The organism is Heyndrickxia sporothermodurans (genome assembly GCF_003055045.1).
Classification (GTDB): Bacteria; Bacillota; Bacilli; order Bacillales; family Bacillaceae_C; genus Heyndrickxia; species Heyndrickxia sporothermodurans.
In genome coordinates, this window is record NZ_NAZB01000008.1 from 115,344 (window position 1) to 173,014 (window position 57,671).

55 protein-coding genes, 1 tRNA gene, 1 riboswitch and 3 other annotated features (2 of these 60 cut by a window edge) are annotated in these 57,671 nt (G+C 35.6%); of the genes, 52 read left to right on the forward strand and 4 right to left on the reverse strand.

Annotation, left to right across the window (positions count from 1 at the left end; translation table 11 throughout):
• The 15 genes from polA to B5V89_RS02395 all read left to right on the forward strand — a co-directional run.
• Positions 1-311 carry the final stretch of a DNA polymerase I gene (polA, locus tag B5V89_RS02320; protein ID WP_108070321.1) on the forward strand. The gene continues 2,323 nt to the left of window position 1, outside the view, so 311 of the gene's 2,634 nt are visible here — the last part of the coding sequence; the start codon falls outside the window, past its left edge; its stop codon occupies positions 309-311.
• 31 nt (positions 312-342) lie between these two features.
• The gene (mutM, locus tag B5V89_RS02325) at positions 343-1,176 is read left to right on the forward strand and encodes a DNA-formamidopyrimidine glycosylase (RefSeq protein WP_066226987.1); all 834 of its coding nucleotides are present in this window, start codon (positions 343-345) and stop codon (positions 1,174-1,176) included.
• Between the two features lie 71 nt (positions 1,177-1,247).
• Positions 1,248-1,880: a sporulation membrane protein YtaF gene (gene ytaF, locus B5V89_RS02330; RefSeq protein WP_066227465.1), complete on the forward strand. Its 633-nt coding sequence runs from the start codon at positions 1,248-1,250 to the stop codon at positions 1,878-1,880.
• Positions 1,881-1,893: 13 nt separating this feature from the next.
• Entirely contained in the window at positions 1,894-2,496 is a 603-nt protein-coding gene (coaE, locus tag B5V89_RS02335; RefSeq protein WP_108070323.1) for a dephospho-CoA kinase, read from the forward strand.
• Positions 2,497-2,668: 172 nt separating this feature from the next.
• Entirely contained in the window at positions 2,669-3,700 is a 1,032-nt protein-coding gene (locus B5V89_RS02340; protein WP_066226992.1) for a glyceraldehyde-3-phosphate dehydrogenase, read from the forward strand.
• Between the two features lie 257 nt (positions 3,701-3,957).
• Positions 3,958-4,317: an adenosylmethionine decarboxylase gene (speD, locus tag B5V89_RS02345; RefSeq protein ID WP_066226994.1), complete on the forward strand. Its 360-nt coding sequence runs from the start codon at positions 3,958-3,960 to the stop codon at positions 4,315-4,317.
• Positions 4,318-4,471: 154 nt separating this feature from the next.
• Complete coding sequence (nrdR, locus tag B5V89_RS02350) at positions 4,472-4,927, forward strand: transcriptional regulator NrdR (protein WP_066227470.1); 456 nt, start codon at positions 4,472-4,474, stop codon at positions 4,925-4,927.
• Positions 4,928-5,141: 214 nt separating this feature from the next.
• On the forward strand, positions 5,142-6,524 hold the full coding sequence (locus B5V89_RS02360) for a replication initiation and membrane attachment family protein (protein ID WP_066226997.1): 1,383 nt from the start codon (positions 5,142-5,144) through the stop codon (positions 6,522-6,524).
• 12 nt (positions 6,525-6,536) lie between these two features.
• A complete protein-coding gene (gene dnaI, locus B5V89_RS02365) occupies positions 6,537-7,478 on the forward strand; it encodes a primosomal protein DnaI (RefSeq protein ID WP_066227001.1) in 942 nt (313 codons plus the stop codon).
• 93 nt (positions 7,479-7,571) lie between these two features.
• The gene (locus B5V89_RS02370; protein WP_066227007.1) at positions 7,572-8,429 is read left to right on the forward strand and encodes a putative sporulation protein YtxC; all 858 of its coding nucleotides are present in this window, start codon (positions 7,572-7,574) and stop codon (positions 8,427-8,429) included.
• 80 nt (positions 8,430-8,509) lie between these two features.
• Positions 8,510-8,737, forward strand: a binding site (T-box leader).
• Between the two features lie 53 nt (positions 8,738-8,790).
• The gene (thrS, locus tag B5V89_RS02375; RefSeq protein ID WP_107919912.1) at positions 8,791-10,716 is read left to right on the forward strand and encodes a threonine--tRNA ligase; all 1,926 of its coding nucleotides are present in this window, start codon (positions 8,791-8,793) and stop codon (positions 10,714-10,716) included.
• A 139-nt stretch (positions 10,717-10,855) separates the two neighbouring features.
• Positions 10,856-10,994 (forward strand) — a sequence feature (ribosomal protein L20 leader region).
• A 150-nt stretch (positions 10,995-11,144) separates the two neighbouring features.
• Positions 11,145-11,645, forward strand: a complete 501-nt coding sequence (gene infC, locus B5V89_RS02380; RefSeq protein ID WP_066227012.1) for a translation initiation factor IF-3 — start codon at positions 11,145-11,147, stop codon at positions 11,643-11,645.
• 22 nt (positions 11,646-11,667) lie between these two features.
• The gene (rpmI, locus tag B5V89_RS02385) at positions 11,668-11,868 is read left to right on the forward strand and encodes a 50S ribosomal protein L35 (protein WP_066227015.1); all 201 of its coding nucleotides are present in this window, start codon (positions 11,668-11,670) and stop codon (positions 11,866-11,868) included.
• A gap of 28 nt (positions 11,869-11,896) precedes the next feature.
• On the forward strand, positions 11,897-12,256 hold the full coding sequence (gene rplT, locus B5V89_RS02390; RefSeq protein WP_066227020.1) for a 50S ribosomal protein L20: 360 nt from the start codon (positions 11,897-11,899) through the stop codon (positions 12,254-12,256).
• 127 nt (positions 12,257-12,383) lie between these two features.
• The gene (locus B5V89_RS02395; RefSeq protein ID WP_066227023.1) at positions 12,384-12,953 is read left to right on the forward strand and encodes a TVP38/TMEM64 family protein; all 570 of its coding nucleotides are present in this window, start codon (positions 12,384-12,386) and stop codon (positions 12,951-12,953) included.
• A gap of 16 nt (positions 12,954-12,969) precedes the next feature.
• On the opposite strand, the gene B5V89_RS02400 is transcribed toward B5V89_RS02395, so the two are convergent.
• Positions 12,970-13,365 carry a sigma-w pathway protein ysdB gene (locus B5V89_RS02400; RefSeq protein ID WP_108070327.1) on the reverse strand — a complete coding sequence of 132 codons (396 nt, stop codon included), beginning with the start codon at positions 13,363-13,365 and terminating at the stop codon, positions 12,970-12,972.
• A 368-nt stretch (positions 13,366-13,733) separates the two neighbouring features.
• On the opposite strand from B5V89_RS02400, the gene B5V89_RS02410 reads away from it, so the two are divergent.
• Positions 13,734-14,819 carry a M42 family metallopeptidase gene (locus B5V89_RS02410; protein WP_066227030.1) on the forward strand — a complete coding sequence of 362 codons (1,086 nt, stop codon included), beginning with the start codon at positions 13,734-13,736 and terminating at the stop codon, positions 14,817-14,819.
• A 46-nt stretch (positions 14,820-14,865) separates the two neighbouring features.
• Here the strand turns inward: B5V89_RS02410 and sspI are convergent, their stop codons facing one another.
• On the reverse strand, positions 14,866-15,075 hold the full coding sequence (gene sspI / locus B5V89_RS02415) for a small acid-soluble spore protein SspI (RefSeq protein WP_066227033.1): 210 nt from the start codon (positions 15,073-15,075) through the stop codon (positions 14,866-14,868).
• A gap of 122 nt (positions 15,076-15,197) precedes the next feature.
• Between sspI and B5V89_RS02420 the strand changes: the two genes are divergently transcribed.
• The 3 genes from B5V89_RS02420 (at position 15,198) to pheT (ending at position 19,756) form a co-directional block, all read left to right on the forward strand.
• Positions 15,198-15,953 (forward strand): TrmH family RNA methyltransferase, encoded by a 756-nt coding sequence (locus B5V89_RS02420; protein ID WP_107921263.1) that lies wholly within the window; start codon positions 15,198-15,200, stop codon positions 15,951-15,953.
• Positions 15,954-16,004: 51 nt separating this feature from the next.
• Positions 16,005-16,238 (forward strand) — a binding site (T-box leader).
• 46 nt (positions 16,239-16,284) lie between these two features.
• Positions 16,285-17,322 (forward strand): phenylalanine--tRNA ligase subunit alpha, encoded by a 1,038-nt coding sequence (gene pheS / locus B5V89_RS02425; RefSeq protein ID WP_108070331.1) that lies wholly within the window; start codon positions 16,285-16,287, stop codon positions 17,320-17,322.
• A gap of 19 nt (positions 17,323-17,341) precedes the next feature.
• The gene (gene pheT / locus B5V89_RS02430) at positions 17,342-19,756 is read left to right on the forward strand and encodes a phenylalanine--tRNA ligase subunit beta (protein WP_108070333.1); all 2,415 of its coding nucleotides are present in this window, start codon (positions 17,342-17,344) and stop codon (positions 19,754-19,756) included.
• Positions 19,757-19,783: 27 nt separating this feature from the next.
• On the opposite strand, the gene rnhC is transcribed toward pheT, so the two are convergent.
• A complete protein-coding gene (rnhC, locus tag B5V89_RS02435) occupies positions 19,784-20,704 on the reverse strand; it encodes a ribonuclease HIII (RefSeq protein WP_107921265.1) in 921 nt (306 codons plus the stop codon).
• Between the two features lie 143 nt (positions 20,705-20,847).
• On the opposite strand from rnhC, the gene zapA reads away from it, so the two are divergent.
• The 15 genes from zapA (at position 20,848) to B5V89_RS02510 (ending at position 39,083) form a co-directional block, all read left to right on the forward strand.
• On the forward strand, positions 20,848-21,102 hold the full coding sequence (gene zapA, locus B5V89_RS02440; RefSeq protein WP_235993023.1) for a cell division protein ZapA: 255 nt from the start codon (positions 20,848-20,850) through the stop codon (positions 21,100-21,102).
• Positions 21,103-21,106: 4 nt separating this feature from the next.
• The gene (locus B5V89_RS02445; protein WP_066227053.1) at positions 21,107-21,646 is read left to right on the forward strand and encodes a CvpA family protein; all 540 of its coding nucleotides are present in this window, start codon (positions 21,107-21,109) and stop codon (positions 21,644-21,646) included.
• A 121-nt stretch (positions 21,647-21,767) separates the two neighbouring features.
• On the forward strand, positions 21,768-23,477 hold the full coding sequence (polX, locus tag B5V89_RS02450; RefSeq protein ID WP_066227056.1) for a DNA polymerase/3'-5' exonuclease PolX: 1,710 nt from the start codon (positions 21,768-21,770) through the stop codon (positions 23,475-23,477).
• Positions 23,478-23,563: 86 nt separating this feature from the next.
• On the forward strand, positions 23,564-25,918 hold the full coding sequence (locus B5V89_RS02455) for an endonuclease MutS2 (protein ID WP_066227060.1): 2,355 nt from the start codon (positions 23,564-23,566) through the stop codon (positions 25,916-25,918).
• Positions 25,919-25,972: 54 nt separating this feature from the next.
• Positions 25,973-26,380, forward strand: coding sequence for a DUF350 domain-containing protein (locus B5V89_RS02460; protein ID WP_066227473.1), 408 nt, complete (start codon positions 25,973-25,975; stop codon positions 26,378-26,380).
• Positions 26,381-26,678: 298 nt separating this feature from the next.
• Positions 26,679-28,376, forward strand: coding sequence for an AMP-binding protein (locus tag B5V89_RS02465; RefSeq protein WP_108070335.1), 1,698 nt, complete (start codon positions 26,679-26,681; stop codon positions 28,374-28,376).
• Between the two features lie 204 nt (positions 28,377-28,580).
• A complete protein-coding gene (locus B5V89_RS02470) occupies positions 28,581-29,162 on the forward strand; it encodes a fatty acid metabolism transcriptional regulator FadR (protein WP_066227065.1) in 582 nt (193 codons plus the stop codon).
• Between the two features lie 70 nt (positions 29,163-29,232).
• Positions 29,233-30,006 (forward strand): enoyl-CoA hydratase, encoded by a 774-nt coding sequence (locus B5V89_RS02475; protein ID WP_108070337.1) that lies wholly within the window; start codon positions 29,233-29,235, stop codon positions 30,004-30,006.
• Positions 30,007-30,140: 134 nt separating this feature from the next.
• Positions 30,141-30,914 carry an electron transfer flavoprotein subunit beta/FixA family protein gene (locus B5V89_RS02480; RefSeq protein WP_108070339.1) on the forward strand — a complete coding sequence of 258 codons (774 nt, stop codon included), beginning with the start codon at positions 30,141-30,143 and terminating at the stop codon, positions 30,912-30,914.
• Positions 30,915-30,974: 60 nt separating this feature from the next.
• Entirely contained in the window at positions 30,975-31,955 is a 981-nt protein-coding gene (locus B5V89_RS02485) for an electron transfer flavoprotein subunit alpha/FixB family protein (RefSeq protein ID WP_066227075.1), read from the forward strand.
• Between the two features lie 123 nt (positions 31,956-32,078).
• Positions 32,079-32,885 carry a cytochrome c oxidase assembly protein gene (locus tag B5V89_RS02490; RefSeq protein WP_066227078.1) on the forward strand — a complete coding sequence of 269 codons (807 nt, stop codon included), beginning with the start codon at positions 32,079-32,081 and terminating at the stop codon, positions 32,883-32,885.
• Positions 32,886-32,941: 56 nt separating this feature from the next.
• Positions 32,942-35,128, forward strand: a complete 2,187-nt coding sequence (locus tag B5V89_RS02495) for a heavy metal translocating P-type ATPase (RefSeq protein WP_108070341.1) — start codon at positions 32,942-32,944, stop codon at positions 35,126-35,128.
• A gap of 135 nt (positions 35,129-35,263) precedes the next feature.
• Positions 35,264-35,578 carry a thioredoxin gene (trxA, locus tag B5V89_RS02500; protein ID WP_066227084.1) on the forward strand — a complete coding sequence of 105 codons (315 nt, stop codon included), beginning with the start codon at positions 35,264-35,266 and terminating at the stop codon, positions 35,576-35,578.
• A 106-nt stretch (positions 35,579-35,684) separates the two neighbouring features.
• A complete protein-coding gene (gene uvrC, locus B5V89_RS02505) occupies positions 35,685-37,460 on the forward strand; it encodes an excinuclease ABC subunit UvrC (RefSeq protein ID WP_066227086.1) in 1,776 nt (591 codons plus the stop codon).
• 84 nt (positions 37,461-37,544) lie between these two features.
• Positions 37,545-37,728: riboswitch (Lysine riboswitch) on the forward strand.
• Between the two features lie 122 nt (positions 37,729-37,850).
• Positions 37,851-39,083, forward strand: coding sequence for an aspartate kinase (locus B5V89_RS02510; RefSeq protein WP_066227091.1), 1,233 nt, complete (start codon positions 37,851-37,853; stop codon positions 39,081-39,083).
• 34 nt (positions 39,084-39,117) lie between these two features.
• Here B5V89_RS02510 and B5V89_RS02515 read toward each other — a convergent pair whose 3' ends face one another.
• Positions 39,118-39,570 (reverse strand): YslB family protein, encoded by a 453-nt coding sequence (locus B5V89_RS02515; protein WP_066227094.1) that lies wholly within the window; start codon positions 39,568-39,570, stop codon positions 39,118-39,120.
• A 335-nt stretch (positions 39,571-39,905) separates the two neighbouring features.
• Here B5V89_RS02515 and B5V89_RS02520 point away from each other — a divergent pair, with 335 nt between their 5' ends.
• The 18 genes from B5V89_RS02520 to yihA all read left to right on the forward strand — a co-directional run.
• Complete coding sequence (locus tag B5V89_RS02520) at positions 39,906-40,517, forward strand: succinate dehydrogenase cytochrome b558 subunit (RefSeq protein ID WP_108070343.1); 612 nt, start codon at positions 39,906-39,908, stop codon at positions 40,515-40,517.
• A gap of 55 nt (positions 40,518-40,572) precedes the next feature.
• Positions 40,573-42,324, forward strand: coding sequence for a succinate dehydrogenase flavoprotein subunit (gene sdhA / locus B5V89_RS02525; protein WP_108070345.1), 1,752 nt, complete (start codon positions 40,573-40,575; stop codon positions 42,322-42,324).
• A gap of 68 nt (positions 42,325-42,392) precedes the next feature.
• Positions 42,393-43,160: a succinate dehydrogenase iron-sulfur subunit gene (gene sdhB, locus B5V89_RS02530; protein WP_066227103.1), complete on the forward strand. Its 768-nt coding sequence runs from the start codon at positions 42,393-42,395 to the stop codon at positions 43,158-43,160.
• A 129-nt stretch (positions 43,161-43,289) separates the two neighbouring features.
• Positions 43,290-43,742 carry an acyl-CoA thioesterase gene (locus B5V89_RS02535; RefSeq protein ID WP_066227106.1) on the forward strand — a complete coding sequence of 151 codons (453 nt, stop codon included), beginning with the start codon at positions 43,290-43,292 and terminating at the stop codon, positions 43,740-43,742.
• A 199-nt stretch (positions 43,743-43,941) separates the two neighbouring features.
• Entirely contained in the window at positions 43,942-44,166 is a 225-nt protein-coding gene (locus B5V89_RS02540) for a helix-turn-helix domain-containing protein (protein WP_055739090.1), read from the forward strand.
• A gap of 261 nt (positions 44,167-44,427) precedes the next feature.
• Positions 44,428-44,886 carry a MarR family winged helix-turn-helix transcriptional regulator gene (locus tag B5V89_RS02545; protein WP_108070346.1) on the forward strand — a complete coding sequence of 153 codons (459 nt, stop codon included), beginning with the start codon at positions 44,428-44,430 and terminating at the stop codon, positions 44,884-44,886.
• A gap of 10 nt (positions 44,887-44,896) precedes the next feature.
• Positions 44,897-45,700 (forward strand): glutamate racemase, encoded by an 804-nt coding sequence (racE, locus tag B5V89_RS02550; RefSeq protein WP_108070348.1) that lies wholly within the window; start codon positions 44,897-44,899, stop codon positions 45,698-45,700.
• Positions 45,701-45,800: 100 nt separating this feature from the next.
• Positions 45,801-46,865: a GerMN domain-containing protein gene (locus tag B5V89_RS02555; protein ID WP_066227122.1), complete on the forward strand. Its 1,065-nt coding sequence runs from the start codon at positions 45,801-45,803 to the stop codon at positions 46,863-46,865.
• A 99-nt stretch (positions 46,866-46,964) separates the two neighbouring features.
• Entirely contained in the window at positions 46,965-47,720 is a 756-nt protein-coding gene (gene rph / locus B5V89_RS02560; protein WP_108070350.1) for a ribonuclease PH, read from the forward strand.
• A 4-nt stretch (positions 47,721-47,724) separates the two neighbouring features.
• Positions 47,725-48,339, forward strand: coding sequence for an XTP/dITP diphosphatase (locus B5V89_RS02565; protein ID WP_108070352.1), 615 nt, complete (start codon positions 47,725-47,727; stop codon positions 48,337-48,339).
• The gene (locus B5V89_RS02570; protein ID WP_108070354.1) at positions 48,336-48,845 is read left to right on the forward strand and encodes a metallophosphoesterase; all 510 of its coding nucleotides are present in this window, start codon (positions 48,336-48,338) and stop codon (positions 48,843-48,845) included. Before B5V89_RS02565 ends, B5V89_RS02570 begins: the two co-directional genes overlap by 4 nt.
• A 147-nt stretch (positions 48,846-48,992) precedes the next feature.
• Positions 48,993-49,066, forward strand: a tRNA-Arg gene (locus tag B5V89_RS02575).
• 164 nt (positions 49,067-49,230) lie between these two features.
• A complete protein-coding gene (locus B5V89_RS02580; protein WP_181294593.1) occupies positions 49,231-50,244 on the forward strand; it encodes a tetratricopeptide repeat protein in 1,014 nt (337 codons plus the stop codon).
• A gap of 146 nt (positions 50,245-50,390) precedes the next feature.
• Positions 50,391-51,677, forward strand: a complete 1,287-nt coding sequence (tig, locus tag B5V89_RS02585) for a trigger factor (RefSeq protein WP_108070358.1) — start codon at positions 50,391-50,393, stop codon at positions 51,675-51,677.
• 419 nt (positions 51,678-52,096) lie between these two features.
• Positions 52,097-53,365 (forward strand): ATP-dependent protease ATP-binding subunit ClpX, encoded by a 1,269-nt coding sequence (gene clpX / locus B5V89_RS02590; protein WP_066227138.1) that lies wholly within the window; start codon positions 52,097-52,099, stop codon positions 53,363-53,365.
• A gap of 152 nt (positions 53,366-53,517) precedes the next feature.
• Positions 53,518-55,185: an ATP-dependent protease LonB gene (gene lonB, locus B5V89_RS02595; RefSeq protein ID WP_108070360.1), complete on the forward strand. Its 1,668-nt coding sequence runs from the start codon at positions 53,518-53,520 to the stop codon at positions 55,183-55,185.
• Positions 55,186-55,346: 161 nt separating this feature from the next.
• A complete protein-coding gene (gene lon, locus B5V89_RS02600) occupies positions 55,347-57,662 on the forward strand; it encodes an endopeptidase La (RefSeq protein ID WP_108070362.1) in 2,316 nt (771 codons plus the stop codon).
• 7 nt (positions 57,663-57,669) lie between these two features.
• A protein-coding gene (yihA, locus tag B5V89_RS02605) for a ribosome biogenesis GTP-binding protein YihA/YsxC (RefSeq protein WP_066227148.1) crosses the window boundary here: on the forward strand, positions 57,670-57,671 show a 2-nt sliver of it. It continues 580 nt past the right edge of the window; a 2-nt sliver of its 582-nt coding sequence is all that appears in the window; its start codon straddles the right edge of the window (only 2 of its three bases are visible, at positions 57,670-57,671); its stop codon lies off the right edge, out of view.

Sequence of the window (57,671 nt, forward strand, 5' to 3'; positions counted from 1 at the left end):
CTGAAATAACAAGTCGGAATTTTAATATTCGCAGCTTTGCTGAAAGAACAGCTATGAACACACCGATCCAAGGAAGTGCTGCAGATATCATTAAGAAAGCAATGATTGATATGGCAGCCCGATTAAAAGAGGAAAAACTGCAAACAAGATTGTTATTACAAGTGCATGATGAATTAATATTCGAAGCACCAAGCGACGAAATTGAAATATTGAAGAAAATCGTTCCCGAAGTAATGGAAAATGCAGTGGATTTAGTTGTTCCTCTTAAGGTTGACTATGCATTTGGTCCAACTTGGTTTGATGCGAAATAACAGATTGAAAGTAATAAAGAGGTGTTAATTAGTGCCTGAATTACCAGAGGTTGAAACGATTCGTAGAACATTACAAGAGCTTGTTGTTGGAAAAACAATTAAAAACGTATCCGTATTTTGGCCGAAAATAATAAAAAAGCCAGTTGAAATTGAACAATTTACGGATGCTTTACAAGGGGAAACAATTACAGATATAAATAGAAGAGGGAAGTTCTTAATTATTAACACAAACACATATGCTCTTGTCTCACATCTTCGGATGGAAGGAAAGTATGGACTATTTAGCAAAGAGGAAACGATCGATAAACATACACATGTCATCTTTCATTTTACGGATGGGACTGAACTACGCTATCGGGATGTTCGTAAATTTGGGACGATGCATTTATTTCTTAAAGGCGAGGAAAATAATCAACTTCCACTGTTACAATTAGGACCTGAACCATTTTCATCTGATTTTACAAAAAAGTATTTGCAAGACAAGCTGCGAAAAACAGAACGAAAAATAAAACCTGCACTTTTGGATCAAACGGTTGTAACTGGTTTAGGAAATATTTACGTTGATGAGGCATTATTTCGTGCCCAAATTCATCCTGACAGAAAAGCTAATACATTAACTGGTAGAGAAATAACACTTCTCCACCGGGAAATCATTGAAACACTGTCTGAAGCAGTAGAAAAAGGTGGAAGTACGATTCGTTCATATGTAAATTCACAAGGTCAAATTGGTATGTTTCAATTAGAATTACTTGCATATGGGCGAAAAGGTGAACCTTGTAAACGATGTGGAACACCAATTGAAAAAACCGTGACAGGGGGCAGAGGAACACATTTTTGCCCAAAATGTCAAAAAATAAAGCAATAAACATTTTAACATTTGATAAGCTCCTTCCATATATTATAGGTAGTGATGTGAGAACAGGAAGGAGCTTTCTTATGGGCTTTCAGTTATCACTCTTAATGTTAGCTTTTGCAGTTAGTCTAGATAATTTTAGTGCTGGTTTTACTTATGGATTAAGGAAAATGAAAATTCCAATAAAGTCGGTAATTATTATTGGGATATGTTCAGGCTTTTCCCTTTTTATTGCCTGTTTGTTTGGGAATATTCTACAATCCTTTTTGGAACCAACTTTTGCCAATCGATTCGGTGGAGTAATCCTTATTTTGATTGGTATTTGGGTGTTATACCAATTTTTTCGACAGGAAAAAGAAGAAAACGATACAAGCGAAAAAGTTGTATTAAACCTTGAAATTCGTTCCTTAGGGGTTGTCATTAATATCTTAAAAAAGCCCACATCGGCTGACTTTGATAACTCTGGAACAATCAATGGAATTGAAGCATTTATGCTTGGTGTTGCCCTTTCATTGGACGCTTTTGGAGCGGGAATAGGTGCGTCAATGCTTGGATATGCACCAATCCATTTAAGTATTTCTGTAGCAGTTATGAGTATTTTATTTGTTGCTGTTGGATTAAAATTAGGAAAAATGTTCTCTCATCTCAATTGGATGCAAAAAATTTCATTCTTACCCGGGATTTTACTTATATTAATCGGACTTTTTAAATTTTAGTGAGGTAAAAGATATGGCAATGATTATAGGATTAACCGGTGGAATAGCGAGTGGAAAAAGCACAGTTTCAGCGATGCTTAAAGCTAAAGGATATACAATAGTTGACGCGGATATAGCTGCTAGGGAAGTTGTCAATATTGGTGAAGATGCTTACTACGGTATTATTGAAGCATTTGGGAAGGAAATTCTTCTTGAAGATGGCAATATTGATCGAAAAAAATTAGGATCTATCGTCTTTCATAATACAGATAAGAGATTGCTTCTTAACAGTATCGTTCATCCTGCGGTAAGGAACTACATGCAAAAGAAAAAAGCGGAGGCAATCGAAGCTGGAAAACAAACAATAATAATGGATATTCCTCTTCTGTTTGAAAGTAAACTTACTTATATGGTCGATAAAACGATTCTCGTTTTTGTCGATCCAAATATACAAAAAGAAAGGCTAATGAAACGAAATCATTTATCTGAAGAAGATGCAATAGCGAGAATTCGTTCACAAATGCCATTGAAGGAGAAAATTCAATTATCGGATGCGGTAATTGATAATAATGAAACGTTGGAGGAAACGAAAAAACAATTAAATAAAATTATTAATGAATGGGATATGCATCCTTAATAGGATGTCATAAACAAGACACAAAAACACCGCTTTTTAATCAAAGTGGTGTTTTTTAGTGTATTTTTTTTAATATCATCATATTTATACTTACATAATTCAATTAATGTGTTATACTAATTTCAGAAAATGTTGTAATTGAGTATAACGTTAATATTGGAGGCTAGCATTGATGAGAACAAAAATAGCAATTAATGGATTTGGACGAATTGGTCGAATGGTATTTCGAAAAGCGATAGTAGAAAAAGATTTAGAGATAGTGGCTATTAATGCAAGTTATCCTGCTGAAACATTAGCGCATTTGATTAAATATGACACTACGCATGGAAAATTCGATGTAGATATTCTTTCAACCGATAATGAATTAATTGTTAATGGACATCGTATCCAATTACTTAACCAACGAAATCCAGTAGAACTTCCGTGGGAAAAACTTAATATAGATATCGTCATTGAAGCAACCGGAAAATTTAATGCAAGAGATAAAGCAGCTCAACATTTGCAAGCAGGTGCAAAAAAGGTCATTTTAACAGCCCCGGGCAAAAACGAGGATGTTACGATTGTGATGGGAGTAAATGAAAGCGCATTAAATATTGAAGAACACGATATTATTTCAAATGCGTCATGTACAACCAATTGTTTAGCGCCAGTTGTTAAAGTATTACATGAGCAATTCGGAATTGAAAATGGATTAATGACAACTGTTCATGCCTATACAAATGACCAAAAGAATATTGATAATCCACATAAAGACTTACGCCGCGCCCGCGCATGTGCGCAATCAATTATACCTACTACGACTGGTGCAGCGAAAGCTTTAGCATTGGTGTTACCTGAGCTAAAAGGAAAATTACACGGAATGGCATTAAGAGTACCTACACCAAATGTATCTCTTGTTGATTTAGTCGTAGATTTAAAGAAAGAAGTAACAGTAGAAGAAGTAAATAATGCTTTTATTACTGCTTCAACAGGATCGTTACAAGGGGTATTAGATTTCACGACAGAACCGCTTGTTTCTGTTGACTTTAATACAAATCCACACTCCGCAATCATTGACGGTTTATCAACGATCGTTATGGAAGGGAAAAAAGTAAAAGTCCTTGCATGGTATGATAACGAATGGGGCTACTCCTGCCGTGTCGTTGATTTAACAAAATATGTAGCTAAAGAATTAAATAATAAGTCAAAAGTGAAAATAAGTTAAATAAAAAAACTTGCTGAATTTACAGCAAGTTTTTTTACATATATGATTCTCAAATTAATTGAGAAATTTAAAATGATTATTGCAAAAAGAATTTAAACAAAGTATACTATTTTTCGTGATGTTGAAAATTTAATATTTGTGGCTACTTAAAGGGTTAGGACCTCTTTGGACTAACTTTCCCCCGTGGTAGTTACATAGTGAAACAGATCATATGTTTATTAACCACAAAAAATATTAAGTTTAAGGGGGAAACGATCATGGAAACAATGGGTCGTCATGTAATATCCGAATTATGGGGTTGCGATTTTGAAAAATTAAATAATATGGATTTTATTGAAAAGACGTTTGTAGAGGCAGCTTTAAAATCAGGTGCTGAAATTCGAGAAGTGGCATTTCATAAATTTGCCCCACAAGGTGTTAGTGGTGTAGTCATAATTTCTGAATCCCATTTAACAATCCACAGCTTTCCTGAACATGGATATGCTAGTATTGATGTGTACACATGCGGTAATTTAGATCCAAATATTGCCGCTAACTATATAGCTGAAAGCCTAAATGCCCAAAAACGAGAAACAATGGAACTTCCTCGTGGCATGGGTAAGGTGCAAGTAAAATAAGTAAAAGTAAACGCATGAATAGTAAAATAAAATAGTACAAAATAGCAAAGTAAACGAGGTGTATGTCCGTTCATCATACACCTCGTTTTTTCTTGTGATTTTCATCAATTTTCTATATCATGAAAGTAATAAAGCTATGAACGGAGCTGATGAAATGAAATGTCCATCATGTTCACATAACGGGACTCGTGTAGTTGATTCACGTCCAATTGACGAAGGACGTTCGATTCGCAGAAGGCGTGAATGTGAATTATGTACCTTTCGTTTTACTACTTTTGAAAAAGTAGAAGAGACCCCACTAATTGTTGTTAAGAAAGAAGGGGTAAGGGAAGAATTCAGCAGGGAAAAAATATTGCGCGGTCTTATTAGAGCTTGTGAAAAAAGACCAGTAACTCTTGCGGAATTAGAAAAAATAACTTTAGATATTGAAAAGCATTTAAGAAATTTGGGGCATTCTGAAATTAATTCAGATTTGATTGGTGAATTAGTTATGGACAAGCTAGCTAAAGTGGATGAAGTGGCATATGTCAGATTTGCATCTGTCTATCGACAATTTAAAGATATAAATGTTTTTTTAGAAGAATTAAAGGAATTAATTAAAAAAGAATAAAGGCAAGGCGAACTTTCCTTGCCAAAAAAAAGGCAAGGCGAACTTTCCTTGCCAAAAAGAGGCAAGGCGAACTTTCCTTGCCAAAAAGAGGCAAGGCGAACTTTCCTTGCCAAAAAGAGGCAAGGCGAACTTTCCTTGCCAAATAAAATCCTTGCCTAACAAGGCTAGAGCACTTGGCTAGTCTTTTGCTTTTTCTTATAAGGAAGTGTAAACCATGCATCAAATGTGGAGTGAGGTTCAACCTGTAGATCGGTATCAAGTGTCATTAAACGGTATTTTGCACGAATATGATCGGAAAGTAATATCGTTATTATATCAGCCGCTTATTGGAACAAACTGTTACAGTCTGTACACAACACTTTGGAATGAAGTGGAAGATAATCGATTATTATCTGATGAGTGGACCCATTATCATTTAATGAATTTTTTATCGTTAAATTTAAGAGAAATTTATGAAGCTCGTTTAAAACTAGAAGGAATTGGTTTATTAAAAACGTACGTTAAACAAGTTGGAGAGGATCGAAAGTTTATCTATGAACTGCAACCACCGTTATCTCCTGAACAATTTTTCACGGATGGGATGCTGAATGTTTTTTTATACCGCCAATTAGGTCGTACACATTTTTTAAGATTAAAAAATTTATTTGCTGATCAAATGGTTGATAAACAGGAATATAAAGAAATTACTCGGACATTTCAAGAAGTGTATACAACTAGTGGAGATAATTTATTCCAAGATTCAGATGCTAACGATGCAAGTAAAATAGGAATGGACGAACAATTTATTTCTAGGTCTTCCACTAGTAAGATAAATATAGAAAACACCGACTTTGATTTTGAATTATTAATGGCGGGACTGAATGAGCTTATCATTCCAAAGAGTGCGATCACGAAACAGGTGAAAGCTGCTATCACTAACCTATCGTTTTTGTACAATATAAATGCTTTGGAAATGAAAAATTTATTGTTAAGTGCACTTAACGCAGAACAAGAGATTGATATTGAACAACTTCGAAAAGGGGCAAGAGATTGGTACCAATTAGAACATTCCCAACAATTACCTAAGCTTGTTGACCGATTACAACCCGTCCTCTACCGATCCAATATTGAGGAGACGAATACTCAGGAAGAAAAGTTGATTGTTTACTTAGAAACGATTTCACCAAGACAGCTTTTAATTGATATTTCTGATGGCAGTGAACCATCGAAATCCGATTTACAAGCGATAGAAGAGATTATGTTTCAACAACAACTTCCGCCGGGCGTCATAAATGTGCTCATTCAATATGTAATGCTTAAAACAGACATGAAACTTACTAAAAATTATTTAGAGAAGATTGCTTCCCACTGGTCAAGGAAAAAAGTGAAAACGGTCAAAGAAGCAATGGAATTGGCTAAAAATGAGCATAAACAATACCAGCAGTGGGCTGATAATAAAAATGACCGAAAAGAAAAACGGAAAAAACCGATACGTACGGAAAAAATTCCTGATTGGTTTAATGAAAAGGAGGATAAACCGGTAAATCAAGAGAATTCAGAGGATTTTAACGAAAAACTAAAACGGCTTGAAATGATAAAGCAACAATATAAAAAATAGGAGGTGAATCGAATGGAAAAAATCAATGATACATTAAAAAAATTGTCTATGCGAACAAATTTTAAACAGAGATATGAAGAAGAAAGAAATGAGATTTTAAAAAATGAAGATGTTCGCAAATTTCTATTGGAAAATGAAGGACGAATTACAAGTTCAATGATTAATAATAGTTTAATGAAATTGTATGAATTTATTTCTCAATCGAAAAATTGTCAAAAATGCCAAAGCTTAGATCAATGTATAAATATGATGCAAGGTTATGAACCTGAACTTATTTTAACCGGAAACTCCATTGATATAACGTACCGGCCTTGTCATCGGAAAGTTTATCATGATGAAAGAAAGAAAACCGAAAAATTAATTCAAAGCATCTATGTTCCTAAAGATATTTTAAAAGCTCGAATCGCTGACTTTGATTTTAATGCTAACACCCCGGGTAGAGCGATCGCGTTTGAATATGCAGAAAAGTTCGCTAGGGAATATGAACCGGGAAATAATATGAAGGGTTTATATTTATTTGGCAGCTTTGGGGTTGGGAAATCGTATTTATTAGCTGCTATTGCTAACCATTTAGCGGAAACGAAACAAATTTCTTCACTCATAGTCTATGTGCCGGAGTTTTTCAGAGAAATGAAACAATCGCTTGGGGATCATACTGTAAATGAAAAAATGGAAATGGTAAAAAAATCACCTATCCTTATGCTTGATGATATTGGGGCGGAAGTTATGTCAAGCTGGACTCGAGATGAAATATTAGGGTCTATTTTACAATTTCGTATGCAAGAAAATTTACCAACATTCTTTTCATCGAATTTTGATTTTGATGCTTTACTGCACCATCTTACTTATTCACAGCGCGGAGAAGAGGAGAAAATGAAAGCGGCACGAATTATGGAGCGGATTAAATATCTTTCTACGCCTGTACGTATCGATGGACCGAATCGGCGACACTAGAAAACAACCCTTTTTATTCATACCATACTTCTAAATTGTCCAAGCAATCCATATATATATAACATGGATAATTCCATGTCAGGGGGGATATGCTTGGATTTTATTTTTAAAGATTTGGAAGATGCAATTTGGCTTCATGAATATTTTATTAAAAGAAATAAGGCGGTTTGGTTTCACGAAACGACTTTTCAAAATCAAAAACAATATTTTATAACAATTGACGTCAAATTAATTTCGATTACTGATATACAAGAGGGAATTATACAATTTATTGTATTGAAAAAACGATTAGATTGGGTTCGTGATATTCTAGATGAGTATTTTTATTATAAAGAGGAGTCAGAGCAGAATAATATCCTTGATATCGTTATTGAAATGTTCAATGGTGAACGTAAGGAATTAACTAATATCACAGGTGTTATTAATGATGAAGAAATGATACAGAAGGCTATTTTTCCTTTGTTGGAACAACATGAATCGGTTTCATTCGATTCGCTGCTTAAATTTAGATTAAAAGCCTACTTCGAACGATTGATCCAATACGTTGAGATGGCAATTGATGAATATAAAATGGAACAAGAATATCAAGTATTTGTTCAAACGTTAAGGGATTATTTAGAGAAACGAGAACCGAAAATAAAAATTGTAAGAATTTATTTTGAAGGTTACGGGAAATTTTTTGATGAGCATTTTAAAGAAATTACGAAGAAAGAAATAGCCGAATTAATGGATCGAAGATTGTTAACTAACCATCCTATTTATATTGATTCTGTTACCATCGCACCGTTATTATCCATTGCGCCAACGAAGATTTATGTATATATTGATTCGGAGGAAAATGGCTTAATTCGTACAATCCAAAATATATTCGAAGAAAGAGTAATCCTTTTAAAAAAGGAGCATTTTGCGAAAGATAAGCAGCTTGTAATGAAAAATATGATTAATCGGTAATATCACTCTTGATTTTCTCTTGTGAACCGTCTATAATAACGTACATATTAGTAAAGTACGAATTGGTACTAGTAAATAGTTTAAATGTAATGATGAGGACAACAGTATTCCTTTACGGTTCCCAGAGAGGAAAGATTTGGTGAAACTTTCCAACACGAAATGAGTACTTACCACCTCTAAACTTCAACTGCGAAAGAGCATTCTATTAGTAGTTGACGGAACCATTCCGTTAAAAATGATCCGAAGTCATATCATATTTCTGATATGTAAACTAGGGTGGAACCACGTGTATATAGCTCGTCCCTTTCCAGGGACGAGTTTTTTATTTGTATAATTTTTTAACAAAAGGAGTGTAAAAAACATGTCTGACATGATTAAGATGACTTTTCCAGATGGTGCTGTTAAGGAGTTTCCATCCGGAACAACAACTGAAGATATTGCAGCATCCATTAGTCCAGGGTTAAAGAAAAAAGCAATTGCCGGGAAAGTAAATGAAAAATTAATTGATTTTCGTACTCCAATTACCGTTGATGGATCAATTGAAATAGTCACACCAGACCATAAAGATGCTCTAGAGGTGCTTCGCCACAGTACTGCCCATTTAATGGCACAAGCTGTAAGAAGAATATTCGGACATGTTAAATTAGGTGTTGGACCTGTTATTGAAGATGGTTTCTTCTATGATATGGACCTTGAAGTGTCTATTACCCCAGAAGATCTACAAAAAATAGAAAAAGAAATGAAGAAAATTATTAGTGAAAATCTCGAAATCGTTCGTAAAGAAGTTACTCGCGATGAAGCGAAAGAACTGTTTGCGGGTGACAAATATAAGCAGGAATTAATCGACGCGATACCTGCAGATGAGAAAGTAACAATCTATGAGCAAGGTGAATTCTTTGATCTTTGTCGTGGGGTTCACGTTCCATCGACAGGAAAAATTAAGGAATTTAAACTGCTAAGCATTGCTGGTGCTTACTGGCGCGGAAATAGCGATAATAAGATGCTCCAACGTGTATATGGAACAGCCTTCTTTAAGAAAGAAGATTTAGAACAACATTTAAAATTTTTAGAAGAAGCAAAAGAAAGAGATCACCGTAAAATCGGAAAAGAATTAAATTTATTTACGACTTCCCAAAAGGTTGGACAAGGTCTTCCACTATGGATGCCAAAAGGTGCAACCATTCGTCGGACTGTTGAACGTTATATCGTCGACAAGGAAGAGCGTCTAGGTTATGATCATGTATACACACCAATTATGGGCAGTGTCGATTTATATAAAACAAGCGGTCACTGGGATCATTACCAAGAGGACATGTTCCCGGTTATGGAAATGGACAATGAACAATTAGTGCTTCGTCCAATGAACTGCCCTCATCATATGATGATATATAAAAACGGCATTCATAGTTATCGCGAATTGCCAATTCGTATTGCGGAGCTAGGTACGATGCACCGTTATGAAATGTCAGGAGCACTTTCAGGATTACAGCGTGTTCGTGGAATGACATTGAATGATGCACATATTTTTGTTCGTCCTGATCAAATCAAAGAGGAATTCCAACGGGTAGTTGAATTAATTATTGCCGTATATAAAGACTTTGATATTACAGATTATTCATTCCGCCTATCGTATCGTGATCCTGAAGATAAAGAAAAATACTTCGATGATGATGAAATGTGGAACAAAGCCCAAAGTATGCTTAAAGAGGCTATGGATGGTTTAGGACTAGAATATTTTGAAGCAGATGGAGAAGCAGCTTTTTACGGACCTAAATTGGATGTACAAGTGCGGACAGCATTAGGTAAAGATGAAACACTTTCAACTGTTCAGCTTGATTTCTTATTGCCGGAGCGCTTTGACTTAACATATGTTGGTGAAGATGGAAAGCCGCACCGCCCGGTTGTTATTCACCGTGGAGTTGTATCAACAATGGAACGTTTTGTAGCCTACTTAATTGAGGAGTACAAAGGTGCGTTTCCAACTTGGTTAGCTCCGATACAAGCGGTTGTTATTCCTGTTTCACCGGATGTTCACTTTGATTATGCGAAACAAGTGGAAGAAAAGCTTCGTTCTGAAGGATTTAGAGTTGAGTTAGACTCGCGAAATGAAAAAATTGGTTACAAAATTCGTGAGCATCAAATGCAAAAAATTCCTTATATGCTTGTTGTGGGAGATAATGAAGTAAGTGAAAACGCAGTCAACGTACGTAGATACGGTGAACAGAAATCAGAAACAATTCCTTTCGAACAATTTATTGCTCATTTGAAAAATGAAGTAGTGAAATAAATTTCAAAAAAATGTTGCGGAAGAAATAAGATTTTGATAATATAAATGATGTTGCAAAAAGAAATCGTAATAATTATAAGCCATTGACATCAAATTGCGATGTATGATATATTATCTAAGGTAAATTGAATATTAGTTTGAGGAAAAGAAGAAGCACCCGCTTCTCGCCTGATTGACGCAAGATTGCAGTTGGCAGGTTTCGAAATTCATCACATTCTTAACTATTCATGCGAATGTAAAGTGCGGGTTCTTTTTAAGTCCCGTACTTTTTTAATGCTTGTGAAACCGATGTTAACTAAAAATTGTGTTCAAAACGGTATGTCGGCTTAATTCTTCACCCAAATGATGTATTCTATTAATAGCGATCGGCTTAAAGCCGGGTCTGTGCAAAAAAACCTTGGAGGTGGCTAATTATTAGCAAAGATATGATGGTTAACGATGGCATTCGTGCTCGAGAAGTTCGTCTTATTGGTCAAAATGGCGAGCAGCTAGGTGTTAAATCTCGAAATGAAGCAATTGAGATCGCATCACGAGTGAATCTTGATCTTGTACTTGTTGCTCCAAATGCAAAACCACCAGTAGCCAAAATTATGGACTATGGGAAATATCGATTTGAACAACAAAAGAAAGATAAAGAAGCACGTAAAAATCAAAAAGTTATCAACTTAAAAGAGGTTCGATTGAGCCCAACGATTGATGAACATGACTTTAATACAAAGCTTCGCAATGCCCGTAAGTTTCTCGAAAAGGGCGATAAAGTAAAAGCTTCTATTCGTTTTAAAGGTCGTGCAATTACACATAAAGAAATCGGTCAAAAAGTTCTTGATCGTTTCGCAAAGGAATGTGAAGACCTAGGTACGATTGAATCGAAACCAAAAATGGACGGTCGAAGTATGTTCTTAGTATTAGCACCAAAAACTGAAAAGTAATGTCTGAAGGAGGAAATATCCTATGCCAAAAATGAAAACTCACCGCGGCTCAGCAAAGCGTTTCAAAAGAACAGGTTCAGGTAAATTAAAACGTTCTCATGCTTACAGAAGCCATATGTTTGCTAATAAAACAGTTAAACAAAAACGTAAGCTTCGTAAAGCAACACTTGTTTCTAAAGGTGATTTTAAACGTATTCGTCATATGCTTGACAATCTTAAGTAATGAGCGATTTATATAGGAGGGAAATAATATGCCACGTGTAAAAGGCGGAATAGTTAGCCGCAGACGTCGTAAAAAAGTATTAAAATTAGCAAAAGGTTATTTCGGTTCAAAACATACATTATATAAAACAGCTAATGAGCAAGTAATGAAATCTTATATGTATGCTTATCGTGACCGTCGTCAGAAAAAACGCGACTTCCGTAAGCTTTGGATTACTCGTATCAATGCAGCTGCACGTATAAATGGTCTTTCTTACAGCCGTTTAATGCACGGACTAAAGCTTGCTGGTATTGAAGTAAACCGCAAAATGCTTGCTGATTTAGCTATTCATGATGAAAAAGCATTCACTGAACTTGCTAACCAAGCAAAAGCTCAATTTACAAAATAATGCTATTTTGAAAGTCATCCTCTTTGTGAAGGATGGCTTTTTTTGTTTGTCATAACATAACAATTTATTAAATATCTTTTAGTAAAGTGTCTACATCAAGAATGACAAGAAGAGAGTGGTGAGAAAAATGAATGAGCAATTATTAATGTTATTTTCATTTGTAGAAGGTAGTGCAGTATTGGCTCCTTTTATGTTTATTCTTTTTCATGTGCTTAGGCAATTTTTATTTATTCCAGTGGCCGTAGTTTGTATGGCAGGGGGAATATTATTCGGAAGTTTACTTGGTATTATTTATTCGTTAGCCGGATTAATGCTGCTTTCAGTCCTTTTCTATGGATGTATTAAGAAAATGCCGAAAACCTATGAAAAGCTATTAAAAATTAAATTAAAATGTTTTGGGCAGTATGCGAAGCTTACGATCGGGCAAATAGCTATCCTTCGTTTAATTCCTTTTTTTCATTATCATTTGCTAAATATTTGCTTGCTTGAAAGGAATCCTACATTTAAAAGTTATTTAAAAGGATCTTTTGTTACAAATATTCCACTCGTCGTGTTCTATACTGTTTTTGGACAGTTCATCTCCCGATTCACACCTTCACTGATTATAATTATCCTCATTGCATTGTCCATTCTGTTTTTTATATTAAGAGAAAAAGTGATTGTTATGAAATGGAAAGAATTTTTCCCTGGTACATAAAAAACTGCTGTAATATTCAGCAGTTTTCTTTATGTTTTCTAATAATTTCTTTGATAGGATTTTTCCAATCAATCACTGCATTCGGATATTTTAATTTAATTTCATTTTCCAAAAATAATAAGTCTTGATCGTTTAGTGCATTTAGTAATTGTAAATCATGCGGCCAAACAAAAATGGATAATACATTAGAGGATGTTTCTTTAGGTCCTAAATATTTTTCTCCTTCGAGTAAAACTCCTTTATATGTAATCAGAAAGTTTTTCCGAATATTTTCAGAGTCATCATAAAAAAAATAGCGCTTTCCATTATGTGCATGCTGTAATTTTCGCTTTGGATTACGTAGGTACTTAATAATTTTTGCAATAAAGTAAATCACTAAGGCAAGTATGGCAATTCTTATTAACCAAAGCATAATCTAAACCTCCAATTAATAATTACTACCTTTTGCATACGTGTATTACTTAAAAAGGATTCATCTTTTTTGATGCTTTCGTAAATTTTGTGAGAATAAACAATTGAACCGTTCCTTTCCGCTCCAGGCACTTGCTTTCCGCGGGGCTGGCGCTGAGCCTCCTCATCGCTTCGCTCTTGCGGGGTCTCATCTGTCCAGCTGATCCCGCAGGAGTCAAGTGCCTTCCGCTCCAATCCACTCTGTGCGTTTAAAATATTTAAAGTAACAATCTATTTTATGAAAAATATAGAGGTGAATTTTTGTATTTTTTTGATTTTATCTATTATAATAATTAGGGTACATACATATTAATATTGGAGGTTAATAGGATGGCAAAGCTTGATGAAACATTGACGATGCTCAAGGACTTAACGGATGCAAAGGGCATCGCGGGTAATGAAAAAGAAGCACGCGACGTAATGAAAAAATATATTGAACCGTTTTCAGATGAAATTACTGCAGATGGTCTAGGAAGTTTAATTGCTAAAAAAGTAGGAGATGAAAACGGTCCCAAAATTATGGTTGCTGGTCATTTAGACGAAGTTGGATTTATGGTAACCCAAGTTGATGACAAAGGATTTCTTCGATTCCAAACGGTCGGTGGCTGGTGGTCTCAAGTAATGCTTGCACAAAGAGTAACGATCGTTACAAGAAAAGGAGATCTTACTGGTGTCATCGGATCAAAACCACCACATGTCTTGTCTCCTGAAGCTAGGAAAAAGCCGTATGAAATTAAAGATATGTTTATTGATATCGGTGCTTCAAGCAAAGAAGAAGCTTTGGAATGGGGCGTACTTCCGGGGGATATGGTCGTTCCATACTTTGAATTTACCGTAATGAATAATGAAAAAATGCTTCTAGCAAAAGCGTGGGATAATCGTATTGGCTGTGCAATTGCAATTGATGTATTGAAAAATCTAAAGAACGAAAAGCATCCAAATATTGTTTACGGTGTCGGAAATGTTCAAGAAGAAGTTGGACTTCGCGGTGCAAAAACAGCCGCTATGAAAATTAAGCCTGATATTGGCTTTGGTGTCGATGTTGGAATTGCCGGCGATACACCAGGGATTACAGAAAAAGAAGCTTTAAGCAAAATGGGAGAAGGACCACAAATCATTTTATATGATGCATCAATGGTCTCTCATAAAGGTTTGCGCGATTTAGTTGTAGGGGTTGCAGAAGAATTAAGTATCCCATATCAATTCGATGCCATCCCAGGTGGAGGAACAGACGCAGGATCGATTCATTTAACAGCAAATGGAGTGCCATCACTTGCCATTACTATTGCAACACGTTATATTCACTCACATGCAGCCATGTTGCATCGTGATGATTATGAAAATACGGTGAAATTAATTACAGAAGTCATTAAACGTCTTGATCGTGAAACTGTGGATAAAATTACCTTTGAGTAATGATATAATAAAGGGCATAACCAAACGGATATGCCCTTTCCTATGTTTATTGCTTTAAGCCTTCTTCTAATGTCTCAAGCATCATATTCTTTTCTTGTTCATCCGCATGATTCCAAATTACTTCAAACAAAACACCTAAGCCGGGCAGCATTTTTTCTTCTCCTCTTTGAATCGCATCAACAATTGTATCCTTTAATTGTGCTTGGTCATTTCCGGATACATTATGAATAATGGCATTACGGAGATTTAAGTTCATTTTGTAGCACTCCTTTTATTATATTTCTTTAACATTTGCTATTAGCATGTCACGAATTAGAATGTTATATGTATATAAATTACGATATAATGAGATATTGATAAGTGAAGAGGAGAATACAAGTGAAATATATCGAGTCATTGAAAAATCCGCAAGTGAAACAGTGGAAAAAATTATTGACTAAAAAAGAACGTCAAAAAACGAATTCCTATTTAGTTGAAGGTTTCCATCTTGTTGAAGAAGCACTAAAATTTAAAGAGGACATCATTGAATTAATGTATAGTGAGGAAATCGAAATTCCTCAAGAATGGGATATTCATGGACTTCAAGTAACAAAAATTACTTCAGAAATTAGCAAAGCGATTTCGGATACAGAAACAGCCCAAGGCATTTTTGCCGTTTGTCAAATGAAAAATACTTCTGTTAATGAGTTGAATGGAAAATCATTTTTGCTATTGGATGCGGTCCAAGACCCAGGGAACATCGGAACGATGATCCGTACAGCAGATGCTGCTGGCTTGAATGCCGTTGTTTTAGGAGAAGGAACGGTTGATGCATATAATCCTAAAATCATTCGCTCTGCCCAAGGCAGCCATTTTCATATTAATATACTAACGGGACACCTGGATGAATGGATTAATAAGCTTCAACAAGAACAAATTCCTGTCTATGGAACGGCATTGGAAAACGGAATCCCTTTTAAACAAGTTCAGCCACAAGATTCTTTCGCGCTTATAGTTGGAAATGAAGGGAATGGGGTATCCAAACATTTATTAGAGTTAACAAAGCAAAATTTATATATCCCAATACACGGACAAGCAGAATCATTGAACGTTGCAGTAGCCGCTGGAATATTAATGTATTATTTAAAGAAATAAATTTGAATTTCATTTCACAAAATACTATAATATATACAATTGCATAAATGATAAAAGACAATGATAGGGAAAAGTAGTTTAATGGATCCATTTAGGGAGAAAATGCCAAAGACTGGGAGCATTTTTATGGAATATTAAGTGAAATTCACCCCTGGAGTCAGCATCGGGACCGTTTCTATTGAAATGTAAAGATGCCTCGGTGAAAAGCCGTTATTTAATGAAGTTGAGCATAATATTTTTTGATGCTAATTAGGGTGGTACCGCGATGATAACCTCGTCCCTTCTAAGGACGGGGTTTTTTTATGCTTATTTATTAAAGGAGGTAGAAAAGATGGAGCAAAAATTAAAAGATTTACAAGGAGAAGCCTTAGCAAAAATTGAGCAAGCGGAAGACTTAAAGTCTTTAAACGATGTTCGCGTTGCATATTTAGGAAAAAAAGGGCCGATAACAGAAGTTTTAAGAGGAATGGGGCAGCTTTCAGCTGAAGAACGTCCGAAAATGGGTGCCCTTGCCAATGAAGTAAGGGAAGTAATCAGCAAGCAAATCGAGTTAAAAAGTGAAGCATTAGAAAAAGCCGCAGTTGAAAAACAATTAGCGGAGGAAACGATCGATGTTACCCTTCCCGGTCGCCCAGTTAAAGTAGGTAATCACCATCCATTAACAAGAGTAGTAGAAGAAATTGAAGATTTCTTTATCGGTATGGGATATACGATAGCTGAAGGACCGGAAGTAGAAAAGGATTACTACAATTTTGAAGCTTTAAACCTTCCAAAAGGACACCCAGCTCGTGATATGCAAGATTCCTTCTATATTACTGAAGATATTTTATTAAGAACACATACTTCCCCAGTTCAAGCGAGAACGATGGAAAAACATGAAGGAAAAGGACCAGTTAAAATTATTTGTCCTGGGAAAGTGTATCGTCGAGATAATGATGATGCAACCCATTCCCACCAATTTATGCAAATTGAAGGTCTTGTTGTAGATGAAAACATTACAATGGGGGATTTGAAGGGCACGTTAGAAGTATTTGCGAAAAAAATGTTCGGTGCTGAGCGCCAAATCCGCTTACGTCCAAGCTTTTTCCCATTTACAGAGCCATCTGTTGAAGTGGATGTATCTTGTTTCTCCTGTGGAGGAGAAGGCTGTAATGTATGTAAAAAAACAGGCTGGATTGAAATGCTAGGTGCCGGAATGGTTCACCCAAATGTTTTGCAAATGGCTGGATTTGATTCAACTAAGTATACAGGATTTGCATTTGGAATCGGTGCAGAACGAATTGCGATGTTGAAATACGGAATCGATGACATCCGCCATCTATACACGAATGATACTCGTTTCTTAAAACAATTTTCTGTACATGAGTAAAAGCTAGGGAGGAAAAGATATGTTAGTTTCATATAAATGGCTAAATGAATATGTAGACTTAAATGGTCTATCCGCAGAAGAATTAGCAGAAAAAATAACGAGAAGTGGAATTGAAGTAGAAAGTGTTGAACATAAAGCCGCCTCTATTAAAGGCGTCGTTGTCGGTCATGTATTAGAATGCGAAAAGCATCCAAATGCTGACAAATTAAATAAATGCTTAGTTGACCTTGGCGACGAAGCACCAGTACAAATTATTTGTGGGGCTAAAAATGTTGCCAAAGGACAAAAAGTAGCCGTTGCTACTGTTGGGGCTGTTTTACCGGGAAACTTCAAAATTAAAAAATCAAAATTACGTGGTGAAGAATCAAATGGGATGATTTGTTCCCTGCAAGAACTTGGGATTGAAGGAAAGCTAATTCCGAAGGATTTTGCCGAAGGAATATTTGTATTTCCAAACGATGTAGAAGTGGGTTCTGATGCATTAGCATTGTTAAATTTAGATGATAAAATTCTTGAATTAGGTTTAACACCGAACCGTTCAGACTGTTTAAGCATGTTGGGTGTAGCCTATGAAGTAGCAGCTATTCTTGGTACGGAAGTTAAACTACCTGCTATCGAGAAAGCAACTGATTCTGAAGCTGCAAGCGATTATATTTCAATTAAAGTCGATGCACCGGAAGAAAATCCACTATATGTGGCGAAAATCATTAAAAATGTAAAAATCGGCCCTTCGCCATTGTGGATGCAAACAAGATTAATGTCAGCCGGAATCCGTCCACATAATAATGTGGTGGATATTACAAATTACATTTTACTTGAATATGGTCAACCGTTACATGCCTTTGACTATAATAAATTAGGTTCAAAAGAAATTGTTGTTCGTTTAGCCCATGAAGGGGAAAAAATCACTACACTTGATGACACCGAAAGAACGTTAAAAGCTTCTCATTTAGTTATTACAAATGGAAAAGACCCAATTGCGATGGCGGGTGTTATGGGTGGTGCTAATTCTGAAGTTAGCGATTCTACGACAACCGTATTACTTGAATCGGCTTATTTTAACGGTCAAACCGTTCGTAATGCGTCTAAAGACCACGGATTACGCAGTGAAGCCAGTGCCCGTTTTGAAAAGGGTGTCGATCCGAACCGTATCCATGATGCAGCGGAGCGCGCTGCCGAATTAATGGAAAAATACGCATCCGGTGACGTTTTGTCTGGTGTAGTAGAAGTAAATACATTACGAGTTGAGCCTGCTGTTATTGAAATTACGTTAAGCAAAATAAATCAAACATTAGGAACAACCATTACTTCAAATGAAGTACTTGAAATTTTTAACCGTCTACAATTTGACGTAAAATTAGACGATGAAATTTTTACGATTACAATACCAACCCGCCGCGGAGATATTACGATACAAGAAGATCTAATTGAGGAAGTAGCACGTCTATACGGTTATGATAATCTTCCAACTACATTACCTTCGGGTGAAACAACACCGGGCGGATTAACTGAAAATCAAAGAAAACGTCGTGCAGCAAAAAGATTTTTAGAAGGTGCGGGTTTAAATCAAGCAATCACTTATTCATTAACAAGCGAAGAAAAATCTAAGAATTATGCAATTGAAAAAAGAGATCCGATACGTTTAGCGATGCCGATGAGTGAAGAAAGAAGCCACTTACGCTTAAGCATTTTACCTGGATTATTAGACGTTGTTTCCTATAATCTTGCTAGAAAAAATGATTCTGTATCTATATATGAAATAGGTTCAGTATTTTTGAAAACTACGGATCATGAGCAACCTGATGAATATGAACATTTAGCAGGAGCAATTACTGGATTATGGCATTCTCAACTATGGCAGGGTGAGAAAAAAGCAGTTGACTTTTATGTAGCAAAAGGTGTTGTTGAAGGGTTATTCGAAAAACTTGGTGTAAGTCAACATATCTCTTATCAAACTGCACAAATTGACGGCATGCATCCGGGAAGAACGGCTGAAATCGTTTTAGATAATGAAGTAATCGGTTTTATCGGTCAAATTCATCCACAAGTTCAAAAGGAATTGGATTTGAAAGAAACATATGTATTTGAACTAATGACGAAACCAGTATTTAGTTTCGATGTAAGGCCATTACAATATATGTCTATTCCGCGATTCCCTTCCATAACGAGGGATATTGCATTAGTCGTTGACAGCACAGTAAATGCTGGAACGTTAAAAGATATTATTGAAACAGCGGGTGGATCATTATTAAAAGAGGTTTCAATTTTTGACCTTTATGAAGGTGAACATATGGAACAAGGGAAAAAATCCATTGCATTTTCATTAAAATATTTTGATCCGGATCGTACATTAACAGATGACGAAGTTGTAAAAGCACATGAAAAAGTGCTTAAGGCAGTGAAAGAACAAACAGGTGCTGAATTAAGAGGGTAGAAAAAAACGCGGAGCTTCCGCGTTTTTTTATATTAACTTTAATGCCTTTTCCGTGTTAGCAAAATGAATTTTAGCAAAATCTTTTAAAGCAGGACGGCCTTTCTTTTTAATTAATCGTGCAGCAGCCTTATCGACCTGGTGTCCTGCCCCTTTTGGTAAGGTGAATCCTGCTTTTTCACTTAATTTATCAAATTCTTTTATAAATGCATATCTTGCTAAGATAGAGGCTGCTGCTACTGCAAGATGGACACTTTCTCCTTTCGTACTAAAGTAAACATTTTCGGTGCATATTTCTTTTTGTCCCTTTAAATGACGATAATACGTATCTGCTTCAACGAATTGATCAATCAAAATTGCTTCGGGTTTTTCGGGTATTTTTTTCAAAAGATTATTCAATGCTTTGTTATGTAATAATGCTTTCATTTTACCTTGTGTCATTCCACTTGCTTGCAATTGATTGTATTTTTCATTATGTAATATTAATAGACTGTAAGGAATGACGTGAAGCAAATCCTTGGCGATCGTGACAATTTGGGGGTCGGAAAGATCTTTAGAGTCCTTTACGCCCAACTCCTTTAGCAAAGGGATTTGTTCCTTTTTAACATAGGCACTAACAACTGTGATAGGTCCAAAATAATCACCTGTTCCTACTTCATCAGAGCCAATCAGTGACATTGTTGAAATGTCGGGCGGTAACGGTTTTCCAGATGTTTTATTTACCTTTGTCTTTTTTGGGATTGTTGAAGCTTCTCCCCATTTACTAGCTTCATCGGAATGGAAATTTCCTTGGAACATAACCTTTCCTGATCGGTAAGCTGTAATCGTGCAGCCATTTTGTTTAGCAGTAAAAATTGCTCCAGGTGGATTTTTTTCAAGGAGTGACTGTGAATAATAATCCTTCATTTTATTTATCATTTCATGGGAAACTTTTATGACAGTGTTTGACATATGAACAACCTCCATTAAGTAATTATATAATATGTTGTATACGAAATTAGATACTTTCGACATTAATGGACAAAATCTTTCCAACTTATTCATTCCATGTTATTATAAACAATAGGATTTTTAAACCGAGGGGGCAAAAAAGATTGACTGAAAAAAATCGCATAACGGTCGGGATATATGGACAGCAATATACTATTGTCGGTACGGATTCGGCAAATCATATACGCCATGTTGCCTCATTAGTTGATGAGAAAATGCGTGATATTAGGTCCCAAAACCCCTCATTAGATACTAGTAAACTTGCTGTTTTAACAGCTGTAAACGCCGTACATGATTATTTAAAATTGCAGGAAAAAATAGAGATTCTCGAAAATCAACTTCAACAATTAAAGGACTGAAGTCATGGTTAATTTAGTTATTCTATTAATCTTAATCATTGGATTTTTTGTTGGTCTGAAGAGAGGATTTATTCTTCAGCTCATTCATATTACCGGTTTTATTATTGCATTTGCTGTAGCGTATATGTATTTTAAAGATTTAGCACCACATCTTAAACTATGGATACCGTATCCGGCATTGGATGAAAACAAATCGATATCCATGTTATTAAGTGGATTAAATCTAGAAGATGCCTATTATCGGGCAATTGCTTTTGCTATTATTTTCTTTGCAACAAAAATTATTTTACACATTATTGGATCGGCACTAGATTTTGTTGCACGTATTCCGATCTTAAAACAATTAAATGTTTGGGCTGGGGGCATATTAGGCTTTCTCGAAGTTTACTTAATTATCTTCATCATCTTATATATTGGAGCCCTGCTTCCGATCGAATCGATTCAACATGCACTTGATCAATCATTTATTGCCAAAGGAATAATTAAAAATACGCCAATACTTTCAAATCAAATTGAAAACTGGTGGATTAGCAATATTTCGTAGAAACTTCTCTTCATGGGGAAGTTTTTTCTTTTTACATGCCTTTTCAAATCATTTTTGCTAGTATATATGTAAATATACAAGCATAAGAGCTTTCTTCGACAGAAAGGAGATTGAATTTGTTATGGATAAAAAGTCGATTATTCGATTATTAGAACATATAGCTATTTATTTAGAAATAAAAGGAGAAAATTCCTTTAAGGTTTCGGCTTATCGCAAAGCGGCTAAGAGCTTGGAGGCTGATCGTAGAAGTTTAAGTGAAATAGAAGACTTTACAATTATTGAGGGAATTGGAAAAGGTACCGCAGAAGTAATAAAGGAATTTATCGAAACGGGAAAGTCCACACTACTTAAAAGTTTGCAGGACGAGCTGCCAACCGGATTGATCCCGCTCCTCCAACTTCCGGGATTAGGAGGGAAAAAAATTGCTGCTTTGTATCATGAATTAGGAATTACAGACGTTAATTCACTAAAAGATGCATGTGAAGAGGGCTTAGTCCAAAAATTAAAAGGATTCGGACCAAAAACGGAAGATAAAATTTTGAAATCAATTGAGGAATTTGGTTTAAAACCTAGTCGCTTTTCGATTCCATATATGTTGAAATATATTGAACTATTTGATGAGGTATTATCTACCATGGATAATGTCATTCAATTTTCTCGAGCAGGAAGTTTAAGAAGAGTACAAGAAACGATGAAGGATTTAGATTATGTAATTGCAACGGTAGAACCAAAACTAGTTAAAGAACAGTTATTTCGATTATTTGAAGTATCTGAGGCAATTGCTGATGGAGATACGAAAGTTACCCTCTGTGTTGCAGATACAGTTAATATAGATATTCGTCTCGTCCATCCTATAGAATTTGCTACCACATTGCATCATTTTACAGGTTCAAAAGAACATAATGTACGAATGCGTCAACTCGCCAAAAAACGTGGGGAGAAAATTAGTGAATATGGTGTTGAAAACCTAAAAACAGGTGAAGTACTTACGTTTGCCAATGAAACGGAATTTTTTCACCATTTCGGATTGCCATATATTCCACCGGAAATTCGAGAAGATGGCAATGAAGTGGATGATTTTACTTCCGATATACAATTAATCTCATTAAATGATATTATCGGTGATCTACATATGCATACGACTTGGTCTGACGGAGCAAATTCCTTGGAAGAAATGGTAAATGCTTGTAGGCAAAAGGGTTATAAATATATGGCGATTACAGACCACTCGAAATATTTAAAAGTAGCGAATGGATTAACAGTGGAAAGAATAAGAGAACAAAATGCAGAAATTAGAAAATTAAATGAGAAATATGATGATATCCTCATATTATCCGGGATTGAGATGGATATTCTCCCGGATGGTACACTTGATTTTGAAGATGAAGTATTAGCGGAATTGGATATCGTTATCGCTTCCATTCATTCTAATTTTAACCAGCCAAAATCAAAAATTATGGAAAGATTAAAGACTGCTTTGAATAATCCTCATGTTGATATTATAGCTCATCCAACCGGGCGCTTAATTGAGAGAAGGCAAGGCTACAGCGTTGATATAGATTTACTAATTGAATTAGCAAAGGAAACGAATACGGTTCTTGAATTAAATGCGAATCCTAATCGACTCGATTTAGCAGCGGAAAATGTTCGAAAAGCGCAAGCAAATGGCGTGAAAATAGTCATAAACACAGATGCACATAATATAAAAAACCTAGATTATATGGAATATGGTGTAGGTACGGCAAGAAAGGGTTGGATTGAAAAAGATACAGTAATTAATGCGATGGAACCAGAGGAACTATTGAAATTTTTGGGGAATAAACATCGTTAAAATGGTAATGGTTATAGGTTGAGATCGGAAACATCTTTTCATCCTTTCACCTCTAACCTCGAGAAATAGGAGGCTTGCAACTTGTTATGCAAGAAAAAATACTTAAAACATTAGAATTTAACAAAATTAAAGAATTGCTTTTGGAGCATGCATCCTCGTCACTTGGACAAGCTAAAATACGTGAATTAGTTCCATCTTCCTCATACGATGAGGTATTGGAAATACAGGCAGAAACAGATGAGGCCAGCCATGTACTTCGGCTAAAAGGTCATGCACCGTTAACAGGGATTTACGATATTCGACCACATATAAAAAGGGCTCAAATTGGCGGGATATTAAATGCTATGGAATTAGTTCAAACCGCCAGCACTATTTATGCAGCGCGAACAATGAAAAGATTTATCGAAGGTTTGCTTGAAAATGCAGTTGAGATTCCGATTCTTGAAGAAAAGGCGGAACAAATCACGATTCTTACACCACTTGAACACAAAATTAAAAACGCGATTGATGAAAATGGAGAAGTTCTTGATGGAGCGAGTGAAACGTTGCGACAAATCCGTCAAAAATTACGTTCAAATGAAAGTAGAATTCGTGAAAAACTTGAAAGCTTGATTCGTTCTCGAAATGCTGCCAAAATGCTTTCTGATGCAATCATAACAATAAGAAATGATCGTTACGTGATTCCTGTAAAACAAGAATATCGATCTAATTATGGTGGAATCGTTCATGATCAATCAGCATCTGGACAAACCCTTTTTATTGAGCCGCAATCTGTCGTAGAACTGAATAATCAGTTAAGAGAACTTCATATGAAGGAACAACAAGAAATTGAACGGATATTAAGCGAATTATCAGCAGAAGTTGCTGATTCGGGTGATGAGTTAGCTACCATGGTCGAAATCATGGGAGAATTTGATTTTATCTTTGCAAAAGCACGCTTCGGAAAAACAATTAAAGCGACAAAGCCAATCATAAACAATCAAGGGATTATCCAATTAAATAAAGCAAGACATCCGTTATTGCCTATCGATGAAGCAGTTGCAAATGATATCACCTTAGGGAAAGACTATACTTCTATTGTTATAACGGGGCCAAATACAGGTGGAAAAACCATTACACTTAAAACAATAGGGATTTGTACATTAATGGCACAAGCCGGATTACAAATTCCTGCTTTGGATGGTTCTGAAGTCTCTGTATTTAAAGAAGTATTCGCTGATATTGGTGATGAACAATCGATCGAGCAAAGCTTAAGTACCTTCTCCTCCCATATGGTAAATATTGTAGATATTTTGAAGCATGTTGATCATGAAAGCCTTGTCCTCTTCGATGAATTAGGTGCTGGAACCGATCCACAGGAAGGTGCAGCGCTGGCAATTTCAATTTTGGACGAAGTGTACGGACGAGGGGCAAAAGTGGTTGCTACTACTCATTATCCTGAGCTAAAGGCATATGGGTATAATCGAGAAGGAGTGATTAATGCAAGTGTTGAATTTAACGTGGAAACGTTAAGTCCAACTTATCGACTATTGATTGGTGTACCCGGAAGAAGTAATGCGTTTGAAATTTCGAAACGATTAGGGTTATCTGAACATGTCATTCAACATGCCAAATCATATATTGGTGCGGATACGAATCAAGTGGAAAATATGATTGCTTCTTTAGAAAAAAGCAAACGCGAAGCCGAAAGAGAACACCAAGAAGCACTCGACTATTTAAAAGATGCCGAAAAGCTCCATAAAGATTTACAAAAACAAATGATCGAATTTTACGAACAACGAGACAAAATGTTTGAAAAGGCGGAATTAAAGGCGGCGAAGGTCATTGAGGAAGCAAAAGAAGAAGCGGAAGAAATTATCCGTTCTTTACGTAAGATGCGACTCAATAACCAAGCAGTGATAAAGGAACACGAGTTAATTGAAGCACGAAAACGTTTGGCAGATGCTGTACCTACACTTGAAAAGAAATCAGTTAAAAAATCAGTAAATAAAAAGCATCAATTTGTTCCCGGAGATGAAGTGAAAGTCATTAGTTTTAATCAAAAAGGCCACTTACTGGAAAAAGTTAATGATGAAGAATGGCAAGTACAAATGGGAATTATGAAAATGAAAGTAAAGGAATCCGACATGGAATTTATCCAATCACAGCAAAAAGTTGAAACAAAGCCTCTTGCAACTGTGAAGGGTAAAGATTATCATGTCGGATTAGAGCTTGACCTACGTGGTGAAAGATACGAGAACGCCCTACTTAAGGTAGAAAAGTATATTGATGATGCATTATTAGCAGGCTACCCGCGTGTATCAATTATTCACGGAAAAGGAACAGGGGCACTTCGTCAAGGAGTTCAAGAATATTTGAAACATCATCGCTCGGTAAAACGTATAAGATTAGGTGATGCAGGTGAAGGCGGAAGCGGAATTACTGTCGTTGAATTTAAGTAAAGACATACCTTTACCGAAAACCTATTCGAGATATTAAGGAGTCAATGAGTGATGATGAACCATTTTTGGGAAAATCCCTTTGTTTTAACAGCAGGATATTATAGTGTCGTAGTTTTATGTATGGTTGTGTTTTTAGTCATATTTGAAATCGTTACAAAGTATCGAAATTGGGAAGAGATTAAAAAGGGTAATGTTGCGGTAGCAATGGCAACTGGAGGAAAGATTTTCGGGATTGCCAATATTTTCAGATATTCAATACAACATCATGATTCTCTTTTTGTCATGATAGGATGGGGATTTTACGGATTCCTATTGCTACTAATAGGATATTTTATCTATGAATTTTTGACCCCAAAGTTTAAAATAGATGTTGAAATTGAAAAGGATAATCGAGCAGTTGGCTTAATTTCGATGATAATTTCAATTGGATTATCATTTGTTGTTGGAGAAAGCATTTCATAAGGTAACTTGGAAGGAAATAGGTGAGATAAGCAAATGGAAACATTAGCAAAAGTTTTACTCGCTGTATGTGCATGTTTCTTAGTAGTGGGTATAATCTATGTCATAATGACATAAATAATAATGAAAGACTGACATTTGTGTGCTCAGTCTTTTTTTATAGTCAAGGACCTGTAGCGGAAATGAATAAAAAATGAACAATGATTCATTTTCTATTCATTTCAAATTGTAACCATTTACGTAATAGTCTATAATAGAGTAATAAGTGAAAATTTTCTAACACCATTTGAGGAGGGGACATATGGAACAAAAGCCTTGGCTGTCACAGTATCCAAAGGAAATACCGGCAACGTTATCATATGAAGAAAAACCGGTCCATTCTTATTTAACGGAAGCAGCGAAGAATTACTCAAATAAAATAGCCGTTCATTTTATGGGAAAAAATATTACGTATCAGGAAATTTATGAATCCGCACTAAAATTTGCAAATTATTTAAGAAAACTAGGAATAAAAAAAGGCGACAGAGTTGCTATAATGCTGCCAAATGGTCCACAATCAGTTATCGGTTATTTTGGAGTATTATATGCAGGAGGAGTTGTAGTACAGACAAATCCTCTTTATACAGAAAGAGAATTGGAATATCAAATGGAAGATTCAGGAGCAGAAGTTATTTTAACATTGGATATTTTATTCCCCCGAGTGAGTAAAGTGATGGGAAAAACATCAATCAAACATATAATTGTAACCGCTGTCAAAGATTATTTGCCTTTCCCGAAAAACTTAATATATCCCTTTATTCAAAAGAAACAAACAGGGATAGCCGTGAATATTAATCATGAAGGTAACCATCATCTATTAAAGAGAATACTAACTGATATGCAGGCCATTCCGTTAGAAAATGAATTTGATTTTGAAAACGATCTCGCGTTGTTACAATATACAGGTGGAACGACGGGTTTTCCAAAAGGTGTTATGTTAACTCATAAAAACTTAATTGCAAATGCATCTATGTGTGATGCTTGGATTTATAAGGCAAAAAAGGGAGAAGAAACGGTTCTGGGCCTATTACCATTCTTCCATGTTTATGGAATGACAGCTGTCTTACTGCTTTCAGTCATGCAAGGATATAAAATGGTATTACTCCCTAAATTTGATGCAGAAACTACATTAAAAACGATTCAAAAACAGCGACCAACAATATTTCCTGGTGCTCCAACAATTTATATTGGTTTATTAAATCATCCAAATATTGAAAAATACGATTTATCATCCATTAATTCATGTGTAAGCGGCTCAGCAGCCTTACCAATTGAAGTACAGCAAAAATTTGAAAAGGTTACTGGTGGAAAATTAGTTGAAGGATATGGTTTATCCGAATCCTCACCAATTACTCATGCCAATTTTTTATGGTCAGGAGAAAGGGTGAAAGGAAGTATTGGCGTTCCGTGGCCAGATACGGATGCTGCAATTTTTTCATTGGAGGATGGAAAGCCTTTACCGGCGGGTGAAATAGGAGAACTCGCAGTTAAAGGCCCACAAGTGATGAAAGGCTATTGGAATCGACCGGAAGAGACTGAGCAAGTATTAAAAGATGGCTGGTTATTTACTGGCGATGTGGGTTACATGGATGAACAAGGATATTTCTATATCGTGGATCGGAAAAAAGATATTATCATTGCGGGTGGTTATAATATATATCCTCGTGAAATTGAGGAAGTTTTATATGAGCATCCTGATATCCAAGAGGCTGTCGTAGCTGGTATACCTGATCCGTATAGAGGAGAGACTGTAAAAGCCTATGTTGTATTAAAAGAAAACGCAAAAGTAACTGAAGAAGAATTAAATAAATTTTCTCGAAAATATTTAGCCGCATATAAGGTGCCTAGATTGTATGAATTTAGGAATGAATTGCCAAAAACAGCAGTCGGAAAAATTTTAAGACGCTCATTAATAGATGAAGAACGCAAAAAGCTCGAAAAAGACGACAAATTAGGGTAAGCTAATTTTCTAGAGCCGTGCGTGGCTCTTCACTTTTTTAAGAAGTTGCTTGACAGAGAATGTGTTTCACATTATTATAAAACTATGAATGAATGGTCATTCATTTTTTAAAAGAAAATGAGAGTGTGTGGAATTAATTATTGTGGGAAAGCATTTTGACCTTCACCTCTCGCTTTAAATTGAAAGGTGTGGTGTAGGTTATATATGAAAACAAATAAACCGAAATACAGACAAATCATTGATGCAGCAGTTATAGTGATTGCCGAAAATGGTTATCATCAAGCACAAGTTTCCAAGATTGCGAAGCAAGCAGGTGTTGCAGATGGGACAATCTATTTATATTTTAAGAATAAAGAAGATATCCTCATTTCATTGTTTCAAGAGAAAATGGGAATGTTTATCGAAAAAATTGATGAAGAAATAGCAGGAAAACGGACAGCTGCGGAGAAGTTATTAGTAATGGTTGAAAGTCATTTCAAAATTTTGTCAGACGACCATCAATTGGCCATCGTTACCCAGCTAGAGCTCCGTCAATCGAATAAAGAACTTCGTTTGAAAATAAATGAAGTGTTAAAAGGGTACTTAAAATTAGTCGATAAGATCATTTATCACGGGATAGAAACCGGTGAATTCAAAAAGGATATTGAGGTACGCTTAGTTCGCCAAATGATTTTTGGTACGATTGATGAAACCGTGACAACATGGGTAATGAATGAGGAAAAATATGATTTAGTTGCACTTGCTCCGGCAGTTCAACAATTGCTTATCAATGGTTTTGGAGCATAAAAAATGTCATATCGGTGGGAAGCAACAATCTCACCGATTCACGCATAACAAAACGGCAAGGGGGATGGAAATGGAGTACATACAAATAAAGAAAGAAAATCAGGTAGCGTTCATTTCGATTAATCGGCCGCCGGCAAATGCTTTAGGTTCGGCACTAATAGAAGAATTATCACAACTTCTTGACCAAATAGAGGATGACTTTGACACTAGAGTTTTAGTTCTTCACGGGGAAGGACGCTTCTTTTCTGCAGGTGCTGATATTAAAGAATTTACGACCATTCAATCGAGCGATGATTTCGGAAGTTTGGGTGAAAAAGGTCAAACCCTTTTCGAAAGAATGGAAAGGTTCCCTAAACCAATTATTGCAGCAATACATGGTGCCGCATTAGGCGGTGGCTTGGAATTAGCTATGGCATGTCATATTCGTTTAGTAACGCAAAATGCAAAGCTAGGTTTACCTGAACTTCAATTAGGTTTAGTTCCCGGATTTGCCGGAACTCAAAGATTACCGAGATATGTTGGGATGGCAAAAGCGGCTGAAATGCTTTTTACGAGTGAACCGATAACAGGTGACGAAGCTGTCAAATGGGGACTTGCCAACCATGCTTATTCTGATGAAGAATTATTAAATAAAGCGAAAGAATTAGCAGAGAAAATCGCTAAGAAAAGTCCTGTATCCATTAAGGCTGCTATTGAACTATTAAACTATGGAAAAACGAATCAGTTTTACGATGGTGTAAAACGTGAATCTGAATTATTTGGCGAAGTTTTCAGTTCAAAAGATGGTCAGGAAGGAATCAGAGCATTTATTGAAAAAAGAGAACCACATTTTAGAGGTGAGTAAAGGGCATTGCCCTTTTAAATAAATTTAAATTGTTGAAGGAAATATTTGTAGTTTACATTAGTCTTTCAACTTAAGGTTAAAATTCAAAATCTTTAAAACAAATGAAATGTTTTTAAATTCTAGGAGGGACTCACATGAATATCTTCGTACTTTTGAAAAGAACATTTGACACAGAGGAAAAAATTACGATCTCGAATGGATCGATTAATGAAGATGGTGCCGAATTCATTATCAATCCTTATGATGAATATGCCGTTGAAGAAGCGATACAAGTGCGTGATGAACATGGTGGTGAAGTAACGGTTGTATCTGTTGGGAGTGAGGAAGCGGAGAAACAGTTACGTACAGCACTTGCTATGGGGGCAGATAGAGCAGTTCTAATCAATACTGAAGACGATTTGGAACATGCTGATCAATTTTCGACGGCAAAAATTCTTGCTGAATACTTAAAAGATAAAGAAGCCGACTTAATTATTGGTGGAAATGTTGCCATTGATGTAGGTTCAGGACAAGTTGGCCCACGTGTTGCGGATCTTCTAGGTATACCGTATGTGACAACGATTACAAAATTAGAGATAAATGGCGAAAATGTCACAGTTGTTCGTGATGTGGAAGGTGACTCGGAAGTAATTGAAACAAAATTACCTTTATTAGTGACTGCGCAACAAGGTTTAAATGAGCCAAGATACCCTTCCTTGCCGGGAATAATGAAAGCGAAGAAAAAACCGTTAGAAGAATTAGAATTAGATGATCTAGATCTTGATAAAGATGATGTAGAAGCAAAAACGAAAACGATTGAAGTATTTTTGCCGCCTAAAAAAGAAGCGGGTCGTATTCTTGAAGGTGAATTAACAGATCAAGTAAGCGAACTTGTTAATCTTCTTCATAAAGAAGCAAAAGTCGTTTAATTTTCATATTTAGTTTCAAACAATTGACCAATCTATGTTCACATACAGGAGGTAATTCAAATGGCTAGAAAAGTGTTAGTACTAGGAGAAGTTCGTGATGGATCATTACGTAATGTTTCTTTTGAAGCTATCGCAGCAGGAAAAACGGTTGCTGAAGGTGGAGAAGTAGTTGCTGTTTTATTAGGTGATAATGTAAACGCTTTAGGACAAGAACTAATCCAATACGGTGCCGATCGTGTCGTTGTTGTTGAAGATGAAAAATTAAGTCAATACTCTTCAGACGGTTTTTCTCAAGCTTTTATGGCTGTAGTTGATTCCGAAAAACCTGACGGAATCGTATTTGGCCATACAGCGCTTGGAAAAGATTTATCACCAAAAATCGCAAGTAAATTAGAAACAGGATTAATTTCAGATGCTACTGATGTGGAGGTTGCTGGTGGAAATTTAGTTTTTACTAGACCAATTTATTCCGGAAAGGCATTTGAAAAGAAAATTGTTACTGACGGAGTGATCTTTGCAACCGTTCGTCCGAATAACATTGCACCTTTAGAAAAGGATGAGTCCAGGACTGGTGATGTTAGCAAAGTCACAGCCGAAATTAAAGATCTTCGTACAATTATTAAAGAAGTTGTACGTAAAGCGAGTGAAGGTGTTGACTTATCAGAAGCAAAGGTTGTCATTGCTGGGGGACGTGGAGTTAAGAGTGCAGATGGTTTCGAACCATTAAAAGAATTAGCGAATGTACTTGGTGGTGCAATTGGTGCTTCACGTGGTGCATGTGACGCAGATTATTGCGATTATTCCTTACAAATCGGCCAAACAGGTAAAGTAGTTACTCCAGATCTGTATATTGCATGTGGTATTTCAGGAGCTATTCAACATTTAGCTGGAATGTCTAACTCGAAAGTGATTGTTGCCATTAATAAAGATCCTGAAGCGAATATCTTCAAAGTAGCCGATTATGGGATTGTAGGAGATTTGTTCGAGGTTGTACCAATGCTAACAGAGGAATTCAAAAAATTAAAAGTAGCATCTTCATAATAAATAACACTTGGCAGAGAAAGAATTTTTCTTTCTCTGTTTTTTATTTTTTCGTAATCTAGGACAATACTTGTTCAATAAAATAGAAAGGAAGGTGTTTTGTTAAGGGAGGGATTAGCAAGATTGACCTATCAAATGATGATTTCCCAACAATTAAAATGGAATATTCCTTTTCTTATTATTTGTGTTTTAATTATTGGACTTTCCTATTTTTTTACAGGAAAAAGGCAGCTAAATCAGTTCATCCTTTTTAGTGGTGGAATGATTCTATTGTATTTATTACAAGGTTCTCCTCTTCGTACAATTAGTCATTTGACTTTCACAACCCATATGCTACAAATTAGTCTATTATATTTTATTGTTCCTCAGTTCCTTTTACTAGGAATGACAACAACATTTTATCAAAAGGTAAGCCATTCATTACTAAAGCATATAAAAATAGATTCTTATTTTTTTATCATTCTCTTTTCCTTTTTCCTATATATTTACCATCTTCCCGTTGTTTTTACCTTTATCACTTCTCACAAAATTTATCACGATCTATCCATATGGATTTTATTCATCCTTGCCTTGCTAAAGTGGGCACCATATATATTCTCAAAAAAACAGCAAAATATTTGTTTTGAAGCTTCTTATAAAAAGATTAATGTGTGGCTTATTACACCAGCTTGCCTTTTGTTAATCATGCTTCCTGTTCAAGAGACTAACCCCTTACTGAACCAAATGATCAATTTATGTATTCCACCAAGTATAAATGTTGAATTTTTTAAACCAATGATAGACATCCAACTTGATCAACAAATTGCCGGAATTCTTATGTTTTTTATTCATAAATCTAGTTTTCTATGCGCAAGAAGTTTGGCAAAGTTAGAAATGAATAAGCAGGAAACGATATGTATCATCGATTTCTTTTTTAAACGACGGTTCTAGTCCATATTTATAAAAATAAACTAGTAATAAATATGGGCTAAAGTTGGGTGAAATGTATGGTTGAATCAATGCAAATAGATATTAAAGGGATGCATTGTAGTGCATGCGCAACGAGAATCGAAAAAGTAGTTACGAAAATGGACGGCGTACTAAAAGTTAATGTTAATTTAGCAACCGAAAAAGGAAGAGTGATGTTTGACCCTAATCAAACAAGTAAACTTCAAATCTTAAATAAAATAAAAAAAATTGGATTTGAACCTATTATTTCCAGAAATACAAGTCATTCTACCGAATCAAAAAGAAAGGAAATGGTTCGGTTAACGTGGAAATTTATCATCTCCGCGATTCTTTCAATCCCACTAATTTGGACAATGTTGTCACATATGAATCTTTCATTTATACCAATTCCGGAGATTTTTCTAAATCCTTTGTTTCAACTAACACTCGCCACACCTGTCCAATTTATTATTGCTTATCCTTTTTATGAAGGAGCATGGAGTGCAATTAAAAATCGACAGGCAAATATGGATGTATTGGTAGTCTTAAGTACCACTGCCGCTTATTTTTATAGTCACTTCTTAACATTTACACCATCAAATAATAATGGGCTCCATTATGAAACGAGTGTTTTAATCATTACGTTTGTTTTATTAGGAAAATTAATGGAAGCTAAAACGAAGAGAAAGACAATGGATGCAATAAAAAAGCTGAATCAATTACAAGTAAAGTCAGCAATAAAGTACGAGAACGGGGAAGAATCGGAAACGTTTATCCATCAAATTGTTCCAGGTGATGTACTACTCGTTAAACCGGGTGAAAAAATTCCAATTGATGGACAGGTTGTTGAAGGGACATCAACAGTTAATGAAGCAATGTTAACAGGGGAAAGCATTCCGGTTGAAAAAAGTATTGGTAATAATGTTTATTCTGGAACGATCAATGAAAATGGCGTATTGAAAATAAAAGCAACGAAAAAAGAATCAGAAACAATTCTATCAAAAATTATTGGAATTGTAGAAGAAGCTCAAATTTCCAAGCCACCCATCCAACATATTGCGGATAAATTTACCGGAATTTTTGTTCCTATCGTTATCATCATTGCGATTGCAACCTTTTTATTATGGTACGTAAATTTAAATCCTGGACAGATGGGAGATGCAATTGAGAAAGCGATAGCTGTATTAATTATTTCTTGTCCTTGTGCATTAGGATTGGCAACCCCAACATCAATAATGGTTGGAAGCGGAAGAGCTGCCCAATTAGGTATCCTTTTTAAAGAGGGGAAAATGATTGAACTCCTTTCAAAAAACAACATGGTTGTCCTTGATAAGACAGGAACAATTACAAAAGGTGAACCAGCAGTTACAGATATAATGGTGCGAAATTTAGAAGAAAAACTATTTCTCCAATTAATTGGAGCAATAGAAAAAAACACGAACCACCCAATTGCAAAAGCGATTGTTAAAGAGGTCGAAAAACGGGTGGATTTAATCCCGAATATTGGGAGCGCAACAACAATTCCGGGTCATGGAGTTAAAGCAACTGTAGATGGAAAACAAATTGTCATTGCGAACCCCTCGTATTTTAAAAAACAAGGAAATAGTACATTCAAGGATATTGAAAAAGATGTTAAGGGACTGGAGGACGAAGGGAAAACCGTTGTCCTTGTTTCAATGGAGGAGCAGCTTCAAGGAATGATTGCAGTCGCAGATGAAATGAAGGATACTTCTGAAAAGGCAATAGCAAGACTAAAAAAGTTGGGGCTTTCCGTATCGATGCTATCTGGTGATAATAAAAACACAGCAAAATTAGTAGCGAAAAAAGCTGGAATTGAGCATTTTCAAGCTGAAGTTACTCCGCAAATGAAAGCGGAGTTAATCAAAAATTATCAAAATAAAGGACAAGGTGTAATCATGGTGGGTGATGGAATTAATGATGCACCCGCACTAACAGTTGCAAATATAGGGATGGCAATGGGGAATGGATCAGATATTGCCGTTGATTCCGGTGACATAACATTGTTAAACAATGATTTAAATCGAATAGCCGATGCGATTATTATTAGCAAAAAAACAATGTTGAATGTTAAGCAAAATTTCGTGTGGGCGTTTATTTATAATATTATTAGTATCCCACTTGCTATAACGGGTGTATTGCCCCCATGGTTTGCAAGTGCAACGATGGCTTTTAGCTCTGTTTCCGTTGTTTTAAATTCACTAAGGTTAAAAAATATAAGTATATAATCCATTTAGGAATATGCATAACAAAAAAAGTTGTGGGAAGTTTAAAATAGAAACAAATCATTAGCATATGAAAAAGAACGATGTTATACTTGCGTTAGAATTTGTAATACAGTTTTCATAGGAGGTTGTAATTCAATGGCAATTACACATGCAACTGATCAAAATTTTTCTTCAGAAACTTCTGAAGGATTAGTACTAACAGATTTTTGGGCTACATGGTGTGGACCATGTAAAATGATTGCACCGGTACTTGAAGAATTAGATAGTGAAATGGGAGATAAAGTCAAAATCGTTAAACTTGATGTTGATGAAAACCAAGAAACTGCAAGTAAATATGGTGTAATGAGTATCCCGACACTCATCTTAATGAAAGATGGCCAAGAAGTAGATAAAGTAATCGGCTACCAACCAAAAGAAGCATTAGTTGAATTAGTGAACAAGCATCTTTAATAAATATAATCCGAGTCTACACTGACTCGGATTTTTTAAACAATTTCTCCCCACCAATTCCACATTCCAAAAATAACCCATCGATATTGAAAAAGGGGTAAAAAGTATGAATGAAAGAATTAAAAATAAATTGGCAATCCTTCCAGATCAGCCAGGCTGTTATTTAATGAAAGACAGACAAGGGACAATCATCTATGTTGGGAAGGCAAAAATATTAAAAAATCGTGTTAGATCTTATTTTACTGGCTCACATGATGGGAAAACACAAAGGCTTGTTAGTGAAATTGAAGACTTTGAATATATAATTACCTCATCTAATATTGAAGCACTCATCTTAGAAATTAATTTAATTAAAAAGCACGACCCAAAATACAATGTCATGTTAAAAGATGATAAAACTTATCCTTATATTAAACTGACACATGAACGACATCCTAAATTGATAACGACAAGAAAAGTAAAACGTGATAGGGGCAAATACTTTGGACCTTACCCGAATGTTCAAGCAGCAAATGAAACAAAGAAATTATTAGATCGAATTTACCCTCTCAGAAAATGCTCAACATTGCCTGATCGCGTTTGTTTGTATTATCACTTAGGACAATGCCTTGCACCGTGTGTGAATGAAGTAAAGGAAGAAACATATAAAGAAATAGTGGATGACATTAGCCGATTTTTAAATGGTGGTTATAAAGAAATAAAACAAGAGCTTACGAAAAAGATGGAAGATGCTGCCGAAAACTTAGAATTTGAACGAGCAAAAGAATATAGAGACCAAATCATCAATATTGAAACTACAATGGAAAAACAAAAAATCACCATGAATGATTTCACAGATAGAGATGTATTTGGTTTTGCTGTTGATAAAGGGTGGATGTGTGTTCAAGTCTTTTTTATCCGTCAAGGAAAGCTAATTGAACGGGATGTTTCACTGTTTCCTTTTTATGATGAACCGGAAGAGGAATTTTTATCCTTCCTCGGACAATTTTATTTAATGCCGAATCACTTTAAACCTAAAGAAGTTTTACTACCGGAAAAAGTAGATTCAGATCTAGCAAATCAATTATTAGAAACAAAAGTGATTCAACCAAAAAGGGGACAAAAAAGAGAATTAATAAAGCTGGCCGAAAAAAATGCAGCCGTCGCTTTAAAAGAAAAATTTGCCTTAATCGAACGTGATGAAGAACGGACAATTAAAGCGGTCGAAAATCTTGGCGAAGCAATGGGTATTTATACGCCACATCGCATTGAGGCTTTTGATAATTCGAATATTCAAGGAACAAATCCAGTTTCTGCAATGGTTGTATTTGTTGATGGAAAGCCGGAAAAGAAAGAGTATCGAAAGTATAAAATAAAAACAGTTCAAGGTCCGGATGACTATGAATCGATGAGAGAAGTCGTTAGAAGAAGATATGGCAGGGCATTGCGTGAGGAGCTGCCGCTTCCCGATTTGATCATTATTGATGGTGGTAAAGGTCAAATAGAAGCGGCACGGGATATTTTAGAAAATGAACTTGGGTTAACGATCCCGCTAGCCGGATTGGCAAAGGATGAAAAACATAAAACCTCGCAACTATTGTCTGGGAATCCATTGGAGATTGTACCACTTGCAAGAAACAGTCAAGAATTCTACCTTTTACAAAGAATTCAAGATGAGGTTCATCGATTTGCAATTACATTCCACCGTCAGCTTAGAGGCAAAAATGCGTTTCAATCGATGTTAGATGACATTGCAGGAATAGGTCCGAAAAGAAAGAAACAGTTACTTCGCCATTTTGGATCAATGAAAAAAATGAAAGAGGCACCAATCGAAGAGTTTTTAGAACTTGGCATCCCACAAGCATCAGCGAAAGCATTGAAAGAAAAGCTAGATGCACAATAATTTGAAAACTGTGGAAAGTAAGGATAGTCAAGTAAATTTTAATGTGTTATAATGACTTAAAATTAAATCTAACTTTTATTTTAAAATAAGGGTAGAGGTGCGAAACTAAAGAGTAGAGGCTTGGAGAAGTATGAGATTCGATGAAAAGCTTTGAAAGGGAGTTTTGCCGAAGCAAAAACAAGGCTCATTCCTGTTTTTGCTGGTCTAAGCATTTAAGAAATGCTGGACTGTCAAGATGTGTGGTACATCTTGGAGAGCTATCTCGCATAAGGCTATTCGTAATCTGTATATTACGTCTCCTAAAGCAATGAGATAGGTATCTCATTGCTTTTTTTATGCGAAATAGGCGAGTAGCAGTAAAAACATAATTTTGAAAGAAGGCGAAAATTGTTGGCGCGAATCGTACTTAAATTTGGTGGAACCTCAGTTGGGGATGTAAATAGAATAAAAAATACAGCTAACCGAATTATTGATGAAAAAAAGAAAGGCAATCAAGTAGTTGTTGTCGTTTCGGCAATGGGAAAAACAACGGATCAACTCGTGAAGCTTTCAAAAGAAATTTCGTCCTATCCAAGTAAAAGAGAAATGGATATGCTGCTTTCAACAGGTGAACAAATTACTATTTCCCTATTATCGATGGCACTCGCTGAACTAGGTCATACGTCTATATCCTTCACAGGTTGGCAGGCGAATATCTTAACAGAAGATGTACATAGCAATGCTCGAATCATTGATATTAATCCACAAAAAATTATGAATCAATTACAAAATGATCAAATCGTTATTGTAGCGGGGTTTCAAGGTGTCACGACTGATGGCGAAATTACCACATTAGGAAGAGGAGGATCCGACACAACAGCAGTCGCATTAGCCGCAGCGCTGAAAGCTGAGAAATGTATAATTTATACGGATGTGACTGGTGTTTATACTTCTGATCCGCGATATATTCCTCATGCTCGAAAATTAGGCGCAATTTCCTATGATGAAATGTTAGAACTTGCAAATCTTGGAGCGGGGGTTTTACATGCCAGAGCCGTCGAATTCGCCAAAAATTACCAAATACCGTTAGAAGTTTGTTCGAGCTTAGTAAGAGAACCTGGAACAAACATTGAGGAGGAAGTAACAATGGAAAAAAGTTTAATTGTTCGTGGTGTAGCTTTTGAGGACAAAATTACGAGAATCACTATTTTTGGGTTAAAAAATGGATTTAAATACTTATCAACGATATTCACAAAATTAGCTAAACAAAATATTAATGTTGACATTATTATCCAAAATCAAACGGAAGGGGAAGATGCCTATCTCTCATTTTCAATAAAAAATGATGATTTACGTGATACGATTGAGATACTGGAGCAAAATCAAGAATCTTTAGGATTCGATAATTTTGAATATGAATCGGGTCTTGCAAAAGTCTCAATCATTGGTTCAGGGATGATTTCAAATCCGGGAGTTGCCGCTAAAATGTTTGACATTCTATCCATTAATAATATTGAAATAAAAATGGTTAGTACATCAGAAATTAAAGTATCTACGGTAATAGAAGAAAAATATATGATAGAAGCAACACAAGCTCTACATACCGCATTTGAGCTTGAGAAGGTTGAACTAGAGGTAAAATAAAAGAAAGAAAAGCCTAGGAAATCCTAGGCTTTTCTTAAACATCCGTATCTTTTAGATCCCATTGCACAATAATTTTAACTTTTTTATGACGTTTAACGATTTCTTCATATGCTTCTGTTCTTACTTTTTTCTGTGATTGAATTTGTTCGGCTAAAAAACCGGCTTCAAGTTTAAAACTTGATTCTGTTTTCAATTCAATTTGCCGACTAATTAATGGACTTGTTAGTTCCAATTCCATTCCTTTTTTTTCGTCTTTTGTAATTCGAAGGTTTCCCCAACCTGCTTCATCAAAAAAAGATATGATTTCATTTATCGACATAAGTGGGAATTTTCGAGCTAGTAGCTTACCTGACCAATAAAGAATATCCGGAGTTTCTTTCCCTAATATTTCGGGTAATAATATATCGCGAATTAATTCATAACCGAACGCCGGAATGGAAAGTTCATTATTTTCCGTATTTATTTCTAATTCTGCAGAAGATTTCACGTAATTCCCCTCTTTCTCTATAGTTATATTATATACAAAATTTTATTTCAGTTTAATATAAATTTTGGTAAGTTATTTGATTTAAATTTTTTCGGAAAATTTGAGACAAACTATATATTGGAGAAATTTAATGTATTATCAATGATTTACATGTTTGAAACAGCAAAAAAGCATCCCTTTTTTTGTCGAATTCGTGTATCCGTTTCCTTGACGCTTACCTAGTGCGGGAGTAAAATGGATATGTCACATAATTGTTATGAAATTGCATGGTATTCAAAATCTAATTTTGAATAATTTTGCTATGCACACGCTTTTATTATTAAGGGGGGTAAAATGTGGCCGGAAATCGTGAGTTTTTAAATCGCAGATTGCATTCATTACTAGGTGTTGTGCCAATTGGTATCTTTTTAATTGTCCACTTAGTTGTGAACCATTTTGCTACAGGCGGAGAGGAATCATTTAACAATGCCGTAGGCTTTATGGAAAGTCTTCCATTCCTCATTTTCGTTGAAATCATTGTAATTTATTTACCTTTGCTGTTTCACGCAATTTATGGACTATATATTGCATTCACAGCAAAAAACAATACGAGTAGATTAGGCTATTTTCGAAATTGGATGTTTTTATTCCAACGAATTTCTGGTGTAATTGTTTTGATTTTCCTTGCGTGGCACGTTTATGAAACTAGAATTCAAGCGGCTTTAGGAAATGCATCTCTTGATTTTAGTTTAATGGAGAATGTTTTCTCTAATCCTTGGATGATCGCATTTTACATAATTGGCCTAATTGCGACAACATTCCATTTCTCTAATGGATTATGGTCTTTCTGTGTTAGCTGGGGAATTACTCAATCACCACGTTCACAACAAATTACATCTTATGTTGTATTAGTTATATTTGTTGTATTATCAATTATCGGTATTCGTGCTATCTTCGCTTTTGTATAAGACAAAGCGAAACAATCATGTTCGTAAACATGTTTAAAGAAGGAGTGAGTCTTGAGTGAGTAAAGGAAAAATCATCGTAGTCGGTGGAGGCTTAGCCGGCTTGATGTCAACAATAAAAGTAGCAGAAGCAGGAAAACAAGTGGACTTATTTTCATTAGTACCAGTAAAACGTTCTCACTCTGTATGTGCACAAGGTGGAATTAATGGTGCGGTGAATACGAAAGGTGAAGGAGATTCACCATGGATTCATTTTGATGATACAGTTTATGGCGGAGATTTCTTAGCAAATCAACCGCCAGTTAAAGCAATGTGTGATGCTGCTCCTGGAATTATTCATTTATTTGATCGTATGGGTGTAATGTTTAATCGTACACCAGAAGGTTTACTTGATTTCCGTCGTTTCGGTGGAACGCAACATCACCGTACAGCATTTGCAGGTGCAACGACAGGACAACAATTATTATATGCACTTGATGAACAGGTTCGTCGTCATGAAGTAGCTGGACTTGTGAATAAGTTCGAAGGATGGGAATTCCTAGGTATTGTTAAGGATGATGAAGGAGTTTGCCGAGGAATTGTTGCCCAAAATCTTACTTCAATGGAAATTCAATCTTTTGAAGCGGATGCGGTTATCGTCGCCTCAGGTGGTCCTGGAATTATCTTTGGTAAATCTACTAACTCAATTATTAATACTGGTTCAGCTGCATCTATTGTTTACCAACAAGGTGCAACCTATGCTAATGGTGAATTTATTCAAATCCATCCTACAGCAATTCCTGGTGATGACAAACTGCGCTTAATGAGTGAGTCTGCACGTGGTGAAGGTGGACGGGTTTGGACATATAAAGACGGTAAACCTTGGTATTTCTTAGAGGAGAGATATCCTGCTTACGGAAACCTAGTACCTCGAGATATCGCTACACGTGAAATATTTAACGTATGTGTAGATATGAAGCTTGGAATCAATGGAGAAAACATGGTTTATCTTGATCTTTCACATAAAGATCCGCATGAGCTTGATGTAAAACTTGGTGGAATCATTGAAATTTACGAAAAGTTCGTAGGTGAAGATCCACATAAAGTACCTATGAAAATCTTCCCTGCAGTTCACTACTCAATGGGCGGTTTATGGGTTGACTATAAACAACATACGAAAATTCAAGGATTATTTGCAGCAGGTGAGTGTGATTATTCACAACATGGTGCTAACCGTTTAGGTGCAAACTCATTATTATCTGCTATTTATGGCGGTATGGTTGCAGGTCCTGAAGCAGTTAATTATATTGATGGATTAGAAAAAAGCACAGATAGCTTATCCTCTTCTATCTTTGATAAAGCTGTTAAAAAAGAAGAAGATAAATGGAATAATATCTTATCCTTAAATGGTACGGAAAATGCATATCTTCTTCATAAAGAACTTGGGGAATGGATGACTGATAATGTAACTGTTGTTCGTTACAATGATCGTCTTCAAAAAACGGATGATAAAATTCTTGAATTAATGGAACGTTACAATAATATTAACGTGAATGATACGGCAAAATGGAGTAACCAAGCGGCAACATTTACACGCCAATTAAAAAATATGCTGCATCTAGCTCGTGTAATTACGATTGGTGCATTAAATCGTAATGAAAGTCGCGGTGCTCATTACAAACCTGATTTTGCTAAACGTAATGATGAAGAATGGTTAAAAACTACTATGGCTGATTTCGATGCTTCTACTAATACTCCGAAATTTAGCTATGAGGATGTAGATGTATCCCTTATTAAGCCTCGTGAACGTGACTATACTAAGAAACATTAATACGTATTAATGTTAAAGCGATAAGCCTGTAAACGTGACTATACTATAATGAAAGAGGAGAAATAAGGATGAGTGAACAAAAAACGGTACGCTTTATTATAACTCGTCAAGATAATCCAAATTCTACTCCATATCAAGAAGAATTTGAATTACCGTATCGTCCAAATATGAACGTAATTTCATCATTGATGGAAATTCGCCGTAATCCAGTTAACGCAAAAGGCGAAAAAACGACTGCAGTCACTTGGGATATGAACTGTTTAGAAGAAGTTTGTGGCGCATGTTCTATGGTTATTAATGGGAAGCCAAGACAGTCATGTTCTGCACTAGTCGATAAATTAGAACAGCCGATTCGTCTTGAACCGATGCGTACATTCCCGGTTATCCGTGATCTCCAAGTAGATCGAAGCCGTATGTTTGACTCTTTGAAAAAGGTTAAAGCATGGATTCCGATTGATGGAACATATGATCTTGGTGAAGGACCACGTATGCCTGAGAAAAAACGTCAATGGGCATATGAACTTTCTAAATGCATGACATGTGGGGTTTGTTTAGAAGCTTGTCCGAATGTTAACAGTAAATCTAACTTCATTGGACCTGCACCACTTTCACAAGTACGTTTATTCAACAGCCATCCTACGGGTGCGATGAATAAAGATGAGCGTTTAGAAGCAATTATGGGAGATGGTGGACTTGCTAACTGTGGTAACTCACAAAACTGCGTGCAGTCTTGCCCGAAAGGTATTCCTTTAACAACGTCTATTGCTTCCCTAAATAGAGCGACGACATTCCAAATGTTTAAGAACTTCTTCGGAAGCGATCATATGGTAGACTAAATATATAAGAAAGGCCTTCAAGCTAAATGTTTGAAGGCTTTTCTTTTTAATTTTCTTTCAACTATTTTATATTCTCGGTATAATAAAAAGAGAATGAATACTCATTCATTTCAAAAGGGGGAGAATTATATGAAGAAGATTTCTTATATTGAAGATGTTCATGAATGGCAAAAGGGTTTTACTTTTTATCATCCTGTTAAAGTTCGCTTTTCCGAAACAGATATGTATGGCCATTTAAATAATACCGTTCCATTTACATATTTTGAAGAAGCACGAATCGAATTTTTAAAGCAAATAGAATTTATGCAAGACTGGTTAAAAGAAGAAAGTGAAACAATTCCGGTAGTTGCTGATTTACAATGTGATTATATTCGTCAAGTGTTTTTTGATGAAAAACTAAAAGTTTTTGTCAAAGCAAATAAAATCGGTACATCTTCTGTTGATCTTCATTATATGGCAATTAATGAGCAAAATGATGTTTGTTTTGTTGGACGGGGAGTAATGGTGCAAATTTCTAAAAAGACAGGCAAGGGGGTTGCGTGGTCAGAAGAGGAAAAAGAAAAATTAATCTCAAATGGATAAGCTGCTGAAAGTTGAAATTTGAATTAAATATAGGTAACAACCTTAAATTATATAAATAATTTGCACATTTTTGCTGTTTTCTTCACTTCCTTGCCAATACGATGTCACTCTACTTATTTCTCTCACATATGATAATTTGACAATCAAAATACCCATCCCCGCGGTTTAAAGCTGGCGAAGGCAAGGAGGGTTACAATAGTTGAAGGACAACGAATTCACACACAAACCGCTGCTTACAAAAAGAGAAAGAGAAGTGTTCGAGCTGTTAGTTCAAGATAAAACGACGAAAGAAATTGCAAGCGAATTGTTTATTAGCGAAAAAACAGTTCGAAATCATATTTCCAATGCCATGCAAAAGCTTGGAGTCAAGGGGCGTTCTCAAGCTGTGGTTGAACTTCTTCGCATGGGAGAGTTAAAGCTTTAACCGAAAAACCGGCTGCTAATTAGCAGTCGGTTTTGTCATATTATTAAAGATTGTTACTGCTATAAAACAAATCATGCTTGAATTTTTAATAAAAAAAGGTGACAATATTTTTAGTGGATTTTAAATAAAAACCATCGTATAAATTTAAGATGCCAATGAAGTTAGGTTTTTCTTATAGAAATATGAGCAATTGGATTACGCCATTTTCTTCAAATCTAACCTCTAACCTTTGACTTCTAACTGATAGGGGGTTCTTCATTAATGAATAATGAAGGAAATGTACAAATACACGCAGCAGTGGATGTGGCGGCTATAGAAAAAGATTTACGGTATATAGCAGCGATCATCAAACAAAAGGGAAGAGAATTACTTAGTGAATATACAATTACACCTCCCCAATTCGTCGCTCTGCAATGGTTATTTGAAGACGGAGATATGACCATTGGTGAGTTGTCTAATAAAATGTATTTGGCTTTTAGCACGACGACCGATTTAATTGACCGTATGGAAAAAAACGAACTGGTTGTTCGAGTAAAAGACCCACACGATCGCAGAGTGGTACGAATTCACCTATTGGCGAAGGGCGAAAAGATGATTGAAGAAGTCATCCAAAAACGACAAGGATATTTGCAAGACATATTAGTAAATTTTTCAGTTGATGAGGTTATTCATTTAAAGAAAAGCCTTATTAAATTACATCAAGAAATGAAAGCAGAATGAGGCGAGATTGTTGAACCAACCAATAGGTATTATTGATTCAGGTGTTGGAGGACTAACGGTTGTAAAAGAAGTGCTGAAACAATTGCCGAATGAAAGCATTATATACGTCGGTGATACTGCCCGTTGTCCATATGGTCCAAGACCTGTTGATGAAGTAAAGGCATATACATGGCAAATGACAAGATTTTTATTAAAAAGAAATATAAAAATGTTAGTCATTGCATGTAACACTGCGACTGCTGTTGTTTTGGATGAAATTCGTACAGAGTTGAAAATACCTGTATTAGGTGTTATTTATCCGGGGGCAAGAGCAGCATTAAAAAATACAAAAGGATTTAATATCGGTGTGTTAGGGACGATTGGTACAATTAAAAGCGGTGCGTATGAAAAAGCGTTAAAATCTATAAATAGGAAGGTAAGTATTACATCACTTGCCTGTCCGAAATTTGTGCCCCTTGTTGAGAGTGGAGAGTACAAAAGCTCCATTGCAAAAAAAATTGTTGCTGAATCATTAGCTCCAATCCAAAAAAGCGGCATTGATACATTGATTCTAGGCTGCACACATTATCCTTTATTAGAAGGTTTAATAAAAAATGTAATGGGTAGTGAAGTGAAAGTCATTAGTTCCGGAGATGAAACAGCGCGTGAAATAAGTACAATCTTATATTTTCGGCATTTAATGAATACAGAGAATGCATGTCCAAAACATCAATTTTTTACTACAGGTTCCAGCAGTATGTTTTCTCAAATTGCTACTGCCTGGTTAGAACAAGAGATTGCGAATGTGGAAACCATTTATTTAGGAGACGAATAACTCCTGAATAAATGGTTTTTTTATGCAAAGAAAAAACGGTCTATTTTTTAATGAAGGCTCGTATAGATAGTAGTACAAACTGTCTTAGGAGGGTACAAAAATGTCTAAAAAAACAAAGGTGACAGTAGCAGTAACTATGCTTGCATCAAGTATGTATTTGTCAGGTTGTGGTTTATTTGGAGGTGACAAAACGGAAAAAATTGATCCACCGAAAACGGTAAGCTCATTAAAGAAAGGGGAATCATTAACAGGGGATAAAGATAAACAAACAAACGCAGTAGATGAAAAGAATACGATCATGACTGAATTGTATTTAATTGATAAAAATGGCTATGTCGTTTCACAAGCATTACCACTGCCAAATGAAAAAGGTATAGCGACAAAAGCATTAGAATACCTAGTCGTTGATGGACCAGGTCAAAATATTATTCCGAATGGATTTAGAGCCGTACTGCCTGCAGATACGAAAATAAGCGTGGATGTGAAAAAAGATGGGACAGCAGCGGTTGATTTTTCAAAGGAATTTAATGGTTATGATAAAAAAGACGAAGAGAAAATTATGCAATCAATCACATGGACATTAACACAATTTGATTCAATCGAACGAGTGACGTTAAGTGTAAATGGGCACCCATTAAAAGAAATGCCTGTTAATAAAACACCGATTAACCAAGAAGGATTAACAAGGGCAAATGGAATAAATACAGATCTTACCGGTGTAATTGATATTACAAATACTCATTCATTAACAGTCTATTACTTAGATGAAAATGATGGCAAGTCATACTATGTTCCTGTGACGAAACGAATAAGCAATACGGAAACAAATGATGTAAAGGCTGTAGTAAATGAGTTAGTAAAGGGACCAAATCCGAACTCTTCACTTGTCAGTGCCTTTCAATCAGAAGTGGCCTTATTAGATGAACCAGTTGTTAAGGATGGGAAAGTAACATTGAATTTTAACGAAAATATTCTAGGTAGTTTTGAAGAAAACAAGATTTCGGAAAATGTTTTAAAACCTCTCGTCTATTCTTTAACGGAGCAAAAAGGTATTAAGAGTGTTGCTATTGAAGTAAACGGGAGCACGAAATTGTTAAATGAAGAAGGAAAACCACTATCAGAACCAGTGACTCGACCAGAAAAGGTAAACACAGGTAGTTTTTAATATGAAAAATTTGTTATACTATAAATAATAAAATTAAGAGGTAGGCTCGCATATCGTGAGCCACCTCTTCTTTCTTGGTTTAAAAAAGGAGGTCTACTGGTGAGAGTTGACGGTAGAGAAGCGTTACAATTAAGACCGATACATATAGAAACAAACTACTTAAAGCATCCAGAAGGATCTGTCCTCATTACTGTAGGAGATACGAAGGTAATATGTACAGCTAGTATTGAAGATAGAGTGCCTCCGTTTATGCGAGGCAGTGGGAAAGGTTGGATAACAGCAGAGTATTCTATGCTTCCGCGTGCAACAGAGCAACGCAATATACGTGAATCCTCTAAAGGGAAAGTGACTGGAAGAACGATGGAAATCCAGCGATTAATCGGACGTGCCTTACGCGCGGTTGTACAATTAGATCAGATTGGAGAAAGAACTGTGTGGATAGACTGTGATGTCATCCAAGCGGATGGAGGAACTAGAACAGCTTCTATTACAGGTGCATTCGTTGCAATGGCTCAAGCGCTCTCAAAATTATATAAAAATAAAGGAATGAAAAATTTCCCAATTACAGATTATTTAGCTGCAACTAGTGTTGGTATCATCAAAGATGCAGGTACAGTGCTCGATTTAAACTATGCCGAAGATAGCCAAGCATTAGTAGATATGAATGTTGTTATGACTGGTGAGGGGAAATTTGTTGAATTACAAGGAACGGGGGAAGAAGCAACGTTTTCTTCAGAAGAGCTGCAACAATTAATTGAAGCTGCAAAGCATGGACTGAATGAGTTGTTTAGTATCCAAAAACAAGCACTAGGTGAAATTTCAGCGAAAATAGAAAATAATCGTGATGAGGAATAGAAAAATGGAAAAACAAGTGATTATTGCAACCAAAAATAAAGGCAAGGCAAAAGAATTTGAAAAAATGTTTTCAACCTTTAATATTAAAGTAAAGACTTTATTGGATTTTCCCGATGCAATTGACGTGGAAGAGACAGGCAGTACGTTTGAGGAAAATGCAATCTTAAAAGCAGAAACGATATCACAACAATATAATATAATGACGATTGCAGATGATAGCGGTTTGGTCATTGATGCCTTAGATGGCAGACCTGGTATTTACTCTGCAAGATATGCAGGAGAAGATAAAAATGATGAGGCAAATATTGATAAGGTTTTAGAAGAAATGATCGATATACCGAATGATGATCGAAGTGCCAAATTTTACTGTGCGTTGGCCATCGCTATTCCCGGTGAAGAAACGATTACTGTTTCCGGGACGTGTGAAGGTGAAATACTTCGCGAACGTAAAGGGGATAATGGTTTTGGGTATGATCCGATTTTTTTTATTAAAGATAAAGGACTTACAATGGCAGAATTATCATCAGAGGAAAAAAACCGAATTAGTCATCGAGCGAAAGCAGTAAACAAGCTTCCTGCAATTTTGCAAAATTTATTTGATTTAGGTGATCAAAAATGAAATTATTAATTGTTAGTGATAGCCATGGTTTACGCGAGGAATTAAAACAATTAAAAGAAAAATATGAAAATAAGGTCGATGCGATGATTCATTGCGGTGATTCGGAACTAATGGCAAATGACGAAGAAATAAGCGGCTATTTAGTCGTTCGAGGTAATTGTGATTATGACCGCCAATTTCCCCTTGATATAAAAGAAAATATTGATGGGAATAAAATATTTATTACGCATGGTCATCATTATAATGTGAAAATGACGCTTTTGAATCTTTCGTATAAAGCAAAAGAAGTAGGTGCGGATTTTGTCTTTTTTGGCCATTCACATATGCTCGGTGCAGAGATGATTAATGGGACTTTATATTTAAATCCCGGTAGCTTACTAATGCCTCGAGGTCGTAAAGAAAAAACATATGCAATCGTTGAAAAAAATGATCATTCAATCACAACGAAATTCTTTTCCGATCTTCATGAAGAATTGGTCGACCTTCGGCAAACATTTACATTATAGGTATTTTAAATTGCAGTCTGAAAGTCAGACTGCAATTTAAAATGAAAAAACGAAAAAACTGTTGACAGAACACAACAACCCATATATAATTAAAAATGTCCTCGATGAACGCAATGATTTTTTACAGTCGAGAATACATAATTATCTGTCCCAGTAGCTCAGCTGGATAGAGCAACAGCCTTCTAAGCTGTGGGTCGGGGGTTCGAATCCCTCCTGGGACGTCATATGAAAACAAAAAAACTTACATTCGTGTAAGTTTTTTTGTTTTTTCACTAGTTTATGAACGATCACTAGGGTTTTTGTTTTGTAAATAAAAACATGCTAAACTTAAACTTGTCATTACTTGATGTTGGCTAAGAAACACATCGGAAAAGGCGGACTTATAATGGAAAAAAACAAAAATGAGAAAAGTGATCAAAAAATTGTACTTTTTCCAGGGTTAAAGGATCGTCTCTTGGAAATGGGGATAGCTCATTTAGATAATCATCAATTTACTGAAGCAGTAGATTTTTTAGGTCAAGCGAATGAAATAGATCCCGAAAATCCCGAAATTGGAACAGCCTATTTAATTGCATTGTATGAAAGTGGCAATTATGAAAAGGCGAAAGAAGTATGTCATTATTTATTGCATCAAGGTATAGGAAACTATTTTGAAATTATTGATGTTTACTTAATGATTTTGATACAACTTAGCAATCATGAGGAAATCATACATACAATTAGTACTTTGCTAGATGAAAATGAAGTTCCTTTAGAAAAAATTGAGCATTATAAAAAACTGTTGCAATTTAGTCAAAATCGATCCGAGTCGAATAACCTACAGTTTAATCAACAAGCGAATATTCCGGAGAATCCATTTTTTTTATCAGATAATATAAAAGAAAACATATACAAAGTTGCACAACTTTCTAACCAAAATATTCATCCATACATAGATGAATTAACACAATACGTGAGGAAAAAGTCAGCTCATCCTTTTTTAAAAACTATGATATTGAATGTCTTAAAAGAGCATGGTGTAGAAAAAGAAATTCAAGTAGAAAAATTTAATAATGAGGGAACGTTTATACCAGTACAGTTACCGCAAATTTTTGAAACACCCTTTTATATCGTATTACTGGAAAAATTAAAAGTCGGGTTAGAAAACAATAATCCGACATTATATCAACAAATGAAAGACATCGTGGATCGACATTTTTTCTTACTCTATCCCTTTGAACTTGTGCCGGAAGATCCTATATTATGGTGTTTAACCTATCGATGTTTTGGACAAGAATTATACGGTGAAACACTGGATTTAGAAAAAATAGCTGAAGAGAATCAAGTAAATGCTGCAAGTCTAGTAAAAGCAATTACCTTTCTAAAAAAACTTGAAGAAATTTCTTTACCGATTATATAGCTCCTTCTTGAAACAGAAAAAACGTATGTTATAATGAAAGGGTTGTAATGTGTTTTCATTTATATTAGTAATGGCAATCATTAAAAGTGTTATCTATTACATCTGTTCATTACACTATCAAAATATAGATCGTTGGAGGGAAAGGTATGTCAGCAAAATGGGAAAAGCTTGAAGGAAACCAAGGAGTACTGACAGTAGAAGTTGATGCTGAAACTGTAAAAACAGCTTTGGACGGTGCCTTCAAAAAAGTTGTAAAACAAGTTAATGTTCCGGGATTCCGTAAAGGGAAAATGCCTCGTGGAATGTTCGAACAACGTTTTGGTGTAGAATCTTTATACCAAGATGCGTTAGATATTCTTCTTCCGGATGCATATTCACAAGCGATTGAAGAAACTGGAATTGAACCAGTAGATCGCCCTGAAATCGATATCGAGCAAATGGAAAAAGGAAAAGAACTTATTTTCAAAGCGACAATCACTGTTAAGCCTGAGGTTAAACTTGGCGAGTATAAAGGATTGGAAGTTGAAAAATTTGATACAGAAGTAACAGATGAAGATGTTGAAAATGAACTAAAAACATTACAAGAACGTCATGCTGAATTAGTCCTTAAAGAAGAAGGACCGGCTGAAAATGGTGACACTGTAGTCATCGACTTTGAAGGTTTTGTTAATGGCGAAGCATTCGAAGGCGGTAAAGCAGATAACTACTCACTAGTTCTTGGATCTAATAGCTTCATTCCTGGTTTTGAAGAACAATTAGTTGGAGCAAAAGCAGGCGAAGAAAAAGATGTGGAAGTAACATTCCCGGAAGAATACCATGCTGCTGAATTAGCAGGTCAACCAGCTACGTTTAAAGTAACTGTACATGAAATTAAAACAAAAGAACTACCTGAATTAGATGATGAGTTTGCAAAAGATGTTGATAGTGAAGTAGAAACACTTGCAGAACTTAAAGAAAAAACAAAAGCTAACTTAAAACATTCTAAAGAGCATGAAGCAGAACATGCGATTCAAGATGCTGTTGTAGAAAAAGCTTCTGAAAATGCTGAAGTTGATATTCCTGAAGCGATGATCAATACCGAAGTGGATCGCATGATGCAGGAATTCGAACAACGTTTACAAATGCAAGGTATGAACCTTGAGTTGTACTTCCAATTCTCAGGTCAAGACGAACAAGCACTTCGTGATCAAATGAAGGAAGATGCTGCGAAACGGGTTCGAATGAATCTTACTTTAGAAGCTATCGCTGAAACTGAAAAAATTGAAGTATCAGACGAAGAAGCTGAAGAAGAAATTAATAAAATGACTACTATGTACAATATGTCTGCGGACGATATTAAACAAGCACTTGGCGGATTAGACACTGTAAAAAGAGACGTAAAAATTCGCAAAGCAGTTGAATTTCTTGTACAAAACAGCAAGACTGTAGAATAATATAAAATAATGGATATTAATATAAAACAAGGCACGACATATTCGTGTCTTGTTTTATAAAATACATAAATTTTTTACGACCAAGTAAAAAAATATATACATACGAAGAATATAAAACTTATTTTCGGGAAAGTCTTGATTAAGTAGGAAAATAAACAATTAATGGCGAAATAAAATAAGTAAGCTTTAAAATTTCCTGTCCAACAAAGAAATATGTTACAATCCAATACATAACTATTTTTAAAGTGTTCCAACAAAGCCAGTTTCTTGAAAAGTATTAAGTAAATGGTTTTATCTTTCGATGAAGTGTAACAATTAATAAACGGATTGGTACTTTACAAAAGATAGTACACATTTAATTAATCTTTTTTGAAATATCGGTCAATTATTCGAAAGTTTTTAATAAGGGGTGAATCTCATTGTTTAAATTCAACGATGAAAAGCAACAATTAAAATGTTCGTTTTGTGGTAAAACACAAGATCAGGTTCGAAAATTAGTAGCAGGACCAGGTGTATATATATGTGATGAATGTATTGAACTTTGTACAGAAATTGTAGAAGAAGAGCTCGGTACAGAAGAAGAGGTTGAATTTAAGGATATTCCAAAACCATTGGAAATAAGGGAAATTTTAAAAGAATATGTAATTGGACAGGATCAAGCCAAAAAGTCATTAGCAGTAGCGGTTTATAACCACTATAAACGCATCAATTCCAACAGTAAAATTGATGATGTTGAACTTGCGAAAAGTAATATTTGTTTAATTGGACCTACAGGAAGCGGAAAAACATTACTTGCACAAACATTAGCACGAATTTTAAATGTACCATTTGCAATTGCTGATGCAACGTCATTAACAGAAGCAGGGTATGTAGGTGAAGATGTTGAAAACATCCTTTTAAAATTAATACAAGCTGCAGATTATGATGTAGAGAAAGCTGAAAAGGGAATCATCTATATTGATGAGATTGATAAAGTAGCCCGTAAATCTGAAAATCCATCAATTACTAGAGATGTTTCTGGAGAAGGTGTCCAACAGGCACTATTAAAAATTCTAGAGGGTACAGTTGCCAGTGTTCCTCCACAAGGTGGACGAAAGCACCCGCATCAAGAATTTATTCAAATTGATACAACAAATATTTTATTTATTTGTGGTGGCGCATTTGATGGCGTTGAACAAATTATTAAACGTCGCCTCGGGCAAAAAGTAATTGGTTTTAGCGGAGAGAATAAAGGCGCCGATATTGATGATAAAAAACTACTATCAAAAATATTGCCAGAAGATTTACTTAAATTTGGTTTAATTCCGGAGTTTATTGGCCGCCTTCCGGTTATTGCAAGTCTTGAACCACTAGATGAGGAAGCACTCATAGAAATTTTAACGAAACCAAAAAATGCTCTTGTTAAACAATATCGAAAAATGCTTGAGCTTGATGAGGTAGAATTAGAATTTGAAGAAGATGCCTTAAAAGAAATTGCCAAACGTGCGATTGAAAGAAAAACAGGTGCCCGCGGCTTACGATCAATTATTGAAAGTATCATGTTAGACGTAATGTTTGAATTACCGTCAAGAGATGATATTAAAAAATGCATTGTTACGAAAGAAGCTGTTGTTAACAACGAGCCTCCTAGATTGGTATTAGAAGATGGAACGATCGTCGAGGGAGACGAGCAATCAAAAACTGCTTGACCATAAAGCCTGGTAGACATGCATTGTCTGCTAGGCTTTTAAAATTTTCAATATCTAGCAAGGTTCCAGCCTTCCGCAAAAAAATGGTTTATTCCCTTTAACTCCAGGAGATACTAAATTTATAATGAATCAAGCATCTTGGAGGGAATTCGATGAGTTGGACTGGGATAGCATTATTAATTCAATTATTTTTCGGAGTGATTATCGGTTTATATTTTTGGAATCTGCTTAAAGGACAGAAAACACAAAAAGTATCGATAGATCGAGAATCACGCAAAGAAATGGAACAATTAAGGAAAATGCGTTCCATTAAATTAACAGAACCCCTAGCAGAACGTGTACGTCCATCGAACTTTCAAGATATTGTTGGGCAAGAAGATGGTATTAAGTCATTGAAAGCGGCCCTTTGTGGACCTAATCCACAACATGTTATTGTTTATGGACCTCCGGGAGTAGGGAAGACTGCTGCAGCAAGATTAGTATTAGAAGAGGCAAAAAAGAATAGTAAATCGCCTTTTAAACAAAGCTCTGTCTTCATTGAGCTTGATGCGACGACGGCGAGATTTGACGAACGTGGGATTGCTGATCCACTTATTGGTTCTGTACATGACCCAATTTATCAAGGGGCGGGAGCAATGGGCCAAGCAGGTATTCCACAACCAAAACAAGGTGCTGTTACAAATGCACATGGTGGTGTTCTGTTTATTGATGAGATTGGTGAACTTCATCCAATACAAATGAACAAGCTATTAAAAGTGTTGGAGGATCGTAAAGTATTTTTAGATAGCGCCTATTATAGTGCTGAAAATTCTCAAATTCCATCGCATATTCATGATATTTTTCAAAACGGATTACCCGCGGATTTTCGCTTAATTGGGGCGACAACTAGAACACCTAATGAAATTCCACCTGCCATTCGATCAAGATGTATGGAAGTATTTTTCCGTGATCTTGAACAAGAGGAAATTGCTAAAGTTGCCAAAAAGGCTGCTGAAAAAGTAAATTTATCTCTTTCAGAATCAGGCATGCATATTTTAGCTTCATATGCGAGAAATGGACGTGAAGCAGTAAATATGGTTCAAATTGCTGCAGGACTTGCGATTCAAGAAGATAGAACTTTTATTAGTGATGCAGATATTGAATGGATTATTCAATCAAGTCAACTAACACCGAGACTTGAAAAGAAAATTGGTGAGAAAGCTACTGTAGGGTTGGTAAATGGTCTGGCCGTGACAGGTCCCAATAGTGGAATATTGTTAGAAATTGAAGTAACCGTTATTCCCGCTAAAGAAAAAGGGTCTATCAATATTACAGGAATTGTTGAAGAGGAAAGTATTGGAGGGCAGGGGAAATCGATTCGCAGAAAAAGCATGGCAAAAGGATCTATTGAAAATGTAATAACTGTATTAAGAACAATGGGTGTCCCGGCTGATCAATATGATATACATGTGAATTTTCCGGGTGGAATCCCTATAGATGGACCATCTGCAGGGATTGCCATGGCAACAGGGATATACTCAGCAATCTACAAAATTCCTGTTGACCATTCCGTCGCTATGACAGGGGAAATAAGCATTCATGGAAATGTAAAGCCTGTCGGTGGCGTGTTTGCTAAAGTGAAGGCGGCTAAGCAAGCTGGTGTGAAAACGGTCATAATACCGGCTGAAAATATGCAATCAATATTAAATGATATAGATGGAATAACGATTATACCAATTCATCAATTTGAAAAGGCAATTGAAATCGCATTAATGAACCATTTCGAAGGGGAATCACCTTTTGCCCCTCCAATAGAAGAAATGGATAAGAAAAGTGTATAAAATTTTGAATCTGAATCGATTTGGTTCATACCAAATCGATTTCTTAAATACGTTTGATAGTATAAAATGTGATTAACGTATTCTACAAAATGGACACGATTATTTAAATACGTTAGAATTGAAAAAAGATTCAACGTGTCATTTTTTGGAGGTGCACGATATTGACAAAGAAAATAGAAAACACCGTTCCTCTGTTACCACTCAGGGGATTGCTTGTGTACCCTACGATGGTCTTACATCTTGATGTAGGACGTGAACATTCTGTTCAAGCATTAGAACAAGCGATGATGAACGACCACCTCATCTTTTTAACAACACAAAAGGATGAAAGTATAAATGAACCAAATGAAGATGACCTTTTCCGTATGGGAACTCTTACCCGGGTAAAACAAATGCTTAAATTGCCGAACGGAACGATCCGAGTATTAGTTGAAGGGTTACATCGGGCAGAAATAGAAAACTTTTATGATAAAGAAACCTACTATGCAGTTTCTTTAAAGTCGTATGAAGACAATGAACAAACTGATGTAGAAACCGAAGCATTAATGAGAACCATGCTTGAATATTTCGAACAATACATAAAACTTTCTAAGAAAATTTCTGCGGAAAACTTTGAAACGGTGGCAGATATTGAAGAACCTGGAAGAATGGCCGACATAATTGCTTCGCATTTACCATTGAAATTACCACATAAACAAGAAGTCTTAGAGACAGTTGACATTAAACAACGTTTAAATAAAGTAATTGAAATCATTCATAATGAAAAAGAAGTTCTTAATTTAGAAAAGAAAATCGGTCAACGTGTGAAAAAATCAATGGAACGAACACAAAAGGAATACTATTTACGTGAACAAATGAGGGCGATTCAGAAAGAACTAGGCGATAAAGAAGGGAAAACAGGGGAAGTAGCTGAGTTCTCTGAAAAGATAGAAAACGCTGGAATGCCGGAACATGTAAAGAATACAGCGTTAAAAGAATTAGATCGATATGAAAAGGTGCCAACTACTTCTGCGGAAAGTTCGGTCATACGCAACTATTTAGATTGGCTTATCTCTCTTCCATGGACAAATGCAACAGAAGATGATTTAGATATTATAAAAGCAGAAAAAATTTTAAATCGAGAACATTATGGATTGGAAAAGGTCAAGGAACGAGTACTTGAATATTTAGCAGTGCAAAAATTGACTCAAGCTTTACGAGGACCAATTCTTTGTCTAGCTGGACCTCCTGGAGTCGGAAAAACAAGCTTAGCTCGATCAATCGCTGAATCGCTGGGGAGAAAGTTTGTAAGAATTTCACTAGGTGGTGTTCGGGATGAGTCCGAAATACGTGGGCACCGCAGGACATATGTCGGTGCAATGCCTGGTAGAATTATTCAAGGAATGAAAAAAGCTGGGACGATCAATCCCGTATTTTTACTCGATGAAATCGATAAAATGTCTAATGATTTTCGAGGCGATCCTTCTGCAGCTATGTTAGAAGTGTTAGATCCGGAGCAAAATAATAATTTTAGTGATCATTATATTGAAGAAACCTATGATCTTTCCAAAGTCATGTTTATAACAACGGCAAACGATCTTTCATCCATTCCTGGACCTTTACGGGATCGAATGGAGATTATTTCTATACCGGGCTATACCGAACTGGAAAAAATTCATATAGCGAAAGATCATTTACTGCAAAAAGAAATGCAAGAACATGGTCTATCAAAAGGACAATTACAAGTAAGAGATGAGGCATTCCAAGCCATCGTCCGATATTACACACGCGAAGCCGGAGTTAGAAGCTTAGAACGAGAAATTGCCTCGATTTGCAGAAAAACAGCAAAAATAATCGTTTCTTCTGAAAGAAAACGTCTAATTGTTACGGAAAAAAATCTAGAAGAATTTCTCGGTAAGAAACGATTCCGTTACGGTCTAGCAGAAGTAGAAGATCAAATTGGTGTCGCTACTGGATTAGCTTATACAACAGTTGGCGGCGATACATTACAAATTGAAGTTTCCCTGTCTCCGGGTAAAGGCAAGCTTGTTTTAACAGGAAAATTAGGGGACGTAATGAAGGAGTCTGCTCAAACAGCGTTTAGTTTTGTACGTTCTAAAGCTACAGAATTAAAATTAGAAGAAAATTTTCACGAAAAATATGATATACACATTCACGTTCCCGAAGGTGCTGTTCCTAAAGATGGACCTTCTGCAGGTATTACGATTGCCACTGCCTTAACTTCAGCGTTAACCGGTATCCCTATTCGGAAAGAAGTTGGTATGACAGGCGAAATTACACTAAGAGGCAGGGTGCTGCCAATCGGTGGTTTAAAAGAAAAAACATTAAGTGCTCATAGAGCAGGGTTAACAACAATTATTTTACCTAAAGACAATGAAAAGGATATTGATGACATTCCCGAAAGTGTGAGAAATGATCTGAAGTTAATACCTGTTTCACAAATGGACGAAGTCTTAAAGGTAGCATTAAGCAGGTGAAATCGAAAT

Bases quoted from the DNA above. Each gene is read 5' to 3' on its own strand.
- ytaF (WP_066227465.1), top strand. From the start codon at position 1,248: ATGGGCTTTCAGTTATCACTCTTAATGTTAGCTTTTGCAGTTAGTCTA.
- coaE (WP_108070323.1), top strand. From the start codon at position 1,894: ATGGCAATGATTATAGGATTAACCGGTGGAATAGCGAGTGGAAAAAGC.
- B5V89_RS02340 (WP_066226992.1), top strand. From the start codon at position 2,669: ATGAGAACAAAAATAGCAATTAATGGATTTGGACGAATTGGTCGAATG.
- speD (WP_066226994.1), top strand. From the start codon at position 3,958: ATGGAAACAATGGGTCGTCATGTAATATCCGAATTATGGGGTTGCGAT.
- nrdR (WP_066227470.1), top strand. From the start codon at position 4,472: ATGAAATGTCCATCATGTTCACATAACGGGACTCGTGTAGTTGATTCA.
- B5V89_RS02360 (WP_066226997.1), top strand. From the start codon at position 5,142: ATGCATCAAATGTGGAGTGAGGTTCAACCTGTAGATCGGTATCAAGTG.
- dnaI (WP_066227001.1), top strand. From the start codon at position 6,537: ATGGAAAAAATCAATGATACATTAAAAAAATTGTCTATGCGAACAAAT.
- thrS (WP_107919912.1), top strand. From the start codon at position 8,791: ATGTCTGACATGATTAAGATGACTTTTCCAGATGGTGCTGTTAAGGAG.
- infC (WP_066227012.1), top strand. From the start codon at position 11,145: ATGGTTAACGATGGCATTCGTGCTCGAGAAGTTCGTCTTATTGGTCAA.
- rpmI (WP_066227015.1), top strand. From the start codon at position 11,668: ATGCCAAAAATGAAAACTCACCGCGGCTCAGCAAAGCGTTTCAAAAGA.
- rplT (WP_066227020.1), top strand. From the start codon at position 11,897: ATGCCACGTGTAAAAGGCGGAATAGTTAGCCGCAGACGTCGTAAAAAA.
- B5V89_RS02395 (WP_066227023.1), top strand. From the start codon at position 12,384: ATGAATGAGCAATTATTAATGTTATTTTCATTTGTAGAAGGTAGTGCA.
- B5V89_RS02400 (WP_108070327.1), bottom strand. From the start codon at position 13,365: ATGCTTTGGTTAATAAGAATTGCCATACTTGCCTTAGTGATTTACTTT.
- B5V89_RS02410 (WP_066227030.1), top strand. From the start codon at position 13,734: ATGGCAAAGCTTGATGAAACATTGACGATGCTCAAGGACTTAACGGAT.
- sspI (WP_066227033.1), bottom strand. From the start codon at position 15,075: ATGAACTTAAATCTCCGTAATGCCATTATTCATAATGTATCCGGAAAT.
- pheS (WP_108070331.1), top strand. From the start codon at position 16,285: ATGGAGCAAAAATTAAAAGATTTACAAGGAGAAGCCTTAGCAAAAATT.
- pheT (WP_108070333.1), top strand. From the start codon at position 17,342: ATGTTAGTTTCATATAAATGGCTAAATGAATATGTAGACTTAAATGGT.
- rnhC (WP_107921265.1), bottom strand. From the start codon at position 20,704: ATGTCAAACACTGTCATAAAAGTTTCCCATGAAATGATAAATAAAATG.
- B5V89_RS02445 (WP_066227053.1), top strand. From the start codon at position 21,107: ATGGTTAATTTAGTTATTCTATTAATCTTAATCATTGGATTTTTTGTT.
- polX (WP_066227056.1), top strand. From the start codon at position 21,768: ATGGATAAAAAGTCGATTATTCGATTATTAGAACATATAGCTATTTAT.
- B5V89_RS02455 (WP_066227060.1), top strand. From the start codon at position 23,564: ATGCAAGAAAAAATACTTAAAACATTAGAATTTAACAAAATTAAAGAA.
- B5V89_RS02460 (WP_066227473.1), top strand. From the start codon at position 25,973: ATGAACCATTTTTGGGAAAATCCCTTTGTTTTAACAGCAGGATATTAT.
- B5V89_RS02465 (WP_108070335.1), top strand. From the start codon at position 26,679: ATGGAACAAAAGCCTTGGCTGTCACAGTATCCAAAGGAAATACCGGCA.
- B5V89_RS02470 (WP_066227065.1), top strand. From the start codon at position 28,581: ATGAAAACAAATAAACCGAAATACAGACAAATCATTGATGCAGCAGTT.
- B5V89_RS02475 (WP_108070337.1), top strand. From the start codon at position 29,233: ATGGAGTACATACAAATAAAGAAAGAAAATCAGGTAGCGTTCATTTCG.
- B5V89_RS02480 (WP_108070339.1), top strand. From the start codon at position 30,141: ATGAATATCTTCGTACTTTTGAAAAGAACATTTGACACAGAGGAAAAA.
- B5V89_RS02485 (WP_066227075.1), top strand. From the start codon at position 30,975: ATGGCTAGAAAAGTGTTAGTACTAGGAGAAGTTCGTGATGGATCATTA.
- B5V89_RS02495 (WP_108070341.1), top strand. From the start codon at position 32,942: ATGGTTGAATCAATGCAAATAGATATTAAAGGGATGCATTGTAGTGCA.
- trxA (WP_066227084.1), top strand. From the start codon at position 35,264: ATGGCAATTACACATGCAACTGATCAAAATTTTTCTTCAGAAACTTCT.
- uvrC (WP_066227086.1), top strand. From the start codon at position 35,685: ATGAATGAAAGAATTAAAAATAAATTGGCAATCCTTCCAGATCAGCCA.
- sdhB (WP_066227103.1), top strand. From the start codon at position 42,393: ATGAGTGAACAAAAAACGGTACGCTTTATTATAACTCGTCAAGATAAT.
- B5V89_RS02535 (WP_066227106.1), top strand. From the start codon at position 43,290: ATGAAGAAGATTTCTTATATTGAAGATGTTCATGAATGGCAAAAGGGT.
- B5V89_RS02545 (WP_108070346.1), top strand. From the start codon at position 44,428: ATGAATAATGAAGGAAATGTACAAATACACGCAGCAGTGGATGTGGCG.
- B5V89_RS02555 (WP_066227122.1), top strand. From the start codon at position 45,801: ATGTCTAAAAAAACAAAGGTGACAGTAGCAGTAACTATGCTTGCATCA.
- B5V89_RS02565 (WP_108070352.1), top strand. From the start codon at position 47,725: ATGGAAAAACAAGTGATTATTGCAACCAAAAATAAAGGCAAGGCAAAA.
- B5V89_RS02570 (WP_108070354.1), top strand. From the start codon at position 48,336: ATGAAATTATTAATTGTTAGTGATAGCCATGGTTTACGCGAGGAATTA.
- B5V89_RS02580 (WP_181294593.1), top strand. From the start codon at position 49,231: ATGGAAAAAAACAAAAATGAGAAAAGTGATCAAAAAATTGTACTTTTT.
- tig (WP_108070358.1), top strand. From the start codon at position 50,391: ATGTCAGCAAAATGGGAAAAGCTTGAAGGAAACCAAGGAGTACTGACA.
- lonB (WP_108070360.1), top strand. From the start codon at position 53,518: ATGAGTTGGACTGGGATAGCATTATTAATTCAATTATTTTTCGGAGTG.